This is a genomic window from Azospirillum brasilense (genome assembly GCF_008365405.1).
Lineage (GTDB): Bacteria > Pseudomonadota > Alphaproteobacteria > Azospirillales > Azospirillaceae > Azospirillum > Azospirillum brasilense_D.
Window position 1 is genome coordinate 1 of sequence record NZ_QOKV01000029.1, and the last position, 57,671, is coordinate 57,671.

At 63.6% G+C, this 57,671-nt stretch carries 46 protein-coding genes (1 of these 46 running past the window's edge); 26 read left to right on the forward strand and 20 right to left on the reverse strand.

Annotated features, from left to right (window positions below):
* The first annotated feature begins 75 nt into the window (after positions 1–75).
* Positions 76–393 (forward strand): transposase, encoded by a 318-nt coding sequence (locus DS837_RS28155; RefSeq protein ID WP_149167758.1) that lies wholly within the window; start codon positions 76–78, stop codon positions 391–393.
* A 70-nt stretch (positions 394–463) separates the two neighbouring features.
* Here DS837_RS28155 and DS837_RS28160 read toward each other — a convergent pair whose 3' ends face one another.
* From DS837_RS28160 to DS837_RS28170, 3 genes are all read right to left on the reverse strand, one after another.
* Positions 464–1,366 carry a hypothetical protein gene (locus DS837_RS28160; protein WP_149167759.1) on the reverse strand — a complete coding sequence of 301 codons (903 nt, stop codon included), beginning with the start codon at positions 1,364–1,366 and terminating at the stop codon, positions 464–466.
* A 499-nt stretch (positions 1,367–1,865) separates the two neighbouring features.
* Positions 1,866–3,152 carry an RWP-RK domain-containing protein gene (locus DS837_RS28165; RefSeq protein ID WP_149167760.1) on the reverse strand — a complete coding sequence of 429 codons (1,287 nt, stop codon included), beginning with the start codon at positions 3,150–3,152 and terminating at the stop codon, positions 1,866–1,868.
* 206 nt (positions 3,153–3,358) lie between these two features.
* The gene (locus DS837_RS28170) at positions 3,359–3,850 is read right to left on the reverse strand and encodes a very short patch repair endonuclease (RefSeq protein ID WP_149167761.1); all 492 of its coding nucleotides are present in this window, start codon (positions 3,848–3,850) and stop codon (positions 3,359–3,361) included.
* Positions 3,851–4,091: 241 nt separating this feature from the next.
* Here DS837_RS28170 and DS837_RS28175 point away from each other — a divergent pair, with 241 nt between their 5' ends.
* The 5 genes from DS837_RS28175 (at position 4,092) to DS837_RS28195 (ending at position 13,557) form a co-directional block, all read left to right on the forward strand.
* Positions 4,092–5,693: a DNA cytosine methyltransferase gene (locus tag DS837_RS28175; protein ID WP_149167762.1), complete on the forward strand. Its 1,602-nt coding sequence runs from the start codon at positions 4,092–4,094 to the stop codon at positions 5,691–5,693.
* Between the two features lie 711 nt (positions 5,694–6,404).
* Positions 6,405–7,874 carry an ATP-binding protein gene (locus DS837_RS28180; RefSeq protein ID WP_149167763.1) on the forward strand — a complete coding sequence of 490 codons (1,470 nt, stop codon included), beginning with the start codon at positions 6,405–6,407 and terminating at the stop codon, positions 7,872–7,874.
* Positions 7,867–10,515, forward strand: a complete 2,649-nt coding sequence (locus DS837_RS28185) for a Z1 domain-containing protein (protein WP_149167764.1) — start codon at positions 7,867–7,869, stop codon at positions 10,513–10,515. The genes DS837_RS28180 and DS837_RS28185 overlap by 8 nt, the downstream gene beginning before the upstream one ends.
* Positions 10,508–11,494 (forward strand): PD-(D/E)XK motif protein, encoded by a 987-nt coding sequence (locus tag DS837_RS28190; protein ID WP_170296020.1) that lies wholly within the window; start codon positions 10,508–10,510, stop codon positions 11,492–11,494. Before DS837_RS28185 ends, DS837_RS28190 begins: the two co-directional genes overlap by 8 nt.
* Complete coding sequence (locus DS837_RS28195) at positions 11,491–13,557, forward strand: AIPR family protein (RefSeq protein ID WP_149167766.1); 2,067 nt, start codon at positions 11,491–11,493, stop codon at positions 13,555–13,557. Before DS837_RS28190 ends, DS837_RS28195 begins: the two co-directional genes overlap by 4 nt.
* Positions 13,558–13,701: 144 nt before the next feature.
* On the opposite strand, the gene DS837_RS28200 is transcribed toward DS837_RS28195, so the two are convergent.
* Together DS837_RS28200 and DS837_RS28205 are read right to left on the reverse strand one after the other, a co-directional pair.
* Positions 13,702–15,756: a sensor histidine kinase gene (locus DS837_RS28200; protein ID WP_149167767.1), complete on the reverse strand. Its 2,055-nt coding sequence runs from the start codon at positions 15,754–15,756 to the stop codon at positions 13,702–13,704.
* The gene (locus DS837_RS28205; RefSeq protein WP_149167768.1) at positions 15,753–17,879 is read right to left on the reverse strand and encodes a DNA cytosine methyltransferase; all 2,127 of its coding nucleotides are present in this window, start codon (positions 17,877–17,879) and stop codon (positions 15,753–15,755) included. Before DS837_RS28205 ends, DS837_RS28200 begins: the two co-directional genes overlap by 4 nt.
* Before the next feature lie 162 nt (positions 17,880–18,041).
* Between DS837_RS28205 and DS837_RS28210 the strand changes: the two genes are divergently transcribed.
* The 6 genes from DS837_RS28210 (at position 18,042) to DS837_RS28235 (ending at position 26,099) form a co-directional block, all read left to right on the forward strand.
* On the forward strand, positions 18,042–20,900 hold the full coding sequence (locus DS837_RS28210) for a Z1 domain-containing protein (RefSeq protein ID WP_149167769.1): 2,859 nt from the start codon (positions 18,042–18,044) through the stop codon (positions 20,898–20,900).
* Positions 20,897–21,913: a PD-(D/E)XK motif protein gene (locus tag DS837_RS28215; RefSeq protein ID WP_149167770.1), complete on the forward strand. Its 1,017-nt coding sequence runs from the start codon at positions 20,897–20,899 to the stop codon at positions 21,911–21,913. The genes DS837_RS28210 and DS837_RS28215 overlap by 4 nt, the downstream gene beginning before the upstream one ends.
* Complete coding sequence (locus tag DS837_RS28220; protein WP_149167771.1) at positions 21,901–23,739, forward strand: hypothetical protein; 1,839 nt, start codon at positions 21,901–21,903, stop codon at positions 23,737–23,739. Before DS837_RS28215 ends, DS837_RS28220 begins: the two co-directional genes overlap by 13 nt.
* A complete protein-coding gene (locus DS837_RS28225; protein WP_149167772.1) occupies positions 23,736–24,650 on the forward strand; it encodes a hypothetical protein in 915 nt (304 codons plus the stop codon). Before DS837_RS28220 ends, DS837_RS28225 begins: the two co-directional genes overlap by 4 nt.
* Complete coding sequence (locus tag DS837_RS28230) at positions 24,643–25,407, forward strand: DUF6339 family protein (RefSeq protein ID WP_149167773.1); 765 nt, start codon at positions 24,643–24,645, stop codon at positions 25,405–25,407. The genes DS837_RS28225 and DS837_RS28230 overlap by 8 nt, the downstream gene beginning before the upstream one ends.
* 260 nt (positions 25,408–25,667) lie before the next feature.
* Positions 25,668–26,099, forward strand: coding sequence for a transposase (locus tag DS837_RS28235; protein WP_149167774.1), 432 nt, complete (start codon positions 25,668–25,670; stop codon positions 26,097–26,099).
* Positions 26,100–26,521: 422 nt separating this feature from the next.
* Here the strand turns inward: DS837_RS28235 and DS837_RS28240 are convergent, their stop codons facing one another.
* Positions 26,522–27,871, reverse strand: a complete 1,350-nt coding sequence (locus tag DS837_RS28240) for a tyrosine-type recombinase/integrase (RefSeq protein WP_149167775.1) — start codon at positions 27,869–27,871, stop codon at positions 26,522–26,524.
* Positions 27,871–28,902, reverse strand: coding sequence for a hypothetical protein (locus DS837_RS28245; RefSeq protein WP_149167776.1), 1,032 nt, complete (start codon positions 28,900–28,902; stop codon positions 27,871–27,873). The genes DS837_RS28240 and DS837_RS28245 overlap by 1 nt, the downstream gene beginning before the upstream one ends.
* 460 nt (positions 28,903–29,362) lie before the next feature.
* On the opposite strand from DS837_RS28245, the gene DS837_RS28250 reads away from it, so the two are divergent.
* The 4 genes from DS837_RS28250 (at position 29,363) to DS837_RS28265 (ending at position 33,354) form a co-directional block, all read left to right on the forward strand.
* Positions 29,363–29,827, forward strand: a complete 465-nt coding sequence (locus DS837_RS28250; RefSeq protein WP_149167777.1) for a hypothetical protein — start codon at positions 29,363–29,365, stop codon at positions 29,825–29,827.
* The gene (locus DS837_RS28255) at positions 29,827–31,266 is read left to right on the forward strand and encodes a hypothetical protein (RefSeq protein WP_149167778.1); all 1,440 of its coding nucleotides are present in this window, start codon (positions 29,827–29,829) and stop codon (positions 31,264–31,266) included. Before DS837_RS28250 ends, DS837_RS28255 begins: the two co-directional genes overlap by 1 nt.
* Before the next feature lie 192 nt (positions 31,267–31,458).
* Positions 31,459–32,685 carry a hypothetical protein gene (locus DS837_RS28260; protein WP_149167779.1) on the forward strand — a complete coding sequence of 409 codons (1,227 nt, stop codon included), beginning with the start codon at positions 31,459–31,461 and terminating at the stop codon, positions 32,683–32,685.
* Positions 32,686–32,844: 159 nt separating this feature from the next.
* Complete coding sequence (locus tag DS837_RS28265; protein ID WP_149167780.1) at positions 32,845–33,354, forward strand: hypothetical protein; 510 nt, start codon at positions 32,845–32,847, stop codon at positions 33,352–33,354.
* 42 nt (positions 33,355–33,396) lie between these two features.
* Here DS837_RS28265 and DS837_RS28270 read toward each other — a convergent pair whose 3' ends face one another.
* The 4 genes from DS837_RS28270 to DS837_RS28280 all read right to left on the reverse strand — a co-directional run bounded on the left by DS837_RS28270 (position 33,397) and on the right by DS837_RS28280 (position 35,548).
* Entirely contained in the window at positions 33,397–33,822 is a 426-nt protein-coding gene (locus DS837_RS28270) for a Ros/MucR family transcriptional regulator (protein ID WP_149167781.1), read from the reverse strand.
* Positions 33,823–33,902: 80 nt separating this feature from the next.
* Positions 33,903–34,034: a hypothetical protein gene (locus DS837_RS33160; RefSeq protein WP_282187592.1), complete on the reverse strand. Its 132-nt coding sequence runs from the start codon at positions 34,032–34,034 to the stop codon at positions 33,903–33,905.
* A 155-nt stretch (positions 34,035–34,189) separates the two neighbouring features.
* Positions 34,190–35,071 carry a hypothetical protein gene (locus DS837_RS28275; protein ID WP_149167782.1) on the reverse strand — a complete coding sequence of 294 codons (882 nt, stop codon included), beginning with the start codon at positions 35,069–35,071 and terminating at the stop codon, positions 34,190–34,192.
* Between the two features lie 129 nt (positions 35,072–35,200).
* Positions 35,201–35,548, reverse strand: coding sequence for a hypothetical protein (locus tag DS837_RS28280; protein WP_149167783.1), 348 nt, complete (start codon positions 35,546–35,548; stop codon positions 35,201–35,203).
* Between the two features lie 21 nt (positions 35,549–35,569).
* Here DS837_RS28280 and DS837_RS28285 point away from each other — a divergent pair, with 21 nt between their 5' ends.
* The gene (locus tag DS837_RS28285) at positions 35,570–36,022 is read left to right on the forward strand and encodes a hypothetical protein (RefSeq protein ID WP_149167784.1); all 453 of its coding nucleotides are present in this window, start codon (positions 35,570–35,572) and stop codon (positions 36,020–36,022) included.
* Between the two features lie 111 nt (positions 36,023–36,133).
* On the opposite strand, the gene DS837_RS28290 is transcribed toward DS837_RS28285, so the two are convergent.
* Entirely contained in the window at positions 36,134–36,835 is a 702-nt protein-coding gene (locus DS837_RS28290; protein WP_149167785.1) for a hypothetical protein, read from the reverse strand.
* Between the two features lie 180 nt (positions 36,836–37,015).
* On the opposite strand from DS837_RS28290, the gene DS837_RS28295 reads away from it, so the two are divergent.
* The gene (locus DS837_RS28295; RefSeq protein ID WP_149167786.1) at positions 37,016–38,062 is read left to right on the forward strand and encodes a site-specific integrase; all 1,047 of its coding nucleotides are present in this window, start codon (positions 37,016–37,018) and stop codon (positions 38,060–38,062) included.
* 589 nt (positions 38,063–38,651) lie between these two features.
* On the opposite strand, the gene DS837_RS28300 is transcribed toward DS837_RS28295, so the two are convergent.
* From DS837_RS28300 to DS837_RS28310, 3 genes are all read right to left on the reverse strand, one after another.
* Positions 38,652–39,506, reverse strand: coding sequence for a ParB/RepB/Spo0J family partition protein (locus tag DS837_RS28300; protein ID WP_170296021.1), 855 nt, complete (start codon positions 39,504–39,506; stop codon positions 38,652–38,654).
* Positions 39,496–40,536, reverse strand: a complete 1,041-nt coding sequence (locus DS837_RS28305) for an AAA family ATPase (RefSeq protein WP_149167788.1) — start codon at positions 40,534–40,536, stop codon at positions 39,496–39,498. The genes DS837_RS28300 and DS837_RS28305 overlap by 11 nt, the downstream gene beginning before the upstream one ends.
* A gap of 181 nt (positions 40,537–40,717) precedes the next feature.
* The gene (locus DS837_RS28310; RefSeq protein WP_149167789.1) at positions 40,718–41,434 is read right to left on the reverse strand and encodes a hypothetical protein; all 717 of its coding nucleotides are present in this window, start codon (positions 41,432–41,434) and stop codon (positions 40,718–40,720) included.
* 306 nt (positions 41,435–41,740) lie between these two features.
* On the opposite strand from DS837_RS28310, the gene DS837_RS28315 reads away from it, so the two are divergent.
* Positions 41,741–43,093: a hypothetical protein gene (locus tag DS837_RS28315; protein ID WP_149167790.1), complete on the forward strand. Its 1,353-nt coding sequence runs from the start codon at positions 41,741–41,743 to the stop codon at positions 43,091–43,093.
* 268 nt (positions 43,094–43,361) lie between these two features.
* On the opposite strand, the gene DS837_RS28320 is transcribed toward DS837_RS28315, so the two are convergent.
* Both DS837_RS28320 and DS837_RS28325 read right to left on the reverse strand, forming a co-directional pair.
* Positions 43,362–45,533 carry a hypothetical protein gene (locus DS837_RS28320; RefSeq protein WP_149167791.1) on the reverse strand — a complete coding sequence of 724 codons (2,172 nt, stop codon included), beginning with the start codon at positions 45,531–45,533 and terminating at the stop codon, positions 43,362–43,364.
* 2 nt (positions 45,534–45,535) lie between these two features.
* Complete coding sequence (locus DS837_RS28325) at positions 45,536–46,516, reverse strand: hypothetical protein (RefSeq protein WP_149167792.1); 981 nt, start codon at positions 46,514–46,516, stop codon at positions 45,536–45,538.
* 158 nt (positions 46,517–46,674) lie between these two features.
* Between DS837_RS28325 and DS837_RS28330 the strand changes: the two genes are divergently transcribed.
* Positions 46,675–47,550 carry a GIY-YIG nuclease family protein gene (locus DS837_RS28330; protein WP_149167793.1) on the forward strand — a complete coding sequence of 292 codons (876 nt, stop codon included), beginning with the start codon at positions 46,675–46,677 and terminating at the stop codon, positions 47,548–47,550.
* A 985-nt stretch (positions 47,551–48,535) separates the two neighbouring features.
* Positions 48,536–48,952 (forward strand): hypothetical protein, encoded by a 417-nt coding sequence (locus tag DS837_RS28335; RefSeq protein WP_149167794.1) that lies wholly within the window; start codon positions 48,536–48,538, stop codon positions 48,950–48,952.
* Positions 48,953–49,357: 405 nt separating this feature from the next.
* Here the strand turns inward: DS837_RS28335 and DS837_RS28340 are convergent, their stop codons facing one another.
* Positions 49,358–49,639 (reverse strand): hypothetical protein, encoded by a 282-nt coding sequence (locus DS837_RS28340; RefSeq protein ID WP_211102428.1) that lies wholly within the window; start codon positions 49,637–49,639, stop codon positions 49,358–49,360.
* Between the two features lie 59 nt (positions 49,640–49,698).
* Here DS837_RS28340 and DS837_RS28345 point away from each other — a divergent pair, with 59 nt between their 5' ends.
* Positions 49,699–51,045, forward strand: a complete 1,347-nt coding sequence (locus tag DS837_RS28345; RefSeq protein WP_149167795.1) for an IS701 family transposase — start codon at positions 49,699–49,701, stop codon at positions 51,043–51,045.
* 720 nt (positions 51,046–51,765) lie between these two features.
* Entirely contained in the window at positions 51,766–52,857 is a 1,092-nt protein-coding gene (locus tag DS837_RS28350) for an IS1595 family transposase (protein WP_149167796.1), read from the forward strand.
* Here DS837_RS28350 and DS837_RS28355 read toward each other — a convergent pair.
* Together DS837_RS28355 and DS837_RS28360 are read right to left on the reverse strand one after the other, a co-directional pair.
* Entirely contained in the window at positions 52,779–54,401 is a 1,623-nt protein-coding gene (locus DS837_RS28355; RefSeq protein ID WP_149167797.1) for a sigma-70 family RNA polymerase sigma factor, read from the reverse strand. The two genes, DS837_RS28350 and DS837_RS28355, sit on opposite strands and share 79 nt — an antisense overlap.
* A gap of 119 nt (positions 54,402–54,520) precedes the next feature.
* Positions 54,521–54,856, reverse strand: a complete 336-nt coding sequence (locus tag DS837_RS28360; protein ID WP_149167798.1) for a hypothetical protein — start codon at positions 54,854–54,856, stop codon at positions 54,521–54,523.
* A gap of 153 nt (positions 54,857–55,009) precedes the next feature.
* Between DS837_RS28360 and DS837_RS28365 the strand changes: the two genes are divergently transcribed.
* From DS837_RS28365 to DS837_RS28375, 3 genes are all read left to right on the forward strand, one after another.
* Positions 55,010–55,276 (forward strand): hypothetical protein, encoded by a 267-nt coding sequence (locus DS837_RS28365; protein WP_149167799.1) that lies wholly within the window; start codon positions 55,010–55,012, stop codon positions 55,274–55,276.
* Positions 55,277–55,478: 202 nt separating this feature from the next.
* Positions 55,479–55,721 (forward strand): hypothetical protein, encoded by a 243-nt coding sequence (locus tag DS837_RS28370; protein WP_149167800.1) that lies wholly within the window; start codon positions 55,479–55,481, stop codon positions 55,719–55,721.
* Between the two features lie 215 nt (positions 55,722–55,936).
* Positions 55,937–57,671: the 5' portion of a CHC2 zinc finger domain-containing protein gene (locus DS837_RS28375; RefSeq protein WP_149167801.1), read on the forward strand. It continues 1,637 nt past the right edge of the window; 1,735 of the gene's 3,372 nt are visible here — the first part of the coding sequence; its start codon is at positions 55,937–55,939; its stop codon lies beyond the right edge, outside the window.

Below are 57,671 nucleotides of genomic sequence, written 5' to 3' on the forward strand. Positions count from 1 at the left end.
TCCAGGCCCGTGATCACCTCGACGCGTTGGATAGTCATAGGGACTGCCATAGGGATAGCCATAGGGACAGGCTCTATGATTCAGCTTCCCCGCTCGGTCACAAGGCGGCGCTCGGCGGAGGGGTACCTTCAGGACGCCCGCCGCCAACAGGAAACGGAGGAATGGCGCCGTCGCTACGCGACCCGCGCCGGGGTCGAGGGCACGCTGGCCCAAGCCCTGCAACTCTTCGATCTGCGGCACTGCCGGTACATCGGGCTAGCCAAGACGCGGTTGCAGCACGTCCTGACTGCCGTCGCCCTCAACATCGTCCGCCTGGATGGGTGGTGGACCGGCCGACCGCTGGCTAAAACTCGCATCTCCCATTTCGCCGCTCTCCAGCTATCCACGGCATAGGCCCCGGATTTCGCCAACAGTGTCCTCTGCTACTCGGACCCCGAGTTCGTCTCCCTACTGGAATAGGTTCTTAAGCCGTGTCTGAGCGGACAATGGAAACGCGGACACCGTAAGTACCGGCAACTGAGTTCACCTCCTCCAGAGTCGCCGCCGTAGCCTTGCCGAACAGATGAATTCGTCGCCGGAGGTGGGGGCGGTGGAAGGCATACGCCAGAATTTGTCCCAAGGCATGGCGCCAATCGCTGACTTTCTTGACCTCAATGATCTCGTCATCCGTGAGTATGTCACAGCGGCCTCCCCCGAGAGGAACCTCGGTCGTTCCGCCGATGCGCTTGGCCTCGTGATCTCTGTACGCCTTTTCGCGCTGCACTGGTGATAGGCGGTCGAAGGATCGGCGCTGTGCCTCAGCAACCGGCACGGTCTGAAGCGGCGGGGGTTCCAAGCGGATCGTATCTTCCCCAGCCAAGCCCTGCCAGACGGCTGCCAGTGCATTCTCAAAAGATCGAGGAGCCTGCCTCGGTTTCCCGCACAGGTACGCTTCCAGATCAGCCACCATCTGCGGTTCCGGCACGGTGAAGCTGAGGCGGAGGCGCTTGTAGGCGTTTCCGCCCGGACCAAGTCTGGTCTGCCCAATTCTCTTCACCGCCCGGCCGATCTGAAGCCGAAGATGCTCAATGCTGCGCTGAGTTGCCAGATCAATCGGGTAAGAATGTTCGGGAAGGATGATCTGGCGGCTCTCCAGGGGCTGCCGCCTCATGGGTTTGCTATCCACCACACCATTACGGAGTTGGGCCCCGATCTGGCCCAAGCGCAGGAGCAGCAGCTCAAGAGCCTTCGCGTAGTCAGGGTTGCGTGCGGAAGGGGCATCTGTGCGCCCGCTCCACGATTCGAGAATGAGGTCAAATCCATTCTCCGCGGGTTCCAAGCTGAATTCCGCGTTCAGCTGAACACCGCGGCTATCGCAGGGCTTCACAAGAAGGTCTCCCAATTCAGGAATTAAAAGCAGACACTTTACTGCACCTTTTGCTGTTCAGACCATCCTGCAACACGCCGCAGGTGTTTAACAGAACGGTCTCCCTGGGGCGCGGCACGGTACGGCGAGACACCCGGCTGCGGTAAATTGAGCCGCAACCGGAGGTCGGAACGATGGATGAATAACAGGGACGTCAGCCCGAGGGGGCGCCGGAGCGCCCACAACGCTGGCGCAGGCGACCCCTCGGGTGCGGACGGCAGCACGCTCAACGGTTCTCCGCGGCACGCAAGGTGGCGGCGGCTGATGGGAGCGCACCGGCTGCTGGCGCCGCACTGGGTTGTGCGCCCCCGTATGCGGGCGCACGACGGCACCATCGTGACCGAGGCGGTGAACACGATGTGGGGGACCGATATGACCGAGACGATCACGGTGTGCGAGGGCGTGGCGCGCATCTTCATCGCGGTCGATCACGCCAACTCCGAGGTGGTATTTCGCGGCTTCAGCCGGCTGGACCATTCCCGGACGTATCGGGCAAGCCGGCAAAATGGCGGTCGAACTTCGTCCAGCTTCCGATTTCCGTCCCGTCATCCATCAGTCGGTAGCGGTCGAGAACGGCGGCAAGCCTTTCCGGTGACCCGGCATTGCGGAGCGTTCGAGCATGCTCCTGCGCCCAGTCCAGGAATCGGCGGCACGACTCCGGAAGGCTGGAACGGCAATGTCTTGCCAGGTAATCGTCAACGAATTCTTCCACCCTGCGGGCGTCCGTGAACAGGCGCATCTGAAGGGCAAGAAGCTCGGTACGCTTCTCCTCCAGGACTCTCCGTCGCTCGGTTTCCCGACGCCGCCGTTCCATCTCCTCCTGTTCGCGTCTGCGGCGCTCTTCATCTGCGCGCCGGACTTTTCTTGCTGCTGCTACCGCGACCACAGTGTCAAGTGCTTGATCGATGACCCCTTCCACCCGCTGACGGCTGCCGTCGGCGAACGTCCGCCGCAGACCATCCCAGTGGTTGCCGCAGTCCACCTCGATGGCGAGACGGCCGTTCGGTACCCGCTCCCACTCTGGAATCTCCGGTCTGTCCCAAGTGCCGGTCCATTCGCCGCGACGCCGGCGCCGCTCCTGACCGGCGTCCCACTTCTGGAGCGCCGACACTTCCTTCTCGGTCGCCTCGTGCCGGACCCTGTCGGTCCGTTCCAAAATGTGCAGCGTCACGGCCTCACCATCGCACATGAGCATCAGCCCGTTGTCCCCCGGTGCTGGGGCGAATCCCAGTGCCTCTGCCCTTAGAATGAGACGGCTGAAGACTGCCATGGCCCGATCCGCTGCAGCCAAGCTGACGGTCAGCGACGGCAGCTTCGGGTCGGTAAGCCGGATGAGACTGTCACTGTCCGGCTTGGCCCTTTTCAGGGCTTCTCTGAGCCGTAGGGCAAGCGGGTGACTACCCTCCACGGAATGAACCAGAGCCCGGCAATCGGCCTCCTGTGTCCGCAGTGCCGTCCGCGCCTTTGTACAGGCCTCCCGAACCGCCGCAGGCGGCTGACGGACCGCGTCCTTTCGGATCAGGATGCGATCGAGCCGGGGATCTGTCACCTCCCGGAACAGCGGCTGCCGGGGGGCTTTACCGGCGGCCACCTTTGCCCAGTATCCCCTTCCCGGAGCGGGGATCCGGTGTCGGCGGCAGATTCGGTGCAGCGCCACATCCGAAATCCCGAGATCGGCAGCGACCTGTGTCATGGGCCGCCGCCAGATCATGTCGTGGAGCTCACGGCGTGTCAGCTCGGTCGGCATTGCTTCCCCCTTGCCCGCAGACACCGGTAATACACCGGCCAGCTCCTTGCGGAGATGAGGCCGGCATCCTGTCAAGCCATTCCCCGGCACTCTTAAGCAGAGCGGGGGCTTGCTCTCGGTGCCGCAGAAGAGTGGTCTGTTTCGGTGTCTTGTCCTCACATTGTTTCCTGGAACGGAAGATGCTTACCGTGCCTGATTCTTCAGATCTATGCAGAAGAGGGGCATCCGCTGCGGCGCGGTGAAGCGCCAGGCACCCCATTTTCGTTTTGGCAGATCTCAGGCGCCACCGGCACGCCAAGAAGTTCCCCCAGTCGTGTCTTCAGGCGGGATGCATCCTTTGTCTCGCATTCCCATATTACTATAGGAGTCCACCCAGCCACCATCATTTCCTGAATATTCGTGCTGTCACGCTTCACATTACTCTCGAACTTTCTGGTCCAGAAATCAAGGTTGCTCTTTGGCGTGTAGGCAAACCGACAGCCCGGATGCCGGTGCCAGAAGCAGCCATGCACAAAAATGGCAAGGCGCCGCGAACGGATGACAATATCCGGTCGCCCGGGCAGATCCCGAGCATGCAGTCTGTAGCCGATTTTCAGTTCTCGGAGCGCGCGTCGCACAGACATTTCGGGTCTTGTGTCGGCAGCTCGGATGCGTCGCATGTTCGCGCTCCGCCTCTCCGGAGTAAGCCTGTCAGTCATCTCATGCTCCTTGTGGTCGCGCCATCAGCGAGTAACCATTCCGCTTCTGAGCGGCTGCGCGGCACACAGCGCAGCCGGAGAGTCGATGTCGCTTCCGAAATCCGGAGGAGCCTGCCAGAGTGGCCTGCGGTCCCGTCGGAAAGGGCAAGACAGACAGGTCATTTTCTTGCGGGACGCGGATGGCATATGGCACAGACCCTGTTGTTGCGAGCCGGTTTCAGAAAGGCCCCAGAGAACAAGCATGCGGCAGATTCCAGTTGTAGACCTCTTCGCGGGTCCCGGAGGCCTGAGTGAGGGCTTTCACGCCTATTCCGCCGCCGACTTGGGATTTTCCGTCAGAGCCTCCATCGAAAAGGAAGAATACGCCTACAACACGCTCCTGCTGCGTTCGTTCTTCCGGGAGTTTCCCAGAGGCGCCGCGCCTGAAGCGTACTACGAGTATGTCAGCGGCCTCGGCATGAGCCGTGATGAGCTTTTTGCGCGTTTCCCCGAGCAGGCGGCGCGCGCCACGCAGAAGGCGCACCTGCTGGAACTCGGTGCTTCAACGGAAGCGCGGGCTCTTACGGACCAGATCGTCGAGCGGGCAATCGGCGGGGCTGCGGACTGGGTTCTCTTGGGAGGCCCGCCGTGCCAGGCTTATTCAGTCGCCGGCCGTGCCCGCCACGCCAAGGTTGAACGGGCGGTGTTCGAGGCCGACCAGCGGCATCTCCTTTACCGGGAGTACCTGCGGATACTGGCGCGCTTCCGTCCCGCCGTGTTCGTGATGGAGAACGTCAAGGGGCTGGCGACGGCCAAGCTCGGCGGAGAGTCGGTCTTCCGGCGTATTCTGGAAGATCTCGAAGCCCCTGCTCGGGCAATGGATCTGACGGAGAGCGCCGCTTCGGATATCCGCTATCACATCTGTTCATTCGTAGTCCGCCGGCCCGATGCGCGCCTGCTCAGGGCACAGGACTTCGTAATCGAGGCTGACCGGTACGGCATGCCTCAGAAGCGTGAACGGATCATTCTTCTGGGGATACGGGCGGACATTGCGGCCGAGCCTTTCAGCGCGCTCGAACCGGAGAAACCGCCGACCGTCGGCGACGTCATCGGCGATCTTCCCCCCCTGCGCAGCCGTCTGTCGCGCGAGCCCGACTCACCGGAGGCGTGGAACCGGCATGTCCTGCAAGGGGCCGAGTCCGTGCTCACGATGGAGCAGGTGCGGACGTGGCCCAAGCTCCGCGAACATCTTGAAAAAGTCATCAGGGAACTGCCTTTCGGGCGTCCGACCGGCGGACGTTTCATGCAGGGCGAACCCCGGCTGCGGCGCCTCGGCGAATGGTATGCTGACCCGCGCCTCCGCGGCTTTCTGAACCACGAGGCGCGCTCACACATGCCGTCAGATCTCGCGCGCTATCTTTTCGTCTCGTGTTTCGGTGCAGTGTTCGGCCAGTCACCGTCACTGCACGATTTTCCTCCCGAGCTCTACCCCGATCACCAAAACGTCGGCGAGGCTCTGAAGAAAGGCAGCGGAGGCTTCGTTGACCGCTTCAAGGTGCAGCTGCGTGACCAGCCCGCGTCAACGATCGTTTCCCACATGGCGAAGGATGGTCACTACTACATTCACTTCGATCCGCTGCAGTGCCGGTCACTGACGGTGCGTGAGGCAGCACGCCTCCAGACATTTCCCGACAACTATTTTTTCGAAGGGAACCGGACGGAGCAGTATACGCAGGTGGGCAATGCCGTTCCGCCGCTGCTTGCGAACAAGCTGGCGCGAGTTGTCGCCGAGCTCCTCGGGACCAAGGCTTCTGCCGGCACCCAGCCGGCCGAAACAGCCAAGCTTGATGCCGCAGCGCCGTGATCACCTCGTGAACAGGGGATTCCTGAAGCGGAGGCGGCCGGGGAAAGCCAAGCCATTGAGCCTGTGCAGCGGGTGGTGGCGTGGCGGAACTCCTTCCGCTTCTCGATCAGCCGTTCAGGGTCCTGATCACAGATGACAAGTTCTGCTTGGACCAGCGGCGGCAGCTTGTCAGGAACGGATAGTGACCGCCGCGGGACCACACGATGGAGGCGCCGGCTCCGATCAGGAGTTTGATCTCTGCGGCGCCCCTGCAGAACCAGTAGCAGGGCCCTCGGCGGATGAACGCTTTCGGTTCAGAGCACCCGCGCCAGCACTCCAACCAGAAATGGTAATATTCTGTAGACTAATCCGGGAAAGATAGGCAACATGCTCTCATGCAGCGTGCAGCTGGATGGCCGCATGAATGAGAGACTTGTGGGCTGCGCAGCGGGAAGGAAGGCTTAAGTTGGAGTGCATTCCAGCCAAGGCGGTGAACGCCTGTCGGACCGCATCGCAATTCACACCTTCCGGCCGCTCTGCTTCCTCTCCTTCTCAGAAGCCGCTCCGCGGAATGCCGCAGACGCGGCGTTCCGCCTCACTTCGTTCTTCACGCGCGCTCCGCGATACGCGGATTGGCTCCGCACGGGGCTCACGTCCGCCATCGCGGCTGCAGTCGAACGCAGGCTGCGCCAACCACCGGTGGCCGGGTCATGCAGTGACCGGAGAAGTCCGGTGAAGTACGTCAGCAACCCTCCAGATGCTGCCGCGCTGATGACATCCGCGCGGAGCTTTGGAAATTATGATCTTGCGGGCGCGCTGGCGGACCTCATCGACAACAGCATCAAGGCTGGCGCCACGCAGGTGGCATTGACCTGCCTGTTCAACGACGGAGACCCCGAGGTCAGAGTGCTCGACAACGGACACGGCATGTCCAGGGAAGAGCTGGTTCGGGCGATGAGACCGGCGAGCACCAACCCGCAGGAGGAACGGTCGCCCGATGATCTCGGCCGTTTCGGCTGGGGACTGAAATCCGCCTCCTTCTCACAGTGCCGGCGGCTGACCGTCATCTCGCGGCAGAAGGGCGTTCTGACGGGCACGCGGTGGGACTTGGACGACATCGACCAGTGGAGAATGGGGATTCTTTCCGCCAGAGAGCTGAAGGTGGTCTGTTCGGAACAGCTCCACGAGCGCGATGGCGCCGAGATCATCTGGACGAAGTGCGACCGGCTGTCCGAGAACGGCACGCTCCGGCAGACCGGGTTCAACGATCTAATCACACTCGCCCGCCGCCGTATTGGCCTCATTTTCCACCGATACATATCCGGCGGCGTGCGCGGCAGACCTCTGCGGGTGGAGCTCAACGGGGTGCCGATTGCCGAGTACGATCCCTTTTACCGGAAGCATGACGCGACCCAGCAGCTGGAGGAGGAGACGCTGCGGGTGTCCGGCGCCCGAGTGGTCATCAGGCCCTACATTCTTCCTCACCACTCCAAGCTGCGCAGCAGTGAGCTGGAGCGCCTGGCCGGAGAGGAAGGCCTCGCGAGGAACCAGGGATTCTATGTCTACCGGAACCACCGTCTCATCATGTACGGAACCTGGTTCCGGCTTCTCAGGCATGGTGAGCTGTCGCAGCTCGTCAGAGTGAGCATTGATATTCCAAACTCACTCGACAGCATCTGGAAGATCACCGTGGACAAGTCGGACGCGCAGCTGCCGGCGGTTCTGCGGAACCGCCTCCGGCAGATCGTTGAGGGGCTGAAGACGCGCTCCGCGCGGGTGCACCGGTCGAAGGGGGGACGGCTGGACAGCCCCGGAACCGTGTCGGTCTGGAGCCGGTTCGCACGGAAGGGCGAGATCAGATACTACATCAACCGGGACCATCCTCTCATTGCGACCCTGTTTGCCACGGTCGGAGATGACCGGACCGGGCTGGCCGACGCGGTTCTCCGCGTGATCGAGCAGGGCTTTCCCGTGAGCCACCTGAGCGCGGACGCATCCCAGGACATTGAGGCAATTCACCAGACTGAGGCCGACCCGTTTGCCTTCAGGGACTTCCTGAGCGCCACGCTCCCCTTGCTCCTCACGGAGCAGGAAGGAAACGTCGAAGCCTTGATAAAGCGGCTCAAGCAGACCGAACCCTACTGCACGCACTGGACCGCGGTAGAGGATTTCCTGGTCAGGGAGAAATGGATTCATGCATGATCTTGACAGCATCATAGCCTTCTACACCATGTCCCTGGCCAAGTTCACCGAGATCACCAAGACAACGATCGCGGACCTTGTCAGGAGCGGCCCGTTCGCGCTTTCCGACAGTGAAAAGGATCAGCTCATCCGCAGGCTGGAGGCATCCTTCGACATCAGCCAGACGGCAGGGGCGTCGGTCAAGTCCGACTACCGCCCCTGGCTGAAGCAGCGCAAGCCGGAGATCGAGTTTTTCTACTGGGAGCGGCTCAAGCGCTATTACCTTCAGAAAGGCATTCTCCCGCCCCAAGTGGTCGCCACGCTGGACACCGTAACCGACGAGGTGCTCGACTACTCGGGCAACCCGGCCGTTCAGGAGTCCTGGGCGCGGCGCGGCATGGTGATCGGGCATGTGCAGTCCGGCAAGACGACAAACTATTCCGCCCTCATCTGCAAGGCCGCGGACGCCGGCTACAAGATCATCATCCTGCTGGCGGGCATAACGAACTCGCTCCGGCGGCAGACCCAGGAACGGCTTGACGAGACATTCATCGGCAAGAAGTCGGTGTTTCAGAAGGTCGCCCAAGAGCCCCTGTCGATTGTTAGGTTTGCGGACAAGAAGCGCTTTCCGGCGTACGGAACGTCCCGCGACCGGGATTTCTCGAAGGCCGCCGCCGCAACGTACGGCGTCGGCCTCTCCGCCCTGAAAGAGCCCATCATTTTTGTCACGAAGAAGAACAAGACCACTCTTGAACGGCTGCGGGACTGGCTCCGCGAGCAGAATCATGGCCAGAGCATCCAGGATCCGCTGCTGCTCATCGACGACGAGGCCGATAACGCGTCGATCAACACGGCAGCGGACCCGCAGCGCGTGACGGCGATCAACCGTGCCATCCGCGAAATCCTCGGGCTGTTCGACCGGTCCACCTACGTCGGATACACTGCCACGCCGTTTGCGAACATCTTCATCGATCCCGACACTGAACATGAAATGCTGGACGATGACCTCTTTCCGCGGCATTTCATCAAGGCCCTCGATCCTCCGACAAACTACGTCGGCGCCGCCCGCATCTTCCAAGAGACCGGCGACCTGAAAAGCGTCATGGTCCGGCCCATTGATGATTATGGCGATCTCCTCCCGCTGAATCACAAGAGGGGACTTCAGCTCGACGAACTGCCGGCCTCACTCCTGCAGGCAATCAGAGTCTTCGTTCTGACCCGGGCAATCCGGATTGTGAATGGCGACGGCAGGAAGCACTGTTCCATGATGGTCAACGTCAGCCGGTTCAACGACGTTCAGGAGCGTGTTCAGGGGCTGGTCTACGAGTACATCGAAACTCTCAGGAACTCCATCATCGTCAACGCCGGCCTCGGGGACCGCGGACTGCGCGATCCCGATTTCGCGGACCTGTCGCGGGACTTCGCGCGGGAGTTCGCGTCCTTGGACATCCCGTTTTCTGATGTCCGCCGGTCGCTTGCGGAGGCGATATCGACGATCGAGGTCCGGACGGTGAACATGCGGGGCGGATCGCTGGACTACTCACAGCATGCGGACACCGGACTGCATGTCGTTGCCGTCGGAGGCCTTGCACTCTCGCGCGGCCTGACGCTTGAAGGTCTCACCGTATCGTACATTCTGCGCAATGCATCAGCGTCCGACACCCTGATGCAGATGGCCCGCTGGTTCGGCTACCGGCCACGGTATGAGAACATCTGCCGGCTTTACCTGCCGCAGCGGTCGTACGATCATTACGAGTACATCACCGAAGCCATCGAAGAGCTCCGTTCTGAGGTTCAGCGCATGGAACAGCTCAGAATGACCCCCTCGGACTTCGGCCTCCGGGTCAGGCACAGCCCGGCGGCCATCCGCATAACGGCTGCGAACAAGATGCGCAGCGCGTCGGCGCTGACCGTCGCGCAGGATTACTCCGGCCGCCACATCGAAGGCTACGCGCTCGTCAACGATGACAACATCAACCGGGAGAACCTGGACCGGGTGAAGGCGCTTCTGGCACAGCTGCCCCGCGGGGAAGCCTCGGGGGAACCGCTGATCTGGCGGAAGGTGGATGGCGCCGGGGTGTTCAAGCTTCTCCGGGAATTCCGGTTCAGCCACCTGCATCCCGACCTCGGGCGGATCGACAGCCGCACCTCGCTGTTCCAGGACTACGTCTATGACCGGCTCGGAGCAGAACTCGCGACGTGGGACGTGGCGCTTCCGACCAGCCAGTCCGGGAAACCTCAACCGGGCATCCTGAAGGATCAGCAGATCCTGCTGCGCGAGCGGAACGCCGGCAGGGTCAAAGATGGAACATACCGGATAACCGCGAAGAACAAGGCTGCCAATCCGGGGGACGAACAGATTGGCCTCGATGATGAGGCTATCGCCGAAGCACGGAAGATCGGCGGGCCGTTTGGCCGGGCCTGCTGTCTCGTGAGACCACGCCCACTGCTTCTGGTGCATCTGTTCACGGCACAGTCGGAAGGCCGACTGGAGATCCGTGATCCTGTTGTCACGCTCAGCTTCTGCCTGCCTTCGACGGAGGTCACCCCCGTCGCGCGGCAGTACCAGGTCAATGCCGTGTACCGCAAGCAGATGCTTGAGCTCGCGGCCGAGCCCGATGATGACGAAGGGCTGCTGGATCAGGAGGCCGAGGATGCATGACTCCTGGCACGACATCCGCCCGAGCGCGCACAGCACATCCATCAACATCCGCCGGGCGGATCCGGAGCATCCGATCGACTGGTTCAGAGGAAAGGACCACCTCGGTTTCTACCTCTTTCTGTTCCAGGGGCCGGTCGGGGATGCCGGCTCGCTGAAACTGCCCAAGCTCGCCGGCATCGAGATCAGCCCGGTACCGCTGGACCGCAGCGAATGGGGCCTCTCCCTGAAGCTTCTTGACAGTTCGCAGCTCGACATCTTCCGCGCACTCTGCGCGAACCTGATGGAGGCAACAGCCGCTGTCGAGCGCGGGAATGCCACGGCCGCCGCCAGCATCGTTGTCGCCCGGCTTCGACGCTGGCAGGAACTGCTGCGGGCCCGGCGCGAGACCATCCTTTCGCTCCCAGAGCGGATCGGACTGTTCGGAGAACTGCTGCTGCTGCGGGGCATCTTCCAGCCGCAGATCGGACTGCCGGAGGCGGTAAAGGCTTGGCGGGGGCCGCACGGAGACGAGCAGGACTTTCTGTTCGGCAGCTGGCTCATCGAGGCCAAAACACAGCTGAGCAGCGCCGACCGTAAGGTCCGGATTTCATCAGCTGAGCAGCTCGACTCGGCTTCCGGCCAGCTCATGCTCTGTCACCAGACCCTCGGCATCGGCGATCCGGATACGGATGCGGCAGAGACGCTGAACGAGCTGGTCGAAGACCTTCGTACACAGCTTGAACATTCCCATCCGGATGCGGCCGAGCTGTTCGGGGCGAAGCTGATCGAGAGCGGGTATGAGAGGCGTGACGAATACGACGCCGACCACTGGATTCTGGCCGGCCAGGATTTTTTCACGGTTGCCGGGGACTTTCCGCGGATCAGGCCCTCGCTCCTTCCACCGGCGGTCTGCGATGTGCGGTACGCCATCCGGCTTGATGCCTGTTCGGAGTTCCGGATCTCCAGTGACGAAGCGATAAGGCGCGTGTTCGGCCGATGAGCAATCTTGCGGACCAGTATCGGGAGTTCTGGGATGACCTGCTGCGCGATGCGGAGGTGTCCGGAGAGCCGCAGCAGGCATGCTTCTTCGAGCTTTATGCCCGGACGGCGGCCGAGAACGGCGACTGCACCGACCTGACATACACGCCGGTGAGGAAGGAAGGAACGCAGGGCTACCAGATTGATGGATATGCCTTGGATACGGACCGCGGAGAGCTGCATCTGGCGGTCTGCGACCTCCGTCCGGACGCAGAGCTGGAGGCTCTGAACCAGACCCAGATCGCGAGTCTGTTCCGGCGCGCGGAACGCTTTTTCAGGGCCGCCTTGCGGCCGGAGTTCATCAACGCGCTTGAAGAGGTGAGCCCGGCATTCGAAGCGGCCTACCCGATTCATGCCCATCAGAACCTCATCCGACGCGTCCGGATCATTGTTTTTTCAAACGCCCGCCTCGCCACACGCAAAAGGAGTGTTGAATCGCAGGAAATCTCCGGAAAGACCTTCACCTACAACCTCCTCGACTTTCCACGCTACGTCAGCATCATGGGTTCCCGGAACGGGTCGGAGCCGATCGAAATAGACATAGCGGACCTGAACGCGAAACCTCTGCCATGCCTCCAAGCGCACACGGGTGATGACACGTACCAGTCATATCTGGTGGTCATGCCGGGCCAGCTCCTGGCGAAAATATACGGGCTGTATGGCGCGCGGCTTCTGGAGCAGAACGTCCGGACCTTTCTGCAGGCACGCACCAAGGTGAACCAAGGGATTATTCAGACGCTGCTCAACTCCCCGACCATGTTCTTCGCCTACAACAACGGGCTGACGGCAACGGCATCGCGGATCAGCACGCAGAAGCTGGAAGACGGCAGTCTTGGCATCGCCTCGATCGAGAATCTGCAGATTGTGAACGGCGGGCAGACCACTGCATCGATTTTGTATGCGCACGACAGGAACAAGGCCGATCTCAGCCAGGTGTCTGTGCAGATGAAGCTTTCAGTGGTCGATTCCGACCGGATCGAGGAGGTCGTGCCGAAAATTTCACGGTTTGCCAACACGCAGAACCGCATCAGTGAGGCTGACTTCTTCTCCAACCACCCCTTCCATGTGACCATGGAAAAGATTTCACGCCGGCTTCCGGCCCCTCAGAAGGCCGGAGCTTTTTCATCCACCAAGTGGTTCTATGAGCGGGCTCGCGGTCAGTACAAGGACCAGAAGGCTTACGGAACAGCTGCGGCCCGCCGCAAGTTCGAGATTGAGTTTCCCGCCGATCAGGTATTTGTCAAGACCGATGCTGCCAAATATGAGCTCACGTTTGCGTGCATGCCTCATGTTGTGAGCCAAGGCGCCCAGAAGTGTTTCCTTGCCTTTGCCGAGACCGTCAGCAAGTCCTGGGAACAGAATCCGGATGCATTCAACGAATTATATTACAAGGATCTGATTGCAAAAGCGATCATCTTCACATGGGTGGACCAGATGATCGCTGCGTCGGATTGGTACATGGAAGACCGCGGGTACAAGGCCAACATCGTCACCTACACCATCGCCTGGCTGGTCAACCATCTGAAGCAGAACGGCCTCCTGCTGGACTTCCAGCAGGTCTGGAACAGGCAGGAGCCCGACGACAGCCTCAAGAGGGGCCTTGAGCACTGTGCTCCGATCGTTGCCCGTGCGGTCAAGGACACGCCTGCGGACATCAAGAACGTCAGCGAGTATGCCAAGCGCCAAGCCTGCTGGGCAGCGGTGTCCAGGCTGCAGATCAGCCTGCCAGGCGATCTCTCCGGCTGCGCCTCCGATCGCGCTGAAAGCAGCCGGCTCAGAAAGGATGCCCTGGAGGTCAAAAAGATTGATAATGGCATCGAACTTGACGCGCTTCTGATCAGGATTGCTCCTCTTGCCGGCAGAATAAAGGAAGAAGCCCAAACTCGCCGGCTTCTGTCGCCCAGCTCCGACTCCGGACTGAGAAAACTTGTCGCCGGAAACCTTAAGCTGAGCCAATCGGAAAAGAAGGCGGTGGGGCATCTTCTGAGCCGTCTTCAGGAGAGCGGGGCAAGCCTGCCGGCGTGACCCCAGCATCGGCCGAACAGACCATCCACGCTGCCGGTGGGGCCGCGAGCCTGAGTTTGTCTTTCAGCGGCACCGCGCCGCTGTCAGTGCCATGTCCCGATCCTCTGCCCTCGGGGCTTGGCACTGCACAGCAGCTCCTGACGCTCAGTCCATTGTAGCCCGTGAACGCTTGAGGCTCAGGGTAATTTCGAAGGTGGTCCAGCGCGTCGTCCGGCTGCTGGGACGGAACTCGATCGTGCCCCCGGCGTCCGCAAGCAGCCGGCGCGCGATTGCCAAGCCCATGCCACCTCCGTTCGGTTTCGTCGTGAATCCGGGATCAAAGAGGCGCCCGACATTCCGGGCGGGAACGCCGCATCCGGTGTCCTGGAAGAGAATCTCGGCAGCGCTGTCGCCGCGGCGCCTCGCCCGGATGGAAACCTCCTTCAGATCCCGCTTCGCCAAGGCGTCGAGAGAGTTCCACATCAGGATATGAAGCACCTGATGGAAGGCCGCCGGCAGCATCTCCGTCCTGATCACGGCATCCTTGTCCGCCGCGATCTTCAGGGACACGCCGTAGGATTCGAGAAGGTGGGCCACAGCCGTGTCGAAAGTCCGGAGTTCGGCGACGACGTCGATCGTGCGCCGGCTGGCCCTCCGGTTCGGCGCCACATCGCCGATGAGATCCGCAAGCTCCATCAGCTCTTCCAGAGCGCCTTCCGCCATGTACAGGGGGCCGGTCATGGTCTGAGCTGCCGAACCGCGTTCCAGAGACCGTATCAGGCTGCGCAGCTTCCTGAGCCGCGGCAGGAGCGCATGTGACGCGAACTTGGCGCCCTGCCCCATTGCCGCAAGCTCGACGTAGCCGGCAAGTTCCTGTTCCCGGGCGGAGCGCTCGCGGGCAAGACTCTGCTCAAGACGCTCCAGGATGCCACCGAAGCCGCCGCGCACCTGTCTGGACGCCTCCTTGAGCTCTGCCACGACGGCGTCCGTGCCGGTGCGCTCGTCCGGCACCGCCGGGCTCTCCTCCTCCCGTAAGGGCGGATTGCGGATGGCCTGCCGCTCTGCCTCGACGATCTGGAGAACAAAGAACACCAGCCTCCGCAGATCTTCATAGGCGCGGTTCTGGAGAAGACCGCCTCGGTTGGTCTGATCGCGCAGCTCGGGATTCGCGTCCCGTCCGATCTCGACGTAGCCGCAGACCTGATTGTTGCTGAGCCGCACCATCGGATTGTTGACCCGACGATGATCAAGCCGGAGCCAGTCATCATCGGGCTCGCCGTACGGAAGAACACGGAAGCCGTTGCGGTAGACGCTGATTCCCGACCATTCGCGAAGCCAGACCCGGACCTCCTGAGGCGGTCCGACCTTGGCCAGGGCTTCGGTCTCAAGATCGAAGCAGTGTATCGTAACCCGCGCCGGCCCGCATTCGAGATCGCCCGGACCGACCCAGGAGTGCGCTACCTGCGGTCCGTCACCGACCTGGCAGATAATGGTCCCATCGCCGTCGAATTCGGCGCGCACCCGGTAGGCGGCCCGGTCCAGAAAGGAAACTCTGAGCGGGCCGTGGTAATCGGGAAACTCGTCCGACTCGACGTTAATTTCGAAACCGAGATCGCCGGCGGTGGGACTCAGCAGTCTCTGCAGACGCATGCACAGGCGGCGGAACATCCGTTCCTTCCAGCGCGCCCGCAGCCCTGTTATCCGGATGCGGGTTCCTGGACGATCGAGAATCTGAGCCTTCTGCTCGCGCCAGCGGACGCTGATGTCGCTGAGGAGACGGCTCTCGTCATCGAACTCGTCCCAGTCGAAGACCGCCACCACCTCGGAGTCAGAATCTGCCGCCCGGGAGACCAGTTCCGCATGCCGGCCGAGCCGGTCCACGGCAAAGCGGCCAACCCCTTTCTCGCCCAGCACCCGCCGGCCGGCCGGCGTGTAATGGCGGTCCTTGCTGGCCTTGGAGGAGCCCGCCGGCTGCATCCAGTTCTGCAGAAGAACGTCGAGCCCCATGCCACGCCCGTCGTCCTCGATGACGATTTCCCCATCGTCGCCCGCGGCGCCCCTGAAGGACAGAGTCACCCGGCGGGCATCCGCATCGTGCGCATTCTTCACCAGCTCGGCGACGGCCATCACCTCGTCGCGGATCAGTTCTCCGCCAAGGAGCTTGATGAGGCGCGCGCGGGGAACGAAGGGGGCGGCGCCGTTTCTGAGAACGAGATTCATGGCCGGGCCTCCCGCGCCAGAAGGTCACGGAAGCTTCGGGCTATGGCAGCCGCAAGCGCCGGCGGTACGGAATTTCCGATCTGGATCCACTGCTCCGACGGGGAGCCACAGAAGACAAAGTCATCGGGATAGGACTGCAGCCGCGCGGCTTCGCGGTGGGTGATCGAGCGTGTCTGGGTCGGGTGCACGTAGCTGTTTCCGTCCTTGGCAAGGTGCGAGACGATGGTCTTGCTTGGCTGGTCGGGCCGCAGGCGGGCGTACTTGTCATCAAACACATCGCGGCGGTAACGCATCAGGTCACCGCGACCGTGGCGCTCGATGACGTGAACGCTGTCCTCTCCAGGACGGAGAAGCCCATAGAGCTCAAGATCCTGAGGGTTGTGATAGCGACACCGGTGGTTGAAAACCAGAGATGAGGCTCCTTTGATCGGAAACCGACTGTTGCGCAGGTAATAGCGGTGTCGCGGATCGCTGTCCGCTGCCATCGCCGGAGCCAGCATCACTGCCGCGCCGCTGTCCGCCTCTACGGGAGGCAGATCAAAGATCGCGGCCTCGACCGTGACCGGGGGCAAAGCGTCTGGATCGAAAGACCGCGAAGCGCCATGCTGAAACTCAGCTTCTGGAACGGCCGGCAGGCGGCCGACGGACGAAGCCACCAGAAGGCTTCTCACCCGCCGCTGCGGGACGCCGTAAGCCGCCGCGTCCAGCTTCCATATTGCGGTCAGGAAACCGGCGTCACGAAGCATCTGCTCCGCAGTCCGCATGAAGGAAGGCTCGCTGCCCCTGGGGGTGTCCATGCCCGGCACATTTTCCATCAGAACAAGCTTTGGCCGCAGAGCTACGGCGGCACCAACGACGTACTGGAACAGATAATTCCGCTCGTCTTCTGATATGCAGTAGCCGGCCAGCGTCTGGCGTGCGGCGAGAGCCTGCTTGGATCTCAGGCCGGCGAGGGAAAACCCCTGGCACGGCGGCGCGCCGATCAGGACGTCCAGCGGGCGTCCGCCCAGCCGTGCCGTTATCTCCGCCACCGCAAGCTCTCGGATGTCCGCGCAGAGGACCGCGTCTTCGGATATGTCGTGATGGTTGAGGCGGTAGGTCGTGCAGGCCTCGGGATTAGCATCAACCGCAAGCACTGGCCGGAAGCCTGCCCGGGAAAATCCGAGGGAAATGCCGCCGGCGCCGCAAAACAGATCAACCACAATCGGTTTCCGGCTGGAGGGGGCGGCCAGCCGGCGGCTCCGTTCGGCCCGGCAGAACCGCGCGATCTCGCAGCGCCCGCATTCGGGCGAATCGGCGCGGCAGATCTCCTGCACGTGCTGCCCGAGCCGCGCGCGCAGGAGGGCCTGCATCGTCGTCGGCACCAGCTGCCAAGCCTCCCCCCTCTGCTCCGGCTGCAGGCCGCTCAGCCTGACGCCGAGGGGTTCAAACAGTTCCATGCGGGCAAGAGCGTCCCACCCGCCGGCATCCGGTTCGCCGCGGCAGAGTTCAGTCTCCTGCGGGGTCCGCGGATCGGCCTGCGGATAGAGCACCGCCAGAATCCGCGCGACTTCCCTCAGACGCGCAAGACATTCGTCCAGCTGGCTGCGGATTCCGGAGGGCTCCGTGCCCTTGAGGTGTGCGAGCAGACCGTAAGTTCCGGCACGCGCCGCAGCGGTCAGCTTACGGCGCCACAGAGCGGCCTCCGGAGCGAAGCTTTTGGGACGCGTGAGGAAATGCGACAGCTCGGACACATCCCAGCACCAGCCGGTTTCGCGCCGGAGCGCGTCGCAGTCGGCAAGCCGGCGCGCCGAGGAGTCCGTCTCACCGGCTGCCGGATCAGCTTCGGTGTCCATTTCGCCGGTGGCGTAGGCGTCTGCTGGTGTTCTCAATGTTCTTGCTCGATGTGAAGCGGCATCCTGCGATGGATTGCGCCACCAACCTACCCCTTTACGCGACTCCGCTCCACTTTCGTGTGTGACACTGCGCGTGCGCAGCACCGACACGAAAGGTTGTCGCAGCGCAAGAGCAATCGCTTGACTGAGTGTAATTGCCTGGGTGCGCTCATGTTTGGGAAAGTCGAAGTCAAACGCCCTCTCCGCCCAGCGCGTGCCCGCATTCGGGCCCTCAGCGTTTTCCGGCACCAAGCGTCTGCGGGCGATGGAACCAGAAAGGAGCCCGGTCGTACATCTTGGCGGACAATCAAATCCGGTTTACCGAACGGTTGACAGATGAACGATAAATCGGAACAATGCGTCCATCCTGTCGTACAGCCGCCGTCCGTAGGGGCTCAATGTCGGAGATGAATGATGTCGATAGCCGCACGCATCCGTGAGCTGCGCCAGAAATCCGGGGAATCCCTTCAGCAGCTGGCGGAAAGTGTGGGGGCGTCCAAAGCCCACCTCTCCGATCTGGAGCGGGGCGCCGCCACGAACCCGACGATCGAGCTACTGAGGGCTCTGGCTGCGCATTACAACGTCAGCATCGCGGCTCTGATCGGGGAGGAGCCCGCTCCGGCCATTCCTGTGGTCAACGACCAAGTCAATGCCTGGATCAAGCAGATCAGAAAGGAACAGGCCGCGGGGCTCGACCTTGAAACGGCGGCGCAGGAAGCACGCCTGACCTTCGAAGGGCTGATGGGGCCTCTGGATGCCCAGCAGATCGCAAACTGGAACGCAGCGCGTGACGAGATCGCCCGGACGCTGCAGCAGAAGATTGAATTTCTGGGAACGTATTCCATACGTAAACCGCGGCGGCCCGAATGGTACGCCGGTCCGAAGGAAACCGACGCAAACTGGCCCCGTCTCCGCGCCTATCTTCTGGAGCGGAAGAAGTGGTCGCAGAACACCGTTGACAGCATTGACAGCACATCATCGGAAGTTGTTGGCCTGCTTGAAAACCCGGCGCAGTCTGAGTTCCGCGGGCGCGGAATGGTTGTCGGCTATGTCCAGAGCGGCAAGACCGCAAACATGACTGCCTTGATCGCCAAGGCGATCGATGCAGGATACAAGTTCGTGATCGTCCTGACCGGGCTTACCAATTCCCTGCGCAAGCAGACGCAGGTCAGGCTGGTTTCCGATCTGAGGGATCGGAACCGGCACAGCTGGTTTCTGCATACCAATGAGGACGCGGATTTCAGGACCCCGCCCAACGCCTGGTTCACGGTCATGGACGAAGTCCAACTGGCCGTCGTCAAGAAGAATGTGTCTCCCCTGGAGCACCTGCTGGAAACGATCAGGAAGACACCCCCAGCGCTTCGCGAGCGGATGCCCGTCCTGCTGATCGATGACGAATGCGACCAGGCCGGCGTCAATGCCTCCGGCAGCCAGTACAACATGACGACGATCAACGGCCTGATCAGGCGCATTCTTGCCCTCCTCCCGCGTGTCCAGTATGTCGGGTACACTGCGACACCATTTGCGAACGTGCTGATCAATCCCGAAAAGCCTGCAGGCGGTCTCGATGACCTCTACCCTGAGGACTTCATCACGCCTCTGCCCCGCCCTGAGGGCTACTTCGGAACGGAGACGCTCTTCGGTCGAGATCCCATCGATGCCGATGCGGAGAAGCCGGACGAGACTGGTCTCGACATGATCCGAGAGGTTCCTGCCGAAGAAATGGCGCAGGTGCGTCCGCCCTCGGCCAGGGAAAAGGACCTGTTTGATCCTTCAATCCCGCCGTCACTCGGGGACGCGCTCCGCTATTTCCTGCTCGCCACTGCCTGCCGATACGCCCGTGGCGCCCGGAATCAGCATTCCTCAATGCTGATCCACACGACCGTCTACAAGAGACCGCACGAGAAGATGGCTTTCAAGGTCGAAGCCTGGCTCCGTGAAGTCGGTTCAGCGCTCGCTTCCGGTGATACGGAGGTCCTGGATGGGCTGCGGAGCCTCTGGGAGGCCGAGTCAGCGAAAGTGGATCCTGCCCAGTTTGGCAACAAGAGGCACGAGTTCGACGAGGTGGAACCCCACCTTCGCGATGTCATCAACGATCTCGAAGTCATTGTTGAGAACAGCGACAGCGACACTCGTCTTGATTTTTCCGGGAAAGGGAAAAAGTACATCGTTGTTGGCGGTTCAGTGCTCGCCCGTGGCCTTACCATTGAGGGCCTGATCGTCAGCTATTTCGTGCGCACGTCCAGCCAGTATGACACCCTGCTCCAGATGGGCCGTTGGTTCGGATACCGGATCGGTTACGAGGACCTGCCCCGCATCTGGATGACCAAGGAACTGCAGGACGCATTCCATGACCTGGCAACTGTAGAGGCGGAAATCCGCGCGGACATGGAGGAGTACCGCAGGCGCGACGTGACGCCGGCGGACTTCGCGGTGCGGATCCGGCAGATCCCGGGCATGACCATCACGGCTGCCAAGAAGATGATCGCTGCGGAGAGCTGCGACATCAGCTTTTCGGGAGAACATCTTCAGACAATCCGGTTTCATGTCGGCAAGGAGGATGTTGGGCGGCTCGCGAGCAACTGGAACGCCGGAGCGACGCTCGTGGACGCCGCTGCCACGGTGTCTGCCGTGGAGCCTCGGACGGATGGTCCTACCGGCCGCCTTTTCCGGCGGGTTCCCCTTGACGCGGTCATGGCCTTTCTGAAGGGTTACAAGGCTTCCGACCGCGATCTGTTCTCCCAGGAGCTGCTCGACTACATCAGGAGTGAAGCGGACAGAGCGGACACCCCGTTCCGGTTCTGGAACGTCGGCGTGATCGAGCCCGGTTCGGGCTCGTGCTCCGCCGAGCCGCTCGGCGGTCTGGGAAAGGTGCGGATGGTCAACCGTGCCCGTCTGAAGGAATCCCGCGCTGACGGCGCTGCGGACATCAAGGCCCTCATGTCCCGGCGCGATGTCCTGCTGGACGTTTCGTGCACGGCGGCATCCGATGACTGGAAGGCCCTGAAGGCAGCCCGGCAGTCAGAGATTGGCGACAAGGTACCTCTTCTGCTCCTCTACGCGATTGACGCGAACTCCAAGCCGAGAGATGAGCAGAGCACGATCCGCGTGCCACTCCAGGCGCCCATGGACGTGCTGGGTGTGGGGATCGTCTTTCCTGACCGCGGCGTGCGGACAAGCTATGTGCGCGTCCAGCTCTCTCCAGACGATGCCGAAGGCGAAAGCCTTTCCGCGGAGCTGCCTGCCGAAGGAACCGGAGGCGACCAATGACATCCGCCGACTTGGCAGGTCTCGCGTGGGAGCGGCTCCGGAAGGAGCCGCGCAGCACGGCCGAGGACCTCTCCACACCGTCCCTGGCGCTACCGACGAGAACCGCTCATGGCCATGCCAGGCTTTCGCTCGGGCCGGACGGGGAGCCGCGACTCCTCCTGCCGATCGGCAACGGAGACGCGTTTCCGGCCGTTCAGGACGGGCGGGGGCTTGCCTTCAAGGACCGCGTGCTCCTCCTTTCCGGCCGGTCCGTGCGTTTCATTGACGTCATCTGCAGGGAGCTGACCCTTGAGGCGGTCTTCAGGGAGGTCGTGACGGCCATCCTGCGCCGGCTGGACAGCGGCGAAACACCCGGTCACGCCGTCGAGGCGGCGATCAGGGAGTTCCGCGAACTTCTTCTGCGCGCCCAGAGCCGGTCAGTGACGGCCGAAACGGCCGTCGGGCTGGTTGGCGAGCTGCGGCTTCTGAACCGGCTTCTGGAGATCCGGCCCGACGCGTGGAGTGCATGGACCGGGCCGCTTCCCGGCCGTCATGACTTCCGCGCGGGCGATCTTGCGATCGAGGTGAAATCATCACTCCGGCGCCAGAGCCGAGTTGTCGAGATTTCCGCCCTCGACCAGCTTGCCGAGCCTTCCGGCGGCGAACTCTTCCTTTTCTACGGCAGCTTTGAAGAGTCTGCGGCGGGACCGCTCAGCGTTCCCGGCGAGGTCTCCAGGGCTTTGTCCTTGGCATCGGACCCCGGCGAGCTCACCCAGAGGCTGGCGCTCATCGGATACGATCCCGCTCTTGATGAGCTTTGGGCACAGTTCCGTTTTTCTTTCCTCGACAGCGACGTTTACCGCGTCGTCAGTGGCTTCCCTCGTCTGACGCCCGCCAGCCTTGCCGAGGCGGAGCTGCCCTCTGGCGTCTCGCACTTCCGGTACAGGGTCAATCTGTCGGCAGCCCGCGACTTCCGCCTGGATCGGCCGGAGGCCGAGGCTCTTGTACAGAGGTTCGCGGCATGCCTGCTGTGACGCTGGGCCTCAGTTCCGAACGGTTCAGCCCGTCAGGCGGGTTTGCCGCGGAGGGCATGCGGAGACTGCTGGGTGCTCCGCCTCTCAGCCTTCTCCAGCTCGTCGTCCGTGAGGCCGTGCAGAACAGCTGGGACGCCCGCCGCGGTGCCGAGCCCGTCCGCTGCCGCATACGGCTGCGCGTTCTGAGCCCGAAGCAGACCGAGGCGCTCCGGACCAGAGTGTTCGCCGAGCTGCCGGCGACGGGCAGCTCGGCCGGCCCCATTCAGCAGTTTCTCGCGTCGCCCGCACCAGTCGTCATGGAAATATGCGACTGGGGCACGAGTGGGCTCAGCGGCCCGACGCGTGCCGACGAGCTCCCCGGGACAGGCCGGCCAAACAACTTTGTCAACTTCGTCCGCAACTACGGTGTGCGCCGAGACGCGGGGCAGGGGGGTGGCACCTACGGCTACGGCAAAAGTTCTCTCTATCTTGCCAGCGGGTGCGCGACGGTCATCATCGACTCGCTGGCCTGTGCGCCGGACGGCGGCCCTCCTGAACGCCGGCTGATCGCCAGCCACGTCGGCGATGCATATGATGATGCCCGCGGCCGTCTGACGGGCCGCCACTGGTGGGGGATTCTCTCGGACGACGGCGCCGTCGCGGAGCCGTTGACCGGCCTGCCGGCGGCCCGCCTCGCCAAGGACATCGGCCTGCCGGTCCGCGGCCGCGACGATACCGGAACGTCAATTTTCGTGCTGGCTCCCCGACTTTCCGGCGAACGGCTGAGTGATGCTCTGGGCGAAGTTCAGGAAACGCTCCTCTGGTACTTCTGGCCGAAGCTGATTGACAGCGGCGCCGGAAGGAAGATGCATTTCGAGCTGGAAGCCGACGGAACTGTGGTGCCGTTGCCTTCACCCGAGGAGTTTCCGCCGCTAGACCTCTTCGTGGAGGCGTATCGGTCCCTCAAGGCGGATGGCCCGGGGACGCAGCTGATCACCAGCGAGCGGCCTTCCAGGCTTCTCGGCCGGCTCAGCATCCGACGCGGATTCCGGAACCCGCGCAAATATCTGGTGCCCAGACCCGACAGTATCATTCCCCAGACCTCGGCGCACATCGCGGTGATGCGGCCGGTGGAGCTGGTCCTCCGCTACATTCAGGGTACGGCACTGCCGAGCGACAATCACGAATGGGCAGGTCTGTTCATCTGTGACGACGATCCGATTGTGGAACAGGCCTTCGCGGATGCCGAGCCAGCCGCTCATGACGACTGGATCCCGGACATGCTGCCCAAAGGGCCGGCCAAGACGTTCGTCAACGTGGCGCTCAAACGCCTGAAGGATGCGGCTGTGTCCTATGCCTTCCCGCCCGGTCCGCGCGTGTCAGGGGCCGGAGACCAGCCGTCTCTGGCCCGCGCCGCGGACCGGTTGGGCGAGATTCTTCCGACTTCTCCCGGAACCGCCAGCGGTGGCGCCAGAAGCCGCAGCTCCAAGAGCGCACGGCGCCCATACTCTGTGGAGGAGCCGTCGTTCGTGAAGCTCCGGGAAGGCGAGAAGGGGCCCGAGGCTGTCTTTGAAACCAGAGTGACAAACAGCTCCGAACGCGCTGTCGGGATCAGGGCTGTTCCTGGGCTTGTCCTCGACGGCGAGATTTCCGACGTCTCCATCGGGCCTGACGGCTGCTCCGCGGACTTCATCGCCTGGGAAACGGAAGCGGGTGAAATCCTCGCACAGGGGGCCGTGCTGCAGGTCGGGCCGTGCGCGGAGGTGACATGCCGGGTCAGCGTCACGGTTCCGGACATGGCAGCGGTGGGCGTGTCATTCCAAGTCCTGGATGAGGTCTCGCCGTGAGCGCGGTTGCTTTTCCCTTTCTGCGCCCTGCCCCCTCGACCGTGGCGGCATCGCCGTGGATGATGCGTCTGGACGGAAGAGGCTATCTGACGCTCGGCGGCCACCTCGACCACTGGGACTACGCGTCTGACCTGCACCTGCACAGACGCCTCAGCCTCGATCTGCCGTCCATTGCAGAACAGGTCGGGATCGCAGCCGCGGATCTCCACCTGCGGGCCGTGGTGACGCTCGGAACTGCCGGTGGGCGGCTGGACGGGACCCGCCACATCATCTGGGCGCAGGATGTCGGGGCTGACAGCACCGGTCACGACATTGCACTCTCCATCCAGAGCAGGGATCTTTCGAGACGTCTGAGCCTGACAACAGAGCTGATTCTCCGTGCTGAACCGGCGAGCAGCGGCCCCCTCTCGCCGAAGAGAGCCGGCATGCGCCTGTGGAGCGAGCGCAACGTGGTGGAGCTGGAGCATGGAGAACCGCGCTTCCCGATCGAAGTCATCAGCTTCAGGAAGCTGCTTCCGCACCGGCCGAATTCCGCACTCTGGTATCTTGACTGGTCGCCCCAGGACTTTTCCCGTGATTTCACGAGTGCCGCACGGCTGTATATCAACGGTGACAATTCCGCGTTCGTGCAGCGCGTCAGCGAGGGAGATGAGCTGCTGCTCCGGCTCATCATGTCGTCGATCATGGTGCAGATGACCCGCGCGGCTCTGAATGCCGAATGCTTTTCACTCGACATGCTTGAGAATGCCCCCGGCTCTCTCGGCGGCGTGATCGGCGGCTGGATCAGGCAGAGCTTTCCCAATCAAGCTTTGGCCGCCGTTCAGATGCTCGCTCTGCTGGATCCCGCCGCTTTCGACGGGATTCTAGGCGCCCTCGCATCACCGGCAGAGGGAGACGACGGCAATGGCTGACAATCTGCTGTTCCCGCGCCTGCATCAGCTCGGCGTGAAGCGGCTCGTCGGCGACCTCGCCCATCTCCGATCTGATCTTCCATTTGAGCGGCTTCAGGAACTTGAGGAATTTATCTACTATGCCGGCTCCGGCGGCCGCCGGATCACGCTTGCGGAACTGCGGCAGAGGCGAAACCAGATGCTGGAAGTCGCGGCCGCTTTCGGCTTTCCTGGCCCGTCCACGCAAGCCCAGAGGGCCGCCTTCGATGCGCGTTGCGCGGCTTGGCTGATTGAGAATGAGGTGGTTCCGGGCGGCGAGGCGCTCCGGAACGATGTCTGGGCGTTCGTCACGACCTGTCTTCTGCCGGACGTGAGCATGTGGCGGTTCGGCGACGCCACGGCCGAACGCTTTCAAGGGGGGGTCCGGAACACGTTTCAGCGCCTCTGGATGCGCGGAAGGGCTCTCGACCGTGGCGAAGGGCATGATGCCCGCTGGGCGCTCCTGAATGCACTTACGGAAGATGCTCTCGTCGGGATCACCGAACGTCCGTCCATCGGAGCTGATCCAATCCTCGCCCGCGCCATCGCCGAAGCCTGGGTCGAGACCGCGGCTGAAGTCGGCTCCGGCGTGATGGAGGATGTGGCCAGGAAGGCGGTTCGCAACATCAGGCTCGTCAGTGAGGTCGTGTATCTGGCCGCACTGGGAGAGGCACAGGCCAAATCGGTCGCCACGGCGCAATTCCGGAGGGCTGCCGAGGCGCTCGCCAGCAAGGCATGATCGGTCAGCCGCCGAGGCCAAGGATCCATTGGACCAAAATCCGCTGATTGCCTTGACGGGTAAGCACTCCGCAGCCGGTCAGCGCTACCACGACTGGGCCCGGTTGCGCTTGTTCCGCTTGCAGGAACCGCTGTGGGATCCACTGGCGGCTGATCCGCCGCAACCGCAAGGACCACGCCGACAAGGCCTACCGGGTACGGATCCGGCATGCCTGCGAGGATCTGGCGCTCTGGCGTGCCCGGCTTCTCACCATCGACACGATGATCGAGGCGTTGCTCGAAGACCATCAGGTCGCCCGTCTGCTGACCTCCATCGAAGGGATCGGCACGACGACAGCGGCCCGGTTGGTGGCCGAACTCGACGATCCCGCACGGTTCCGCTCGCCGGAAGCATTGGCCTCCTACATCGGGCTGGTGCCGGCCCTCAAACACTCTGGCAAGCAGACGCCGAAGCGGGCGGGGCTGTCGCCGATCGGCAAGGCGGCCTTGCGGCGGGCGCTGTGGATGCCGACAGTTCACGCGGTGCACGCCAGCCCCTGGCTGCGCGTCTTCTATGAGGGCCTGCGCGCCCGCGGCAAGCCGGGCAAGGTCGCGCTGATCGCCGCGATGCGCAAGCTGATGGTCGCCATCTGGACCGTCGCCAAACAGCGGCGCACCTGGTCGCCCTCACCCCCTCAGGAGACGACCGCCTGAATCCCAGCGGTCGGTCGTCCCGACCGACCCATGCCGAACCATCGCCGGGCCGGACGGCGCGGGGCAAGGCCGCAGCCGCCGCAGGCGGGGGCGCGTCAGCGCCAGCCTTGACCCGAGGCGGCCGGTCTGGCCCTCAACCCGCTTTTCCGCTTCACAAAGGGCACGGTATCTATGGCGTGACCCCGGATTCGGCGCCCACTTGCCGCTGCACGCCGTCATGAAACCCGTGTCACAGACTATGCTCCACAAACGTCCAGGGGCAGTTGTGTGACCGATTTTCGGGGACGGCTCGGGGTGAACGGCGCCTTGGGGGGCTGGGACCGGTCGCTCTTTGAGCTTTACGCAGTTTTGGTTACCGCCGCCCGTAATGGCAAAAAACCCGGCTTGCTCATGGCAAAATCCCCAGGCGTTCAGCGCACCGTTCACTCCCCGCCGTGCTTCTTCTTCCAGCGCCGCGCCACCGCGTTGCGCCCCGCCAGCAGCCGCTCGCCGTAGCGCAGCACCATGCGCGGCGTGTCCCAGCCGCCGGCCTGGGCGACCCCGGCGATGTCCTCGCCGTCGCCCAGGAGGTCCTGGGTCACGCCGACCCGGATGCTGTGGCCCGAGAATCGGTGCAGGATGCCGGCCTCGGCGGCGCGGGTGTTCAGGATCGCCACAGCCGCGACGGTGGAGAGGGGGGACACCCCACCGCGATGGATGCTGACGAACAGCGCGTCGGCCGCTTCCAGCTCGTCGGCGGTGCCCGTGCGCACGCCCTTGGCCGCACCTCGCTCGGCCGCCGTGGCGACGACCCGGTGGCATTCCGGCCGCCAGGCATCGAGAGCGGCCATAGTATCGGGCGAGAGCCAAGCGATCTTGCCCGCTTTGGCTTGGTCCGTCTTGGACTTCCGAACTAGCAGCGTGCCGCTGCCATCCGCATCCCGGCCGAGGTCCTCCCAGCGCAGCGCGACCAGTTCCGACACCCGTCGCATACTGTCGTGCCAGACGTGAATGAGCGCGCGGTCCCGCAGGGCGTAGGTGAGCGCGGTGCGCTCGGCCGCGATCTTCGCCGCCACCTCGGCCGCACGGGCGGCGCCGGTGGTCAGGGACGACAGACGCCCGTGACTCTCCTGGAGGTCGTCGATGATCCCTTGGTGCTCGGCAATCCGAGCGTCCAGGGAAGTCACGATTTTCTCGAAATCCGGTTCGTTCAGCGCACGTGCCTGTTTCTGGCGAGCACCGCGTTCCCGCGTGTGCGCCTCGCGCGCCAGCTTGGAGTGGTCGTGCTTCGTGGGATCCTCGAAACCGGCTGCACGGTGCGCCGTGGCGATGGCCCACAGGTGCTGCTGGAGCGAGGCGGGCTTCAGCGGTTTCGGGGGCAACCAGACACTCTCAGGGCGCTTCGGCGGCTTCGCCCGGCACGTCCGATTCTCCTGGGCGGCCTTGCGCTGCAGGACCTCGTACCGCTCCTTTAAGCGGGTGTACCGCGCCACCGATCGGGGATCCGGACGACGCCAACGCCCGTAACCGCGATAGCCGACCTCCTCGATGTAGGCCTCCACCGTCTCCGGCGTCGCCGGCAGCCAGACGTGGCCGCGCTCCGAACACCACAGGGCGAACAAGCGAATGCCGTCGAGCATGGCGCGCACCGTGCGCGGCGCCTTGGCGCGCGCGTAGCGTTTGCCGTAGGCGGCCAGCTGCTCGCGCACCTCGGCGGGCAGGTCTGGATCATCCTGGATCGCGGCGATGGGATCGTCGGAGATCGCGGTGGGGAGGAGGATGTCGTCGCTCATCAGGCCACTTTTTCCAGTGTTGGCGCCAGGATGGCCCCGCGAGGCCCCCTCATGTACGGCTCGTTCCAGATCAGCTTGCGGTCCATACGGCCGGTGCCATGAGGCTGCCAGCGGAAATGGCCATCCACCTCAACTCTCTTGTCCAGACGCCAACCAGCGTGTCCGGCCATTCCCGGCACCACGTTAGGACGTCCGAAACGGTCGGCCGGCGGCGACAGACGCACGACCTTGAAGATCGTCCGGGTTTTCTGGAGTTGCTGACGCTTGCGGCTGACCGACAGAGTCTGTGGCGTGATCGACGGCAGGGGTTCCTGGCACGCCTGAGGGACCGACAGACGGTACAGGACGACGAGTTTGACGAACTCGGCGAGACGATCGCGGAGGTGGTCGTCAGGCACGTCGGTGGCGTTGTCCGACCCGATCGGGCCGGCGTCCGGACCAAAGATCGTCCAGTACAGATAGCTGGTGACCCGGTTGCTTCCTGGCGAGGTCAGGATCACCAGCGCGCGAATGTTCGCGCTCTCTGGGACGGGCTGCGTGAAGATGGCGCGCACCTGGGTCGTCGCGCTCAGCAGCAGGGCGCGATGGGGCAGGTCGATGTAGCCGGTCGCCCGCGCCAGGTCCGGCATATGGTCCTCGGTGTCCGGTGCCCTCGCGCCGGCGAGGGCCGCCACCAGATCCGGCGACACCTGCAGAGCCGTTGTCATCAGGTGGGGGGTGCCGCCTGCCGCCAGGCGCTCCGCTTCGGTCTGCAGGAACGGGCCGGTCATTGCGACGATGACGGCATCGATCGGGGCGACGCGGGGAGTGAAGCTCGCCATGCCTCCCTCACCGGGCAGGGCAGCCGCGATGATAGCGTTCATCAAGCGCATGGCCGCAACGCTGTCGCCGCGGTGGATTCCGAGATCGATCCGGAAGCGGGCTTCCAGGTCGGCGTCGCTGTACTGATCGAGCCCGTACGCGCCGACGCGCTTGGCGTCGAGCAGTCGGTCGAAGGCCCCCGAGACAAAATGATCAAGCCATGTGGTCATAAGCGCTCCGCGGATGAGTTGGCGTTTGGGGTCGCCATACATCTGCGCGCTGAAACCGGACTCCGGCTTGTCGTCGTGGCGGTCCGGACGCGGGCCATTCCGCGCTGCGCCGTGCGCCGCCAGGAGCAGGAGGCGGCAGGCTTGCGGGAACTGTAAGGGTCGGGCGTCCGGCGGACGGCAACGGGGTGGCAACGGCGGTCCTTGCGGTGACGTGTCCGGCGCACCGGTAGCGCCGGCGGCAGCGTGCCCTGCCCTTCCCTCAAATTCAAGCTTCATCTAAGGTCCATTAGACGAACCTTCGACATGATAGCCTGGCAATTCGTTCGTACTGACGGCGGACAACTCAGCCTTGTATGCAGGATCGTTTAATGTCAGTGTGTTACGGTCGGCTTTACAAGCCGATCAGGAGCGTGCGGACGCGCGCACATGACGGACAGGATCAACCGAGGAAACTCCCATCATGTACGTCACCTGCTATGACACCGAGGAGAACTACCCGGTGCACCGGGTCCATTCGTTCCGTCAGGCCGACGCCGAGACGTATCGCGTCGTCCTGGACAACGGCCAGGAGATCAACGTGGCGCTGGCCAGCATGGCGCGCGCGTTTGGCGCGCGTGTGCCGGCGCCTCCCGGAACGCACTTGGTCGAAATGCCTGCCGAACCGTGTGAGACCTTCGACTTGGGGCTGGGCAAGGATCCAATGTTCGCGATCATCGATTTCGATGGTCAGTTCTTCGTGCAGACGTACGTGGACCCGATGCTGACGTGGCCGAACGCGATCCAGAGCGTCATCGTTCTGCCGGACGGCAGCGTTATGCAGTGGGGATTCCGCAGCGCGGACACCTATCAAGACTGGGAAACTCAAGCCCGGAAGCTGTTCAGCCAGCGAAAAGAAGCACTGGCCGCGCCCACCGGGAGCTGCTGATGATCCCCGCGCGCCATATCCCCGACATCCTCGCGGCGGAACGGGCCTTAGCGCGGCTCGACGCGCTCGCGGGCGGCCATGCCGCCCGCGCGCTGCGTCAGCGTCGTGACGCCGCAAGGCGTCATTGCCTGGGTCTCGTAAAGCTGGGAGGACAGCTCCTCGACCCGGCCGACCTGGATCTGGCCCTGGTGGATCCCGATGTCGTTGATCCGCCACGACGGGCCGTCGCGCGTCTCGGCGCAGGCCTCTGCAGCCTGTTGTCCGACCTTCAGGACGGTCTGGAGCCCCGGAAAACGGGCCTGGACACCGACCTGCTGCAGGACCGGCGGATTTCCACCAGGGCCATTCGGCAGATCGTGGACTCCGCCGAGCTCGATAGGGACGCCAAGCGGATCGCGGACGAAATCCTGGGGGACGGAACGGCCGCCGTCGCCAGGGTGCACCGCGCGGGCGGCAAGCTGTCGTCCGATCAGCGTCAGGACATCGCCGCGATCCTCGCTGCAACCCGCGCCTCGACCCAAGCCCTGCTCGAAGCCGATCTGGCGCTGCGCGACGAGGCCCAGGACTTGGATTGTTCAGGTTCACCGAAAATCGCACAGCGAATTCCGGCATGGTCCCCGGCATGGGTGGCCGAGGCCTACGCGCGGTGGACCGAGGTGCAGATCGGCGTGCGGCCGGATGAGCTGGACGGCGAAGCCATGGCCATCATTGAGGAAGCCCTGCACATCATCGACCAGGCGCTCGTTCTTGATCCAGGGCTGACCGGCGTCGCCCGCGCGCTGCACCGGCTGCAGTTCGTCGAAGAACTGCCGGAGGCGTCCCTGCCGATCTCGGCGCCGGGGCTGAACGCCGATCCGGACTGGGTCCGGCGTTTCCGCGCGCTGACCGCCGGCAAGCGTGCAGCCTGGTGGCCGAGCTTTGCCAAGCTGGTTGCCCCGGCCCTGCTCGCGCGCGCCTGCGGCCTGCGGTCGCTGTGGCTGCCCGTCGCCGCCGCTTGGGCCGACGATGTGGCGGCTTTTCGTGTCGGACTGAAAATGTCCGAGGACGACTGGGTCGGCACCCTGGCCCGGATGGTCGTCACGGCAGGAAGTCGGGAGGAAGACCGGTGGGGATCGCTGGATCGTCGTCGGCAGCGGTGGGACGAAGCCATCGCCACCGTGCGACGGCCTCGGAAAGCACCAGCCGCGGATCCCTATGAGCGGCCGAAGGGGCGGCGGCGGGACGTGCCGGCGAAGCCTCGTGCCAGGCGAGGCAACAGCGGCCTGCCAAGGCTGCTGAACCTGTTAGACGAGGTGCCGGTGGTCAACGTCAAGCTCGTGGCCCGGAAGCTCGGCATCGCTCTGCGCACGGCGCAGGATCATATCGACGAACTGGTGCGGGCTGGGGTGTTGCGCTCCGCCGTGGATCGGACACGGGATCGGATGTGGCGAATCGATTGAGGCAACTAGAGACATTTAAATTTTCGAGTGATATAATGTTATCAACCTGTTCTAAAAAGATAAGCGTGTGCAAAAAATACCATTTGAGCGAGCGCTTTGAGGTGGCGATCCAAACTTTCTTCCCATACACTCCTGACACTAAAACAGGAGCAAAGTAATATGTTATATGCTAAGTACCTAGCAGCCCTCTCAATGGTCGTCATCCTCAGCGCCTGTCAAACCACGAAGGACTACTCTGCTGAACGCCTGTCGAATGCAGAGGAAATGATAAAATCCGGCAGGGATCGTGATGCATACAACATCATAAGCGGTTTTTCTGATGTAAGCAATGAATACGGAAGCCGCGCCCGTGCCATCATCGAGAAAAACCCGGCATTCAAAGAAAAATACCCGCAGTTTTTGAAAGCCGAATTCACCGAAGCTTATTCACCTGGGCGCTTGGCTGTGTTGCGCAACGGCACAACCGATATGCGTGCCCGAGGACTGATCACTGCCGAACAGGAGCAGGAACTTCGGGCATATGCCGACCAACTGGCGTCCGATGGCAATCGGTCTGGAAAGCTCGCTTTTGATTATTCCGATAGCGTACAGGTTTTCCCTTCTCTAGGGACACCTGAAGCGCAGTCGTTAATTTTTAAGCGGTCACTGGAAAAGCTTACCAGCAGCAACTACCCGAACAGTGCCTTGGTCAAAGGAGTGTTTGACCAAGCCCGGACCAGCGGTCCAAAGTCTCCAGAAGCGGCTATGGTTCTGGCGGCCCTTCCGTCGATGAAGCTCAGCGCAGAGGAAGTACGGCAGCACGTCGCCTCCGTATTCCCCGAGCAAGCGAAGAAGCTGCTGGCCGACCGCTCCATAACCGTTCGCTTGGTCACCGAGCCGGATGATCGGCTGCTCTTTGAGGATCTGGCGACCAAGGTGCGCGCAATTTCCTCGAATCTTACGCTCGTTACCGGAGGTGACGCGACCGTGACCGTCACCGTCAAGAAGCTCCAATGGGAAGAACGGCGTGACCCCGAGCGGACGCAGCCGGTGGTCTACTCACAGGGGGACGTGAACCTGCTGGCTGCCGCTCTGCTTATGCCGCGCAATGCCAGCTACCAGTATGACCTGACAACAGGTGGGGTGGAACTGGCCTACGCTTTCGAGGTCAAGGCAACCGGTAAGGGCATCCAGCCTTACGACAACTTGCTGCGCGACAAGGTTTCCCGTTCCTGGCGCTCCTGCTCAAACGCTCGCATTCAGAACGTGTTTGGCGGCGTGCAACGCGCGGACTTCGTCGCAAACGATCACATGCAGCAGACCTGCAGCGGTGGTGGTGTGCCGGTTAGTGCCGACAGCTTGCGCAACAATGTCCTGGATGACGTTGTTCGCTCTATCAAGCGAATTCCTGCGATCGAGCGGGTTGCGTCATTGCGCTAAATAGGGATTGAGGGTGTGGGCGCCTTGGGCCCCGCCCACACCCTCAATCCAATCTTTGTAAAAGCGTGCCCTCTCTATGGACAGGACTGAATCGGGTGACCACGTCCGGCCACGCTGCTCCGACGGTCGGGAGTAATACAGGCGCCGGGCTTCTTTGCCGTGCGCCAGTTGCTCCCCTCGCGCGCCGCAGCGGCTGCACCGAAACGGCAAGTCTCCCGGCTTGGTATGGCTGGCGCAACGCTTGGCAACATCCAACGGGTCAAGCTCGACGTAGTGGCCGCACGACAGGCACAGGACGGCAAGCGGAATGCCGTGGCGAAAGTGGTCGGAGACCGTCTCGACTCGTTTGAAGCCCACCGCCCTCCCCTCCCCTGCTGCGCCGATTTCGTACCGGAAATGTTCTCCTTTTTTCCAGGTGCGTCCAGCGTAGGCTGGACGGCAGAATGGAGGATCGGGATGGTCGAGTGGCTGACCGGTGTGGGGGCGTATCAGCGAGCCTACGCGGGCCAGCATGTCGCCACGGCCTGGCTCGACGAGGCTTTGGTGACCTGGTGTTGGTCGGTGGAATCCGTGGATCGACATGTCGGCAGCGGCACGGCTGACACTGAGGAAGCCGGCAAGGACGCCGCCATGCGGATGCTGATCAAGGCGGCGGGACGGAGTGCATGAGCCACCCGGCGCCGGTCGGCGCCGGGTGGCTCATGTCGCGCATCACGCGCTCTTGCCCTTCGCTTTCCCGCGGCCGGCACTCCGCCCCAGGCCGATTTGCTTGGCCAGATCTGAGCGCTGCGCCGCGTAGTTCGGCGCGACCATCGGATACTCCGGCGGCAGGCCCCACTTGGCGCGATACTCCTCCGGCGTCAGGCCGTAGGTGCTCTGCAGGTGGCGCTTCAGCATCTTCAGTTGCTTGCCGTCCTCCAGGCAGACGATGTAGTCCGGCGTCACCGACTTCCTGATCGGCACCGCCGGGATGAGCCGCTCGGCGGCCGGCTGCGGCGCTTGGCCCAGGGCGGCGAACGCCGCGTAGACGGCGTTGATCACCGACGGAACGTCTTGCAGCGAAACGTTGTTGTTTTCAAAATATGCCGCAGAAATGGTTGCGGTCAACGCAGTAAGATCGGGGGCTTTGTCGGTCACGGAATTCACCAAGGGTGGTCTTTGGTTGGACCGTAGTCTCTCTTCTCTGAAGAAAACCTGAAAAACCGCACAGCACTGGATTAAAACAGGTCCATCTGAACGATGCCGCCGCGTTCGGCATGTTGTTTGGCCACGGCCACCGCTTCCTCCTGCGCGGCCTTCATGGTGCGCGCCACGCCGTCGCCGATGCGATGATCGACCACCAGATCCATTGATCGGGTCCACGCCACGTCACGGACATGGTGCAGCCGTAGGCTTGGCCGGCGAGCTGGCGGACGAACCAAGAGGGCGCATTGATGTTCATCGCGGATTCCTCGGGTTAGACGGTGAAGCAATGAGAGCTGACGGGCGGACGTGTTTTACCACATCACCGCGTCTGTTCGGGCGCCGCCGGGCTGTTCGAGTAGGTGCCGAGGTGCGCCAGCGGATGGCGCTCGGTGACGATCAGGCCCCACACGCGGCTGCGCTCACGCAGCGTCAGGATCGGTGGCCGGTCGGGGAGGTGGAGGTACGTGTAGATCCACTCCGGGTCGTCGAGCGCTGGGATCTCGGCCCGGTCCGCGCCGGGGCGTTCCGCACGACCATCCCGCTGCGGCGGCGCGATCGGCCGCTCAGGCAACTGGAAGGCGTCATCGGCGATCCGACCGAGAAACCGGGCGATCCGGTCGCGCACCATGTCCCTGCCATCGCGGGTGACCACCGGCAGATCGATCGGCAACACGTTGGCCATCTCGGGCGTCAGGCCCTCGGGAATACCGACGTTGCGGGTGAAGAACCAGAGTGAGGGAGTCTCGAAGCTGCGCGTCACCAAGTCGGCCTGACGTCGATGGTCCTCCGGCAGCCGACGCGTCTGCAGCAGGATGACCGCTGTGCGGCCGTCACGCTCGCACTCCACCCTTTTCGGAATGCGGCTCCCCTCACGCTGCGTCTCGCGCCAGCCGACGCGCTGGATCGCCCAGCGGATCACTGCCATCAGCTCGTCGCGGTCCGCGGGTTCGGCCGCGGCGCCGTCCCGATCAGCCCCCTCCCCTGCCCCGCCGGCGTGCTCGACCATGTCGCACAGCGTGCCGGGGCGATGCCGGAAATACAGGGTCTCGCCACGCGCCACGAGGTCCAGTTCCTCGCCGCAGCAGGGCAGCGTCAGCGCGACCTCGCCGCGGCGGTGGGATTGACGGAGGCCCTCCCACTGGTCGGGCTCAAAATCAAAGGACCAGATCATCCGGTCGTTGAGATAGGCGGTAAACGGCATGGCGGCGGCCCTGGTGATGAGAGGTCGTGGTCATCACCTGCGCGCGGGAAAGGCTGGGAAATCGGGAATTTCTTGAGAATTTGGGAAACCCGAGAGCCCGGCGGTCGATTTTGGGCCTGCGGCCGCGCCTCAGGAAATCTCAGCTTCACTGCTCGCCAACAGATCGCGGAGTAGTTCCTCTGCTCGGTCACGGGCGGCCGGCTCCGGAGTGCGGCTCCAGTCCTCCCAGAAAGCCATGATGCGTTCATGCTCATCCAGAACTCGGACCTTCGCCGGACCAATGCGCCACGGGCCATCTCCGGAAATGGAACCCTCCACGATGTGGAGGGGATGGCTGGTAGCTCCCATGCTCCAGCCGTCCTGCGCAAACGCTGAACGGCTGTCGTCAATGACCAAGGCAGCGACAATCCGAGTACCACCGACCGGATGCTCGATGACAAGCGGCAGTTGCTTGCGGTACGCCTCGCTCAAGCTCATTACCTTCCTCCGGGGGTCGCAGTGGACGTCAACCGCATATACGAATCCGTCGTGTACTTGTATCTCACCGCGGCCAAGAGGCTCTTCGTCAATCCGCAATTTCCGCTATTGGTGGACGGGCGCGAGTTCGTCCCAGACTTTGTTGCGTTGGACCCCATGGAAAAGCGGGTCTGGCTCGTGGAGGTCTCGTGGGCGAAAAGCGGCGACAAGATCCTGAAAAAGTGCAGGGACTATGCCCGGCACGAGGCGCAGATTCGTGAGCAGCTGGGCGCGGGATGCCCACCGGATTGGAAGATTGGTCTTTGGCTGTTCCTCAAGAGCGAGACGGCCGCGGCGGTGTCGTCCAAAACGTTCAGCCTTGGAGACATGACGCCGCGCGTTGAGACGCTGGAGAAGGCCGTAGCCGTCTGGGAGTGGTCGCAGGTTAAGCCGGCGGCAGAAGAGCCGCACCGCCTCATCGCCGAGCCGGTTTGACTGCTGCCAACACAACCGAGCATCCGGACATGAGAAGAGGCCCACGGATCGACCGCGGGCCTCTTCTCATGGGGTTTTGGTTTTTGCGTTTCCTCCCGTTTCCCCATTTTTTCATGCGGCCAGAGACTGCATCCACTCGTCGGCGTCGTCACCCCATGGCATGTGCTCGATGATGGCTTCTCGGATGGTCGTGCGAATTTCGAGGTCATGGTCGCCCGGCAGCAGGCCCTCGACCCGCAGCATGACTTGCGCCTCAAGTTCCATGTGGACCGGGTGCTGAGTGATGCCATGCAGCGCCTCGTGGCCACCCTTCGCCAGTTCCGCCAGCTCGGCCTGGTGGTTCTCCAGCACGGCGTGGGCCATGGACTTCGCCAGTTCGGGGGTGTCCAGCCATTCCCGCTTGAACCGGCTGTCCTTGACGATTTCCGGATTTTCCCGGACGGCCAGGCGGATCAGCGGGTCGATTCTGACCTCGGGCGACCGGCCGTAACCCAGGTCGCAGGACCGCTGGAAGGTGGCCGTGGCTTCGGCGGGCGCGATGGACTTCAAACCCTTAATGGACACGAGGGCTTTCCGCTCCTCGGCTAGGTCTTCGGGGCGGCTCGCCGCGATGGAGAAGAGACGCTCGCCGGCGGAGAGCTTGCCGCGGGACAGCGCCACCAAGGCCTTACGATACGACGGGAAATCCGTGCTGCCGACGGTCTGGGCCACCCGAAGATCGGCGCGGAGGGCACCCTGCGCGCTGCGGGTCAGCGCGACGGCGTTGTTGGCGGTGACGGTTGGGGCGGCGGGCTTGACGGCGGTGAGGCGCATGGTCGGGGTCCTTCGGGTTCGGGGCGATCTCTCGATCTGCGGTCTTGAGAGTGACGATACCCCCGGATCCCCGAACCTTGGCGGCCACCGGCCGGGACGGTCCCGGCCTGCGCGCATGTGATGGACGTAGCCTCGCTTTCACCGCCGGCGGGCTATACCTGAGCGTCCAAGAGGTGATCCATGACTCCGCGCCAGCCCGATCCACCGACCGCCGAAACCATCGCGCAATACGCCGCGCTGGTGGAGCGCATGCGTCGCTTGACCGGGCGCGCGGCCGGGATGGACATCGATCAGGTCACCGAAGAGGACATGGTTGAGTGGCTGATCGGCGCGGCCAAGACCTACACCAAGCGCACCTACCGCCTCTACAAGGCCGCTCTGCTCCACCATTTCGACAAGGTCGCCCCCTCCCCTGCCGCTCGGGAAGCGCGGGATCGCCTGGCCGCGATCTCGGATGCCATCGCGCTGAAACACTCCGCTCGGGTCGCCACGAAGAAGAAAAGCGCGCCTGTTGCGGACCTGGAGAAGCTCGGGGAATACATGCTGCGCCGGCGTATCGGGGCAAAACCAGGCGATCCGAACAGCGGCATTCCAGCGAGCGACATCACAGCCAATCGCTTGGCCTTTCGGTGGCTGATGGCCGGTCAGGCGACCGGCCTGCGCCCGAGCGAGTGGCTTACCGCGAAGATTGACAGTCCTGATGGACGACCGTGGCTGGTCGTGAACAACGCCAAAAACACCCAGGGCCGGACGTTTGGTCCGACGCGCTGCCTCGACCTCAGTTCGCTCCCAGCCAATCGAATCCAAATCCTGCGAGACCTGATTGAAGAGCTGCAGGGATACCAACGGGAAGGGCAGTTCGAGACCGTCATGACAGACTGCCGCAAGGCGCTGTGGCGTGCCAACCGGGCGATCTGGCCGCACCGCAAGCGACACATCACGCTTTACAGCGGTCGTCACCAGTTTTCGGCAAACGCCAAATCCAAGATGAGTAAGGAGGAGGTGGCGGCCCTGCTCGGCCACCGCAGCACCCGCACGGCCGCGCTGCACTACGGTTACGCCAGTGATGCGCTCGATCGTCTTTTCCTTCCGGTGCCGTTGGAGGAAAACGTCGAGAAGGTCCGAGCGCTGAACGCCGGAAAAGAGCCTGCCAACCCCTGGCGTGGTCGCCAGGCGAAGAGCGGCGACGCCGGCGACGAGAGCCGCAATACCAAAGGCACGTCGTAGGCGCCCTCATCCTCTTTCCGTCTCGGTCCCCTCCCCTGCCCTTTTCCCGAACGCGGACATTTCCCCGGTCGCTCAAGGCCGCAGGGCCTGGTGACTACGTTGGTGCGACCATGCGCGCTCAGCGCCGCGCGCGCGGGCTTTGGCCTTGGTCAGTGAGCGCTGCAGGTGTTGCTGGCGCGTCGGCGCTCGCGGGCCACGCGGGCATGGCTGCGCGCGTCAGGTGGGCCCCCTGCCCCTGCCAGAAACCGGGCGCCCAAAAAGAATGAGCCCCGGCAACCAGAGAGGCGCCGGGGCGAGGTGTCTTCATCGAAACGCGCGTTGGAGAACGCTCAACAACAGATGCGCACGGAATTTGGAGGACACGTCGCTTCGGCGCTTGGTGAGCGGCATGCCTGAGGACGATCTCCGTTCGATGGGAGAAAAAGAAGCCCCGGCAGCCAGATGGCGCCGGGGCGAGGCTCTCTCTTCGAGGCTGGATCACGTCGATTGACGCTGAATGTCATGTGCGCACTGATTTGGTACGGCTGGGCAGTTGAATATTTTCAACTGCCCAGCCCGGCTTCACGAGCAGCGGCCCAATTGAAAATTTTCAATCGACCGACTCTGCCTGGAGCAGGGCGTCGATGCGGTCACGCATTTCCCGCAAGGTGGTTCGGTCCTCGTCCTCAAGGGTGATTGGCTCATCGGGCAGATCCTTAAGCACCTTGCTGAAAGCCCGGAAGCTCTTGATAAATTTCTCCGACGACGACGCCTTTCCCCCCTGCCCTGTGGTCTTACGTGCCTCACGGATCATCGTGGAACTCAGGCCGTCCTTGGCCATGGCCCAGAGCTTCAGCGCGGTTGCCTCGTCCTGAGCTTCGGCAATGGCAACCATCTGAGCGCGCGACACTCGCTGACGGAAATCCGGAAACTCCTGCAGCACCGTGTTCGGCAAACGGAGGATCTTCAGCGATCTGGTGATCTCAGACTCGTGGGTGCCAAGCATTGCGGCAACCTCGTCCTGCTGCATCCCGTGTTCGTCGAGCAGCTTGGCGATGGCGGTCGCCTCCTCGACGACGTCAAGATCCTCGCGCACGAGGTTCTCGATCAGCGCTTCGGCGGCCTCATCCGGCTGTTCCGCGCGAACAATCGCGGTGATGGTCGGCAACCCTGCAATCTGGCAAGCACGCCAACGGCGTTCTCCGGCGATCAGCTGGAACTGGTCGGGCTTGGCCTGCCAGACGGTGATGGGCTGGATGAGCCCCTTGGCGGCGATCGACTTGGCGAGGCCCTCAAGAGCCTTCTCTTCGAACACCCGCCGCGGCTGATGCGGGTTTGGTACGATCTGATCGACCGAGACCTCGCGGAGCTTCTTTCCGCTCTCCTCGACCCGCTTTTGCTCAGCGGCACGGGCTGACGCGCGCGCGATCATAGACGTGTTGCCCTGTGGCCGGTTACGCGACATTGGCAGTCTCCTTACCCTGCTTAGCCGCCTCAAGCAGCGCTTCCATGACTTCCTCGAACGCCTCAGCACCCGGCGCGTTGGGATCGAGCTTAAGGGCCGGCTGGCCAGCATTGACTCCCTCGACGTAGATCACCGCGTTTTTGATTGGCGGGAACATGTGCAAACCATTGTCCGCAGCGACGCCAGCGAGGTCCTGCATGCGTGCCTTGTCTTGGCTGCGACGCTGGTCGTAGCGGGTAGGCAGAATGCCCAGGATCGACAGATCGGGGTTGACCGTCTGCTGAACTTCTTCGACGGACTCTAGGATCGCGGGGATGCCCATGATGGAGAGCATCTCCGGGTTTGACGGAATCAGCACTTGGTTCGCGGCGTTCAGCGCAGAGATGGTGATCTTCCCGAGATGTGGAGGGCAATCCAGCAAAATTACGTCGTACCGGTCACGGACTGCTCCAAGAACGGTGTTCAGGCGCAGCTCCCCGTTGGTCATCGCGCCGATCTCGGTGTCCGCTTTGGCGAGCGAAATGCCGGACGGGACAAGGTCAATCAGCCCGTCGCACGTGGTGACGATAGATTCAAGGATCGGCTTTTTACGGAACAGAACGTGGAAGAGCGTCTTGCCTTCGATCTCCAAGTCCGGCGGGTACATGCCGAGGTGAATCGTGGCCGAGCCCTGGGCGTCGCAGTCCACCACCAGCACCTTCTTCTTCGCCTTATGCGAGAGGAGGTAGGCAAGATTTACAACGGAGCCAGTTTTCTGGACTCCCCCCTTCTGGTTGATGACGACCAAAATCGTCGCAGGGCCAGTTGAGGCGGTTGGAATGCCGGTGGGGACGGTCGCCGAACTCTCGCGCAGCAGCGCCGCCACGTCGTCCGGGATGCGGTCAACACCGTTTTCCCACTTCGAGACCTTGGCGCGATCATAGGAGCGCTTGGTCTGCTCGTTGAGCAGCTTCGCTAGTCCATCCTGGCTGAGCTTGCGGGTCGTGCGGAGAGTCTTAAGCTCCTCGCCGGTCATGGTCCTCTCGGTCACGATGCCTCCTCTTCTGACGCTGCGACGCGGCCAAGGCTACGCATCATAGGAGGCATCGTCAACCACTACTCAACATCATGTTGGTGGTCTGTTGGTGGTGCCGGCATCGTCACTTGAAAATTTTCAATTGGAGAACCTGTGTCGGTGACGGGGGCTTTACGCGCGCCCAGCTTGAGAATTTTCAAGCAGCCACGAACTCCCGCATCCGCGTGGCGACCTGCTCTGTCTCGGCCGCCGGCTGACGCTTGACCGAGGGCCAGGCGCCCGCCCGACCGCCGACGTCGATAATCCGGTCCAGCGCATTGCGGCAGTCGGCTACTGCCGCACCGTCGTGATCGGTCGTGGCACAGTGAAGGTTCCATTGCACGCATGCGAGCCGAGTTTCCCAGGCTTCCTGATCGCGGTCGCTGAGGACCCGCGAGAGGCCCGTCAGGGGCGCCTTGCGGACCGTCTCAATGCTCGGCCGCCGACGGTTGACCTCGGTCAAGATCTCCGCAGCTTTGTTTTTGACCCGCGTGTGCGTCTCGGGGCCCTGCGCGAGCTTCGGCTTTCCAGCGCGCGAGAACTCCTTGGCGAACGCGATGCCGTCGATGTCGCGCAGCTTGCCCGCGGTGGACAAAGCATGGGCCGCCCAGAACTCCAGGGCGACCCGCTGGCCCTTGTCGCCCAGAGATCGGACAATTTCGTTGACCTTCGCCTGGACCGCCTCGATGGTCGGCCGCGGTCCCTTGGGTGCGCCGGCCTCGACCCATTTCCGGTCGGCCACCCGCATCTCAAGCCGGGTCAGCAGCCCCTTGTCGAACAGCGCCTTGCGCGAAATCCAGTCGATCACCACCGCAGCGGCGCGGTCGATCTGAGGGGCAGCGGCGGAGCGGGTAGGGGCGGCGGACATCTTCATGGTGACCTCGGGATTGGATGCCACGAGTATCACCTGCGCGCGCATGCCTGGGCATAGGGCCGGGCGTGACCGTCCCGGTCTGGCTGACGAGAACCTGAAATGGACAAAGGTGATGGAGGGTCTGGACGTCATCCGGCAGAGCGATTGACGCGTGCCTTGTTTCTGCCCCGCCCCCGTATGATCTCCAGGCGCCGCTCCGCCTTGCATCAGGCCGCTGGCCGCTCTAGGTTGGTCCTGAGATCATACTTCGGCTTTTCGGGAAAAATTGTGCTCATCAAGTCGCCGCCAAAACCGCGCGCCATTTGGATGGCGACGATCCTGGATGTCGATCTCAACGAGCGCCTGGTTGCCGAGGTTACCCGCCGCCGGCTGGCCTCACCGAATCTGCCGCCAGAGGAACGCACCTCGCGCAGCAAGGACCTCCCGACAAAGGGCGTTACCGCAGTCGTGCACGATGCCGTCAAGGCCGCCGAGGAAGCGGGCCTCACCCCGCCGCCCCTTGAAGCCCCCTTCCGGCCGACCGGGCGAAGGGAAGGGAAAGCGGTGAATTTCGCCCCCATCGAGCGCTACGTCGATCTACCCCAAGGCCGCCTCGCGTCGTGGATCCGGCTGGCGCTGGACAAATTTCTTCCCCCCGCCGACGCCCCTGCGCCGGTCGCCGCGGCCGACCTGGTGCTGGTCACCCTGTCGTTGCCCACCGAGGACCTGGAGTGGTGTCAGCGTGAGGCTAACCGTCTGGGGACCACCCGCCAGGAGATCGTGGCCAAGGCCGCCCTGGGCTACTTGGAGCAGCCGCCGACGGCGCAGGACCTGCTGCGCCTGCGGGACACCCTGCGAGCCAAGGGAGCCGACGGCCGGAAAGACTTGGCACGCACAAGCGCGAAGATCCCATACGACATCCACCGGTCCGTTGAGGGGGTCGCGGCACGGCGGCGCGCCGCGAAGGAGCCCGGCGGGGAAATTACCACGGTCTACCGGGAGGCCGTCCGGCTTGCCGTCGAACGCGCCCTCGGATACTGGCTCGACGTGGAGCCGAAGCCGGTGATCGAGGAGACGGTCGCCCCCACCCAGTCGGACGAGGTGCCGATCCAGGCCGCCCATGAAGACGCCGGCGGCGCGTCCGACAGCGAGGCAGGGGAGGACCCCGACGGCAGCAGCGCGGAGAACGTCGTCATCGATGTTGGCGCTCTCGATTTGTCGGCTTATGAGGACCTGGACGACCTGTCCGACGAGGCTAACAATAAGGCGGAGGGAGGACCCCTCCCGGACGTCAAGGACATCAGCATCGACGTGGGCGCCCTTGGGGACTTGGAGGGCCTTGAAGACCCCGAGGACCACCCGGCGGCGCCCGCCACCGAGGCCGCCGTGGAGGGCGAGGAATTCACCTGGTCACCCAAGGACCTGTCAGCGCTCGGCATCGATGGCGCGGATCTGATCGTGGCCGCCCCGGAGGAGGGGGTGTCCAGTTGGACGCCAGAGCAGCTGCTGGCGCTCGGGTTGGACCCTGAGATCGTGCAGGAGGCCGCCCTTGGGGGTGGGAAAAAAGGTCCTGCAGAGGGGGTTGGGGACCCCACTGGCAACGGCTCCACGGCCGCCCCTGATGTCGAAAAAACGGCCCGCCCGAGGGTGCGTATCCCCGCCGGTGGCCGTCGTTTTTGATGGCTTCGGGGACGCCACCGGACAATGACTTGTCCGCGTTACCGTCCACGCCCCTCCAAGTTAAACCTTTTCAATTCCCGGAAAACGGCCTGGGACGCCAAAGGCCAGCCTCCAAGCGGCTTACGAGGGCCCTCGGAGGCCAACCTGCTAAACTGAAAAGGTTACGCGGGAAGCCAGGGAAATTCAGGTTTTCCGAAAAACAGAACACCTCCAGTGGTTGTGGAGGCTGTCCTGCTGCGGTAAAAATCAGCCCCGGAAATTGGCAAGGTTACGTGAACCGTCCTTTTTCCCGAATTTTCCGAAAGCCGCCGGCGCATGTTTTTGTCTTACATTTTCCTACGACGCGCGACGGTCGCGGAGAAAAATTTGCCGCTGAGCCCCCCTCGCGTGACCCCGGAAAAGCAGAACGCCGGGAGCGGTCAGCTCCCGGCGTTCTGTGCGCGGGCTGGAGCCCGTTATTCGCCGCCGGCGGCCTCCCGGCCTCCCGCCGGGCCCGGTACGCCTGCAGCAAGTTCCGCGAGGACTGCTGCTTCTGTACGGCCATGCGGCGGCCCCTCTCGTGAGCCTGGTGTAGGGCCGCCTGGATTTCCTCGGCGCGATCCTGCTCCAGGTCGATCTTGCTGTACAGGTCCGGGCGGCGCTCCCGGTCCCTGTGCCACTTCAACAGCTCGCCCGCAGCGCGGTTGCGGTTGCCGACGTAGTCCTCCCACTCGTCACGGCTGACAAGGTTGGACGGCTTGCGGCCGATGGTTTCGCGCGACTGCTCGTAGTTCCAACAGGCCTGTTCGACCTTGCCCTGCCGGTCGTAGCGCTCGGCCAGATCCTTCATGTGGCGAGCCATTTCGGCGGTCGAGCCATACTGCGCGTGGTCCTTGTCGATCACACCTAGGCGGTCGGCGTGGTCCACCATCTGGTCGAGCTTGTTGGCGTGGCGCGGGTCGTTGGCGATCCGCTCGATCTCCTTCGCCGTGTCACGCAGGCTGGTCAGCTTTTCCTGACGCTGCTGGTGACGCTCCTCGGGCGAGCTGTGCGCCATGCCAGTCTGCAGCGAATATTCGTATTGGTGAATATCCACGCGGGTCTGCGGGCCGGCCTCAAGACGCCTGAGGTCGTCGGGGATATGCGGGTTGAATTCCGCCGGCCGGACGACGTTGCTCGTGCCTCGGCGCGGGTCCTGGCTGCGCTGCGGATCGTTGTCCCTGCGCGGATCTTGCTGACCCATGCGCGGGTCCTGCCGGTCGCGCTCCATGTCCTGCTGACGGCGCTGCTCGGGCTCTCCGCGACGATGCTCCTGATCGCGCGGCGTTCCCATATCGTCCCGCCGGAAGGCATCACGCTCCGGCTGATCCCGACGCATGCCGGTGCCACTCTGGTCCTGGCGGCCCTGGTTGATCGAGCGAGGCTGGTCGTTTGCCGGACGAGACGGCTGACCGCCACTGTAGAGGCTCAGCGCCTCTTTGATGTCCTGATAGCGCGTGACGACCATTTCCCGATGGCGCTGTTCGGCCAATTCCTCGCTCGACGACATGGGATTGCCGCTGTTGCGGCGCTCCACGCTCTGCTGGCGATATTGGCAGATGTATTCCTCCGCCAAGCGCTGCTCAGCCCCGAGGGTACGCAGGTGCTCGGCCCGCTGCGCAGGACCGCCGTTTTGCAGGCGCTGCAAATCCTCAAGCTGCATGCGGCCGGCGGCCTCCTGGTTGACGCCGCGCATGGCAGCGCCCCAGTGCGCCGCCGCCTCACGGCCAGAGCCGCCGCGCTGGAACTGGTCCACCGCGCCGCGCGCCTTGAGGCTGGAGACCTCGGCGTTGACCCCAGGGGTTCCTCGATTGTTGCTCAGCGCCGGACCACCGGCGCCGACCTTGGGAGATCCACTCATCAGATTTTCCTCCGTTTCTTCATCGGGGCCGGGCCGGCAGGCGTCGGCGTGGGAATGGCAGGATTGGGGGCGGCTTTGGGCGCCTGGACAGCGGTCTTTCCGAGAGCGACCGTCGGGGCCGAAAGGGCAGGGATGTCCACCCTCGCGGCCGTCGATAAAGCCGATGCTCAGTGGCCGGAAACGCGGCCCCTGCACCTTGGCGATGGAGAGCGCGCGGCGGCGCGCGGCCGCGAAAAGGCTCACCCGCAGGGCCTCGCCAGCGAGACGCTCCTGGTCGATCTGCAGCGATGCATCCTCGACAGGCTCCATGTCCTGCATGGACACCCGGATCGTCGCCTCGTCCTCGCCGGGCCGAAGCCGAATTTTCGGCGCTTTGCCGAGTTCGACGCTCACGTTTTCCGGCAGATCAATCTGGTCCATATCCGCCAGGGGACGTGACCCACCAACCTCAAGGATCGTCGGCGCGTCAGCTATCCCGCCCGGCACCTTGCGTCCGCCGATCTGACGGTGGGCTAGGTCGCCGAACTTGGCGTACATGCTGTGGCGCTTGATTTTGGCCATAATCAGCCCTCCTTGACCGCGGCGCGGCTGACCTTGAGCTTGTGGCCGGTGCCGACCTCCGACACGAGCGGGTCGTGCTGCTCCAGGAGGCCGTTGATCTCGTTGCGCTTGAGATACGCGCTGACGCTGGTGCCGGGCGGGATCAGGCCCTTCTCGATGAGGCTCTGCCCGATTTTCCAATAGCGATGCGCCAAGCCGTTGGCCCTCGGGATGCGAACGATCGTCGAGCCGCCCGCCTCGCGCGCCAATTCGGCCAGAAAATGGGCCCAGGGCAGGTCAATGGCCGTGACGTGGTAGCGCTCAGGCTGGCCGTATTTGCCATTGTGGGTTTTTGCTGTGCGGGTCACCAGCTCCAGCGCCTGACGCTCCTCGGCCACGCTCACCTGGACGCCGCGCTGCAGTTCGACGGGCCGAAATCCGGTGAGCAGCTGGACCGCGATGCCGGCGCGATAGACCGAATCCTCGTCCACCTCGGCCCAGATGAGGCCGGACCGGACGTGGTCCTGGGATTTCAGGACCTTTTTCGCGCCGCCGGCCGGCCGCTCATTGCGGCGCCGATAAGCCTTCCACCCCTGGCCCTGGATGCGCTTGATGGTCACCGACGGGTCGCGCGGCGGATAAGCGCGGAGCCAGTCGATGCTCTCCCTCATCAGGTACAGCGAGCCAATCTTCAGTTCATCATCGCCCGCCGCGACGGCCTCATCGTACAGCTGGAGGGCATTGCGCAGCTGGATGCCGTGGCCGAACGTCACCGAATTTCGGTAGTGCTGGCGATTTTTGCGGGTGCTCGTGTCATCGGGCGACTTGTCGTTTGGCGCCGCGGTCATCGGTCGGCCCTGCCGGTCCTTCGGCGTGCCGCGCATGTGCTCCAGGGTTGCGAGGTACAGTTTGGCGACCTTGGCCTGGACGTGCCGCTCGGGCAGCGTCCCGGCCAGGGCGCGCGCCTCGGGTAGGATGAGTCTGGCGATGAGGTCGATGTCCACGGCCGTAATCCTGGTTTCCGGAATTCCTCCTCATCATCTGCGCACGCGCGAGGGGACGCCAGGCGACCTGGCGGGACCGTCCCCGGTGCAGAGGGCATTCCAAGCGAACGAATCCCCCGTTAGGATCGCCGTATCCCCTCTCCGGCAATGCGATACCGATGAACCTCACTTATTTACTCACCGCAGAGGCAATCGATCCTGAGCAGACAATCGTTTTGCGGCACCGCCCCAAAGAGCCAGCTCTGGCGAAGGTTCTTCCTTGGCTCGCGGAGGAGCGGCCGGACCTTTTTGAGGTGTTCCAGTCCGCCCAAGGACAGCAGCTTGAAAAGGCGATGAGCAAGGCTCGCTACATCGCGTCTTTCGTCGCGCATGGTCCGGGGAGGGCGCTGTTCGTCGGGATGTACGAGTTGACCGGGTCCACATCGATACCGATGCAGACCTTTTGGGATTGGCCGGGGAACGCTGAGCTGCGCGCTTTCGGGATGCAGGGTCCAAGCGAGGACGATCCTCGCACAGAGATCCTGATGTTCCAGCAGCAGCATCTCGACAGCTACGCGCACTGGAAGGGCAAGCTCATCATCGACTGGCCACCGCCGGAGCGCTCCTGGTGGCGGCGAGCCCACCAGAACGAAATGCCAGTGCACGCCATCCTGGAGGACAGCGCCCTGGAACGCGGGATGCCACACTGGACGGAGCTTGTGTTGTCCTGGGACGAGCTGAACGTGTTGCCGCGCCGATGGCGCGAAACGCTCTCCCAGTGGCGGGGAATCTACTTCATCCGCGACCGGTCGGACGGCAAAGCGTATGTCGGCTCGGCAGCGGGGGCGGATAACCTGTTTGGCCGTTGGAAAAACTACGCTGAGACCGGCCACGGTGGAAATAAACTGCTGCGGAAGCGAGACCCGCAGAACTTCGTGTTCTCCGTCCTGCAGCGGACATCTCCCGACATGACAATCGAGGAGATTGTTCAACTGGAGGCCGGCTGGAAGGTCAGGCTGGGCACTCACGCCCTCGACGGGCTCAACGACAACTGATCCAGGTGACCCGCCGGACGCACAAAGCGTCCGGCACTGTGTTTTCCCAATCCCCCACTTTCCGGCATCCCGTATGTCTGCGGCGTCGAGTTCGACCAGAGGCAAAGGCCCCGTCTGCCCCAGGCCAAAGGCCCCAGTTCGACCAGGGGCAAAAACCCCGTCCACCCCAGGCCAGCAGCCCCCATAGTCCCGCCAATCCCACCGTCCTCCCGACCGACCAGCAGTCAGGCTGGCCACCGGCCAGGCTATCCCCCGGCAGCCCCGCCGGCAGGCGCCAAGGATCGCCATCCCCCAAGCGGTAAGGCTCTCCGTACCGGCAACGTACCGTCATTCCACCGTCAAAAAACCGTACAAAACTGTTTTGCAGCAGTGGTTTACCGGTAAAATAAGGTATCGTACCGTACGATAATTTATTCTACCAGTACGATACCATCACCGTACCGGTAGGCTGACGGTACGGTGATGTTTGCCACCAGCACCGCCGATCCGCTGCCGACGGCTGGTTCCCCCGACCATGTTGGGTTCGACCGCCCTGGCCAACCGGGCAGTCCGCAGGCGACGCCCCAGGCATGCCTAGTCAACCGTCCGGTTCCCTGTCGCACGCCGCCTGACGGCATCGCACACCGTCTGACGGCGTATGTTTTTGTACGACGGAAAAACGAACGACCATGACCATGCCTGCCATGGCGGACCGGTCCGCCCACCCGTCGGGCACATCCGGTTACCATGTCGGTTACATGAAAAACCCAGGATTCCCAACGGGTGTAACCGATTCCTCTCTTGTAACTGTAGATCTGTAGAGTCGTAGGAGTCTAATTTCCGGATTTCTGGAATCCCTCTTATGGCTCTCGGGAAATATTTTTCTGTATGGGTCTCTGGGGACCGGTTACCCGGTTACTCGGTTACCGGCGGACCGTTTCCGGCGGTTTTTCGCGATGCCCGACGTTGTGCGCAGATGATCTCCAAACCCCTGGAGGCTCTCATCATGACCATGACCGACGCGAACCCGAACGACATCGTGATTTCCGGCAACCTGGCTGCTCGCCTGACGGCCCTGAGCCAGCACCTCGACATGCCGAGTGCCCACGAGACGCTGGAGCTTATCCTGCGCTCGGCCGAGGCTCGCCACATCGCCGTGCCTGCCGAGCCGGCTCGCGGTGACCTGGCGGCGCGCATGGACGCCCTGGAGGCCGAAAACCGCAAGCGCCTGGAGTACCTGGATCGCGACTTCCGCTGGCTCGCGGAAGGCGTCCGCACCGCGTTCAGCTCGATGCGCAGCTCGATCGACAGCCTGCAGAACTCGACCAACGTCACCGCGCTGGAGCTGCGGACCTTCCGGGGTGAGTTTGACGCGTTCCTGTCTGGCGTCGAGGCTGGCCTCGGCGACGACCCGCAGGGCTGAACGCCCCGCCGGACTTTCCGTCGTACAAAATCTCACGACATACGACGCAAAAGACCCCGTGCTGCGGCGAGCAGCACGGGGTCTTGCTTTGTGGGGGAAGGGAGGGCCCTTGGCGCGCTGCGCCGCCGGCTGAACGTGAGGCCCCCGTCACGCGTACCGACCCAGTGCTGCGGTCAGCTGCACAGGGTCTCGCAACGGAGTGGATGAGGTCCACCGGCAGCGCCGTGGCGCAACCGGTCAACCCTGACGTCCGTCAGGCCACCAGGCACAGCAAGACCCCGTGCTGCGGCGAGCAGCACGGGGTCTTGGTTTGAAGAAGAGGGGAGGGCAGGCCGCACGCCGCGGCGGCGCCGGGAAGCCCTGAGAAACCCTGAGCTCGACTTTGGCCAATTTCGGAGCGGAGGGTCAGGCGTGGCTCCAGAAGCCCGGCTCGTTGGCGATGTAGTCGAGGGCGCAATCGAGCGCCATGGTCGCGATCCCGAAAGGCCCTGAGGCTCCCCAGCGCTCGCCGTTCCACCAGAGCACCTGGACCGTGTCGCCGTCACCGGTTGGGCGCAACCGCGCGACGGGAGCGCGGGTACGCTTGCTGAGGAGTGTGTAGCCGCGCGCCACCTTGCACACGATGACGCCGCTCCCGCGCGCTTGGTTGAACCCCTCGATGCGCTTCAGCATGGCATCCGCGTTCATCGTGACCCTCCCGCTCCGACCGGGTTGCCCGATGGTAGCAACCAGCGGGAGCCGCGGTCATGTCAGCCGTTCCACATAGCCTCGAACGCTGGATGGCGCCGTTCGCGGGGCTGTTCACCCGGCCGACGTGGCGGCATGTCCTGGTGCTGGTCGCGGGGGCGCTCCTCACCCCGGGGCGGCGCACGGTGACCGCCGCGTTGAGCATCATGGGACGACGGGAGGACGGCGGCTTCGCCACGTTCCATCGCGTGCTTAATCGGAACCGCTGGTCGAGCCGTGCCGTCGCTCAGCAGCTCTTCACCCTGCTGGTCGCCACCTTCGTGCCGCAGGGGCCCGTGGTCATTGGTATCGACGAGACGATCGAGCGCCGCTGGGGGCCAAAGATCAAGGCGCGCGGCATCTACCGCGACCCGGTGCGCTCCAGCCACGGCCACTTCGTCACGGCCAGCGGCTTGCGCTGGATGGTGGTCATGCTGCTGGTGCCGATCCCCTGGGCGGGACGGGTCTGGGCGCTGCCGTTCCTGAGCGCCCTGGCGCCTTTGGAGCGGTTCGCCCGGGAGACCGGACGCCGCCATAAGACGCTGACCGACTGGGCGCGCCAACTCCTGCTCCAGGTCCGGCGCTGGTCGCCCGACCGTCCCGTCATCGCGGTGGCCGACAGCAGCTACGCGGCCATCGAGTTGCTGCGCGATCTGGGTCCCCATCTCACCGTCATCACGCGCTTGCGCCTGGATGCCCGACTGTTCGAACCGGCTCCGCCACGGCCTCCGGGCACGATGGGGCGGCCCCGGGTGTCGGGAGCCCGCTTGCCCTCTCTGGCGCAGCGCGTGGACGACCCCACCACCGCCTGGCAGCACGTCCGGGTCAGCGGCTGGTACGGCGGTGGGGAGCGCCAGTTGGACATCACCTCCGGTACGGCGTTATGGTATCACCCCGGCAAACAGGTTCCGATCCGCTGGGTTCTGGTGCGCGATCCGCATGGTGCCTTCGAGCCGCAAGGCTTCCTGTGCACCGACCGACAAGCCGAGCCGCTCGCCGTGCTGCGCTGGTTTGTTCGACGTTGGGCGGTCGAGGTGACCTTCGCCGAGATCCGCCGTCACTTGGGCGTCGAAACCCAACGGCAATGGTCGGACCCGGCGATCGCCCGCACCACCCCGGCGTTGCTCGGGCTGTTCTCCCTGGTCACGCTGTGGGCCAACGAGATCACGGCGGTGGCGGTCATCCGACCACGTGCCGCGCGATGGTATGCCAAGGCCGAACCAACCTTCAGTGACGCCCTGGCCGCGGTTCGCTTCCGGCTCTGGAGCGAGACGACTTTCTCATTATCAGCGCTGGGCGGCGACGGCTCAAAACTCCCCGGCACTGTGCTCAACCGCCTCATCCAGGCCGCTTGCTTTCCAGCGTGAATGAGCAAAGTCGAGCTGAGAAACGCCCGAGAAACGTCAGGCCGCCAGGCGCAGCGCCTGTGGCGAACGGGAAAGACCGAGCGACGGGCGTACAGTCGCCTGCAGCGCCGTCGGTGGACGGGAGCCGCCACCACCGGCAAGCCCTGACCGGAATGGAGAGCGCTTGGCCATTGCCTTCGGCTGCCGGGGGACCGTGTCCTCGCGGAGGCCCGCCGTCGAAACCACCGCCAGACCAGAGGCCGATCGCCGGGGCGCCCCAAGCCCTGTCGGGAACTGCCGGGGGACGATGCCTGCGGGCCGGCCGGACGTCGTCAATGGCTGACCAGGGGCAGAGGCATCCGGGCGGACGAACAGAAGAACCTCGGACCTTCGGATGGCTGCGCCATCGGTGAACCCGCCGCCGGCGGAAACCAGGGGAACCGGATCCGAAGCCACCGTCGTCCGGAGGGGCGTCGGGGAACGGGTGGCGCCGCCACCGGAGTGAACCGCGGGCGGATGCCCGTCGAGGGGAACTGAGGGCCGCTGGCCGGTGAGGTGAACCGCGGGCCGCAGACTTTCCGGCGGCCGGAAAGTGGTCGCGCTGGGAAAACACAGTGCCGACATTGGGGTCACTCCACAGAAAGGACAAAAATATACGCCGCCATTATCAACCAAACACAGTAAGACATAGCTTTTCCAGAGTTTACGTGCGACTCTCAGCCATCAAGCGCGGAGGGGACGATGGGATCGGTGCTGGAGGATCTGGCGGCCATTCGGACCGTGGCGGAGATGACCGAAGCGTTCCGAGACGAGGCGCGGTGCCGCCGGCTGGTTGAGGCGATGGTGTGGCCGAACGGACGGCTCTGTCCGGCCTGCGGCTCACGGCGCTCGATCACTCTGGCGGGGCGCGACACGGGACGACGGTCCCGGCCCGGACTCTATCAGTGCTGCAATCCGGATTGCCGCTTCCAGTTCACCGTGACGACGCGAACCCCGTTGCATGGAACGAAGCTGCCGTTGCGGACCTGGCTCATGGGGCTGTGGTTCATCCTGCAATCGGACAAGGGCATCTCGTCCATCCGTCTGGCCGAAGCACTCGGCGTCAGCCAGCCGACGGCATGGCGGATGGGCCACGTCCTGCGGCTTCTGGTGTTGCGCGACCATCCGCTGGGCGGGACGGTGGAGATTGACGAGTTCCATTTCGGCGCCAAGCCGCGCCGTGACCCCAACCCTCCCAAACTGGGTCGAGGACGCAAGGGCCATCCCCGCACGACGAAAACTCCAGCGCTTGCGGTCGTCCAGCGGCCAAGCAGCCGGGAACCGGGAACACCGGCGGGCGAAGCCCGTGCCGCGGTGGTCGCCGACCTGTCGCTCGACGAGGCCGAGCGGGTGCTCGAAGCCGCTGTCGATCCCGACGCGCACTTGATGAGCGACGAATGGAAGGCGTTTGTCGCCATCGGCAGCGCATTCGGTGCGCACGACACAGTCCGCCATTCTCAGCGCGAGTATGTTCGCGGCAGCGTGCATGCCAACTCGGCCGAGGGCTTCAACGATCGTGTCCGGCGCACGATCGCCGGTGTCTTCCATCACATCAGCCCCGACCACGCCGACCTGTATTTTGGCGAGATCGGTTTCCGCTGGTCCCAGCGCACGGTGGCGGGTCAGGCCCAGCGCCGGACCCGCAAAGGACGCACGGTGATCCAAACCCTCTGGTCCCGTGTTCCCCCAGCCCTCCAGCTTCTAGCCGTCTTTCGCTACGCTGTCGGGCGCCAACTTCGGCGGACCAAGGACGGCGGGATCAGCATCCGCTCCGCCGTAGCTGTCTTTGGTTGATAATGGCGGCGTATAATTTCGTCCGTTCTATGGAGTGACCCCGACATTGTTTCAGCCATCGGCGCCGGCCTGGAGGCCGCGCCTGGATCGACACGAGGTGCTTCACCGTCAGTCTGACGGTACGAAACCTTATCGTACGGTTTCCCACCGTCACCATACAGTTTTTCACCGTCGGCGGCCGGATCAGTCCTGCGCGAATACGCAGTGGTCGCGCCAGCCACCAGTTCGGTCGTCGGAGCGGCGCCCGACTTTTTGTACGACGAAATATGACGCTGCATGACGCTGTCTGTCAGCGTGAGATGCTGTCCGACATCCCGGGCGACACCGTTGCCGACCTGGCGCGGAACCATGAGGATCGGGGTGGCGGGAAGGGCAGGGACCCGACGTCCGGAATTCTTCGACGCGAGGTGCTGTGCGACCATCGCACGGGCCGAGCCGAAGGACAGCTCGTCGGCCAGGGCCAGCCTGCGCAGAGCGACGGCACACAGATCGGCGAGCGAGGTCTCCTGGGTGACCGGAGTGGCTTCGGCAGCCGTGACCACCGGGGTGACGATCTCAGCGGTGTCGCTGGCCACGACGGAGGTTTCACTGATCACGACGGCGGTCTCGACAGTCACGGCTTCTTCAGCCGCCGGATCGACGACCACAGTCTCAACGGCCACCGGCTCAACGGCCACCGGCTCAACGGCGATGACCACCGGAGCCTCGACGACCTTGGCGACGACCTCGGCCTTCGGCGCAGCCGACTTGCCGCCGGACAGGATGAATGCGGCCACCTTCTTGGCCACGGCGTCGTTGATCTCCTTGACCATTTCGGTGCGAATACGGAAGCGCTCCGACAGCGCCTTCCAGCTGATCTCGGGCTTCGAGAGATTGCGCCCCCGATAGATCTCGCGCTCCATCTCAGAGAGGGAGGCCAGGGCACGATCCAGCAGAGCGAGACGGCGGTTCAGCTCGCATCTTTCGATCATGTCGTCCTCGTCCTCGCCGCTCGACATCATGTCGCCGATCGTCGCGTCGCTGTCCGCGCCCACCTTTTTATCGAGGAAGGTGTCGCGAATACGCGAGCGGTACAGCTCGCGTTGATCAACTTTGTCCAGCTCAAGGGCTGCGGCGATCTCGCCGATCACCGCGTCGAGATCGTCCTCCAGGCGCTCGCGGCTGTACGTAGCCAGCATGCGATAAGCGGCGCGCGCCTGCCGGCCGCCATGGAAGACCATGGAGCGATTTTTGATGACGTACTCGACTATCGCCCGGTTGACCGACTGAGTGGCGGCTGTGGAGAGACGCGCTTTGCGCGCGAGATCGAAGCGGTCCACGGCCTTGGCCACCTCGATCACGCCTTCGTTCAGCAGTTCGTCGAAGGGGATTCCGGACCAGCGCGCGATGTTCGCGGCGGTTTTGGCGACCAGGGGCAGATGGGACTCCACCAAGCGGTCTCTCGCGCGCTTGCTGCCAGCCTGGGCGCGCTCGATCAGATCGCGCTCCTCGGCGGCGGTCAGGAATTTTTGAGCGGCGATAAACGCGGAGAGGCTGTGGTCCATTTTTTCGATCCGCCAATTTTGAGAGGGTTTTTTGTATTTTCCCTCGGTGATATATCGGCGAAATCGAAAGTGTCAACTCTTAAATGATCGCAGAACTCTAATTATTTAATCCGAATTAGCTAGCCGATAGCAGCCACCAAGTGGGTTGCGCCGACGGAACGTCCGGCGGACGCCAAGACAACCCAATTTCGGGCGAACAAACGAGCCCCGGGCGGACGAGCGCGCATGCCGCGGTGGTGCATCATCAGGTGCTCGATGAACGTGTCTATTTCGACGACACACTGGCCGGGAATTTCGGTTTCCAGTTTCAGTTCCTCGAAGGTTTGGGTGACATCCATGCCGAGGACTGGGATGTCGTCGGTCATTTCCGACCGGTCCGCCTCGACGGGCGTCAACTCGCCACCCTCCAGGCGCGCGGCAAAAATCTTCAGGCAGGTGTTCGGCGGGAAAATCACGACTGGAATCCTTTGGCGGGACCGTCCCGATCGGTAATCGACCGGTTTCTCGGCGGCGCACCTACCATATGCGCGCGACATCGAACGTCGGACGGGTCGAGCCAGCGACCGTCACTGCGCGCATATGAATAGACAACGGAGGAGGACAGCCCCATGACCGACAACTCAGTGATCACCGTCATGGAAATGATGATCGACGTCGTCGGTGCGGCGCACCTGCGCGACGAGATCCGCAACGAAATTGGGGTCATGCAGGCGGAAATCCACGCCGTGATGTGGCTGAACGACGGTTCCGGGGAAGAAATCCAGTGGATGTCAGAGCTGCGTGAGCGCATCGGTCGGCTGCAGTGGCGACTCCTGGAGGAGGACCCGCTCGGTGACTTGGCTCCGGCCAACATCGTGATATTAAATCGCAGCTAAACGATTAGTAATACAGAATAGATGTAGAAGAATTTTCTTGAGAACTGGTGAAATATTTGAGAAATTGAGGTTGCCATCGGCCGTTTGCGCCGATATATGATCGACGTAGCGCAATGGCCTTTACCGCCACAACCACCCTCCAGTGAGCGCCATGGAGCAAATCCCTAGTATCCTAGTTTGGCACGACCCTGACCACCTGCCGATGCGGCAGGTCGCAAAGCAGGAGGGTGTCTCGATCACGACGGTGTGGCGCTGGGTGAACGCAATGCCGGAAATGGGTGTCCGCGTGGAACTGCCGCACGGCCCCGTGATCCTGCTGAAGCGCAAGCTTCTCGAAAAGTTTCTGGCCGAACGCGCAACCCGCCTCGCCAGGAAAAAAGTGATGCAGAGAATGAAGCAGGGGGCACTGCAGGAAATTCGTGAGGTGCTGGCTGCGGCCGAATAAGCCGCGTTGGCCAGAAAAGGTTTGAGGCCCGTTTTGCCCTCGATCTGCAAGCTGGCGCAAAACCAACCGGACAGACGGAAAACCAAACGAGCCTCGGTATCGCAACCTGAATATACTCTGGCTTCCGTCAAACGTCAACGGTCGGTAACGCGTTAGCAGCGGTTTTGTGGGTGGTCGGCCTCGGGAATTAATAAACTCATAGTCCGAGGCCTATAATGATGACGAAATCGACTGGTTCGCGTGATAAGCCCCCCCGCGAGAAGATTAGCCTGGATCAGCTGAAGGCGACCCTGTCCCTAGAGGACGAGGTCCGGCGCGCCGGCGTTCGTCTCATGCGGGCCTCGGGAGCATTGAAGGGGGTCTGTCCGTTCCACGACGACCGCACCGCGAGTTTCTACGTCTACCCCGACGAACACGCCCACTGTTTTGGTTGTGGGTTTCACGGCGACGTGCTCGACTTCATGGCGCGCAACGAGAACCTCGAACTGTCTGAGGTGATCGGCCGCGAGATGCGTATCTACCAGGGACTCGACCCGGCTGCCCGCCCGACGGCGGTCGTGAAGACGAAGCAAGAGCGCAACGCTCAGCGTGAGCAACCTGGCACCCCGCGTATTCCGGCGCCAGAAGGATTCAGTGCGCTGTTCCGGCCGAATCAGCAGCCGGACAACCAGGGGCGCGTCTGGACCAACGAGATCCTGAACCCGAACAATGTTGACAAGCCGATCAGCCGGCTGCCGGTGGACATGTGCCACGAATACCGGCTGGCCAACGGCGATCTCTATGGCTACGTCGTGCGCACCCCGCGTTCCGGCAAGGATGGGAAGAAGATCACCCCCGCGGTCATGTGGCTGGACGGGGTGACGATGCCGAACGGCACCACGAAGGACGGCTGGTGCTACACGTCCTTTCCGTACCCCCGCCCGATCTACGGCCTCTACGCGCTCGGAGAGCATGCCAAGGACGGCGGCCAGAAGCGCGTCATCGTCGTCGAGGGCGAGAAATGCGTTGATAAGTCGCTCAATCTTCTGCGCGATATGGACTGGGCCGTCGTTTCCTGGTGTGGCGGCACGTCCGTGCCTCACCGCACCGACTGGTCGCCGTTGGCCGGCTGGGATGTAGTGCTGTGGCCCGATGCCGATGAGAGCGGCGCCGGCGCCATGGCCGAACTGGCTCACCTCATCCAGCAGGCCGGGGCTGCGAATGTCATGGTCGTTCCGCCGCCGGCCGCGGCGCCGAAAAAATGGGACATCGCCGACGCCGTCGAACCGAAGTCTGATGCCCCCGATGGCTGGCGCACGCCGTGGGATTCCGAGCGCCTCGCGCAGCACCTGGAGACGGCGATCCCGGCTCAGACCTACCTGGAGATGAACGGCCTGGCTCAGCCGCCGGACGTCGAGGACGAGCATGTCGTGGAGGGCGAGACGGCTGAGGAGGCCATGGGAAATGGTCAGACCGAGCCTCGGCCGATTGACACTGTGGAGGGCCCTTACGAGCTTTCGGTTGCCAACGTCTTGGAGATGACGTCCCAGGACGAGGGCACCCCGTTCCTTCCGCAGGTGTTGGAGTGGGCGGCCGACCTGGAGGAGCGTGACGAGCCAGAATTCGCTCGGCTGCAAGCTGGGCTGCGCCGCCGTGGCGTGTCCATGCGTCAGTGGAAGCGCACGCTGCAGCGGGTGAAGCAGGAAAAGGCGCAGCGAGCCCACGGTGTTGTCCTACCGGTCAATGACGACGGTACCAACGAAGGTCGTCAGGCCCTCATTGACGGAATGGATGTCGCCTTCAGCCCGTTGGGTCACAACAACGGCATTTATTATTACTTGACGACCCTGACCAACGAGGTTGTCGCGCTCCGCTCCAACCAACACAAGGACACCGACCTGTACCGCATCGCTCCGCTGGAGTTCTGGGCGGCGGCCTTTCCCAAGGGGAACGACCGGCTCTCCGTCAATT

Bases quoted from the DNA above. Each gene is read 5' to 3' on its own strand.
- DS837_RS28290 (WP_149167785.1), bottom strand. From the start codon at position 36,835: ATGCGCCTCACCGCCGTCAAGCCCGCCGCCCCAACCGTCACCGCCAAC.
- DS837_RS28275 (WP_149167782.1), bottom strand. From the start codon at position 35,071: ATGCCGTTTACCGCCTATCTCAACGACCGGATGATCTGGTCCTTTGAT.
- DS837_RS28345 (WP_149167795.1), top strand. From the start codon at position 49,699: ATGTCAGCCGTTCCACATAGCCTCGAACGCTGGATGGCGCCGTTCGCG.
- DS837_RS28365 (WP_149167799.1), top strand. From the start codon at position 55,010: ATGACCGACAACTCAGTGATCACCGTCATGGAAATGATGATCGACGTC.
- DS837_RS28200 (WP_149167767.1), bottom strand. From the start codon at position 15,756: ATGAATCTCGTTCTCAGAAACGGCGCCGCCCCCTTCGTTCCCCGCGCG.
- DS837_RS28335 (WP_149167794.1), top strand. From the start codon at position 48,536: ATGACCATGACCGACGCGAACCCGAACGACATCGTGATTTCCGGCAAC.
- DS837_RS28295 (WP_149167786.1), top strand. From the start codon at position 37,016: ATGACTCCGCGCCAGCCCGATCCACCGACCGCCGAAACCATCGCGCAA.
- DS837_RS28210 (WP_149167769.1), top strand. From the start codon at position 18,042: ATGATGTCGATAGCCGCACGCATCCGTGAGCTGCGCCAGAAATCCGGG.
- DS837_RS28245 (WP_149167776.1), bottom strand. From the start codon at position 28,902: ATGACCACATGGCTTGATCATTTTGTCTCGGGGGCCTTCGACCGACTG.
- DS837_RS28355 (WP_149167797.1), bottom strand. From the start codon at position 54,401: ATGGACCACAGCCTCTCCGCGTTTATCGCCGCTCAAAAATTCCTGACC.
- DS837_RS28165 (WP_149167760.1), bottom strand. From the start codon at position 3,152: ATGCCGACCGAGCTGACACGCCGTGAGCTCCACGACATGATCTGGCGG.
- DS837_RS28185 (WP_149167764.1), top strand. From the start codon at position 7,867: ATGCATGATCTTGACAGCATCATAGCCTTCTACACCATGTCCCTGGCC.
- DS837_RS28190 (WP_170296020.1), top strand. From the start codon at position 10,508: ATGCATGACTCCTGGCACGACATCCGCCCGAGCGCGCACAGCACATCC.
- DS837_RS28175 (WP_149167762.1), top strand. From the start codon at position 4,092: ATGCGGCAGATTCCAGTTGTAGACCTCTTCGCGGGTCCCGGAGGCCTG.
- DS837_RS33160 (WP_282187592.1), bottom strand. From the start codon at position 34,034: ATGGATCTGGTGGTCGATCATCGCATCGGCGACGGCGTGGCGCGCACC.
- DS837_RS28240 (WP_149167775.1), bottom strand. From the start codon at position 27,871: ATGAGCGACGACATCCTCCTCCCCACCGCGATCTCCGACGATCCCATC.
- DS837_RS28230 (WP_149167773.1), top strand. From the start codon at position 24,643: ATGGCTGACAATCTGCTGTTCCCGCGCCTGCATCAGCTCGGCGTGAAG.
- DS837_RS28235 (WP_149167774.1), top strand. From the start codon at position 25,668: ATGATCGAGGCGTTGCTCGAAGACCATCAGGTCGCCCGTCTGCTGACC.
- DS837_RS28260 (WP_149167779.1), top strand. From the start codon at position 31,459: ATGGTCGTCATCCTCAGCGCCTGTCAAACCACGAAGGACTACTCTGCT.
- DS837_RS28300 (WP_170296021.1), bottom strand. From the start codon at position 39,506: ATGTCGCGTAACCGGCCACAGGGCAACACGTCTATGATCGCGCGCGCG.
- DS837_RS28255 (WP_149167778.1), top strand. From the start codon at position 29,827: ATGATCCCCGCGCGCCATATCCCCGACATCCTCGCGGCGGAACGGGCC.
- DS837_RS28370 (WP_149167800.1), top strand. From the start codon at position 55,479: ATGCGGCAGGTCGCAAAGCAGGAGGGTGTCTCGATCACGACGGTGTGG.
- DS837_RS28195 (WP_149167766.1), top strand. From the start codon at position 11,491: ATGAGCAATCTTGCGGACCAGTATCGGGAGTTCTGGGATGACCTGCTG.
- DS837_RS28280 (WP_149167783.1), bottom strand. From the start codon at position 35,548: ATGAGCTTGAGCGAGGCGTACCGCAAGCAACTGCCGCTTGTCATCGAG.
- DS837_RS28340 (WP_211102428.1), bottom strand. From the start codon at position 49,639: ATGAACGCGGATGCCATGCTGAAGCGCATCGAGGGGTTCAACCAAGCG.
- DS837_RS28350 (WP_149167796.1), top strand. From the start codon at position 51,766: ATGGGATCGGTGCTGGAGGATCTGGCGGCCATTCGGACCGTGGCGGAG.
- DS837_RS28215 (WP_149167770.1), top strand. From the start codon at position 20,897: ATGACATCCGCCGACTTGGCAGGTCTCGCGTGGGAGCGGCTCCGGAAG.
- DS837_RS28250 (WP_149167777.1), top strand. From the start codon at position 29,363: ATGTACGTCACCTGCTATGACACCGAGGAGAACTACCCGGTGCACCGG.
- DS837_RS28310 (WP_149167789.1), bottom strand. From the start codon at position 41,434: ATGAAGATGTCCGCCGCCCCTACCCGCTCCGCCGCTGCCCCTCAGATC.
- DS837_RS28220 (WP_149167771.1), top strand. From the start codon at position 21,901: ATGCCTGCTGTGACGCTGGGCCTCAGTTCCGAACGGTTCAGCCCGTCA.
- DS837_RS28155 (WP_149167758.1), top strand. From the start codon at position 76: ATGATTCAGCTTCCCCGCTCGGTCACAAGGCGGCGCTCGGCGGAGGGG.
- DS837_RS28170 (WP_149167761.1), bottom strand. From the start codon at position 3,850: ATGACTGACAGGCTTACTCCGGAGAGGCGGAGCGCGAACATGCGACGC.
- DS837_RS28320 (WP_149167791.1), bottom strand. From the start codon at position 45,533: ATGGCCAAAATCAAGCGCCACAGCATGTACGCCAAGTTCGGCGACCTA.
- DS837_RS28330 (WP_149167793.1), top strand. From the start codon at position 46,675: ATGAACCTCACTTATTTACTCACCGCAGAGGCAATCGATCCTGAGCAG.
- DS837_RS28315 (WP_149167790.1), top strand. From the start codon at position 41,741: ATGGCGACGATCCTGGATGTCGATCTCAACGAGCGCCTGGTTGCCGAG.